Source organism: Frigoribacterium sp. AC512, assembly GCF_979258295.1.
Genome location: NZ_OZ409850.1, coordinates 3,125,941 through 3,180,201, shown reverse-complemented (window position 1 = coordinate 3,180,201; position 54,261 = coordinate 3,125,941). Strand labels below are relative to the sequence as shown.

Annotated in this window: 58 protein-coding genes and 1 tRNA gene (1 of these 59 only partly in view); 34 read left to right on the top strand and 25 right to left on the bottom strand. The window is 74.7% G+C overall.

The genetic code is table 11. From position 1 onward, the window contains the following. Nucleotides 1-93: 93 nt before the first annotated feature. Entirely contained in the window at nt 94-933 is an 840-nt protein-coding gene (locus tag ACZZ97_RS14690; RefSeq protein WP_463473626.1) for a GDSL-type esterase/lipase family protein, read from the bottom strand. A gap of 265 nt (nt 934-1,198) precedes the next feature. Continuing rightward, nucleotides 1,199-1,954: a hypothetical protein gene (locus ACZZ97_RS14685; protein WP_463473625.1), complete on the bottom strand. Its 756-nt coding sequence runs from the start codon at nt 1,952-1,954 to the stop codon at nt 1,199-1,201. 162 nt (nt 1,955-2,116) lie between these two features. Here ACZZ97_RS14685 and ACZZ97_RS14680 point away from each other — a divergent pair, with 162 nt between their 5' ends. Together ACZZ97_RS14680 and ACZZ97_RS14675 are read left to right on the top strand one after the other, a co-directional pair. After that, nucleotides 2,117-2,785 carry a response regulator transcription factor gene (locus ACZZ97_RS14680; protein WP_463473624.1) on the top strand — a complete coding sequence of 223 codons (669 nt, stop codon included), beginning with the start codon at nt 2,117-2,119 and terminating at the stop codon, nt 2,783-2,785. 82 nt (nt 2,786-2,867) lie between these two features. Further along, nucleotides 2,868-4,745: a sensor histidine kinase gene (locus ACZZ97_RS14675; RefSeq protein WP_463473623.1), complete on the top strand. Its 1,878-nt coding sequence runs from the start codon at nt 2,868-2,870 to the stop codon at nt 4,743-4,745. Between the two features lie 122 nt (nt 4,746-4,867). Here the strand turns inward: ACZZ97_RS14675 and ACZZ97_RS14670 are convergent, their stop codons facing one another. The 4 genes from ACZZ97_RS14670 to ACZZ97_RS14655 form a co-directional block, all read right to left on the bottom strand. Next, nucleotides 4,868-5,716 (bottom strand): DUF805 domain-containing protein, encoded by an 849-nt coding sequence (locus tag ACZZ97_RS14670; RefSeq protein WP_463473622.1) that lies wholly within the window; start codon nt 5,714-5,716, stop codon nt 4,868-4,870. 172 nt (nt 5,717-5,888) lie between these two features. Further along, nucleotides 5,889-6,359, bottom strand: coding sequence for a GNAT family N-acetyltransferase (locus tag ACZZ97_RS14665; protein WP_463473621.1), 471 nt, complete (start codon nt 6,357-6,359; stop codon nt 5,889-5,891). Between the two features lie 43 nt (nt 6,360-6,402). Continuing rightward, on the bottom strand, nt 6,403-6,858 hold the full coding sequence (locus tag ACZZ97_RS14660) for a hypothetical protein (protein ID WP_314102563.1): 456 nt from the start codon (nt 6,856-6,858) through the stop codon (nt 6,403-6,405). Nucleotides 6,859-6,979: 121 nt separating this feature from the next. After that, a tRNA-Gly gene (locus ACZZ97_RS14655) sits at nt 6,980-7,053 on the bottom strand. A 243-nt stretch (nt 7,054-7,296) separates the two neighbouring features. Between ACZZ97_RS14655 and ACZZ97_RS14650 the strand changes: the two genes are divergently transcribed. The 8 genes from ACZZ97_RS14650 to ACZZ97_RS14615 all read left to right on the top strand — a co-directional run bounded on the left by ACZZ97_RS14650 (nt 7,297) and on the right by ACZZ97_RS14615 (nt 14,644). Beyond that, nucleotides 7,297-7,479 carry a hypothetical protein gene (locus ACZZ97_RS14650; RefSeq protein ID WP_463473620.1) on the top strand — a complete coding sequence of 61 codons (183 nt, stop codon included), beginning with the start codon at nt 7,297-7,299 and terminating at the stop codon, nt 7,477-7,479. A 1-nt stretch (nt 7,480) separates the two neighbouring features. Beyond that, nucleotides 7,481-7,744: a hypothetical protein gene (locus ACZZ97_RS14645; protein ID WP_123548436.1), complete on the top strand. Its 264-nt coding sequence runs from the start codon at nt 7,481-7,483 to the stop codon at nt 7,742-7,744. A gap of 112 nt (nt 7,745-7,856) precedes the next feature. Next, nucleotides 7,857-8,336: a hypothetical protein gene (locus ACZZ97_RS14640; RefSeq protein ID WP_463473619.1), complete on the top strand. Its 480-nt coding sequence runs from the start codon at nt 7,857-7,859 to the stop codon at nt 8,334-8,336. A gap of 286 nt (nt 8,337-8,622) precedes the next feature. Then, complete coding sequence (locus tag ACZZ97_RS14635) at nt 8,623-10,008, top strand: APC family permease (RefSeq protein WP_463473618.1); 1,386 nt, start codon at nt 8,623-8,625, stop codon at nt 10,006-10,008. 94 nt (nt 10,009-10,102) lie between these two features. Continuing rightward, nucleotides 10,103-10,987, top strand: a complete 885-nt coding sequence (locus tag ACZZ97_RS14630; protein ID WP_463473617.1) for a Rieske (2Fe-2S) protein — start codon at nt 10,103-10,105, stop codon at nt 10,985-10,987. A gap of 90 nt (nt 10,988-11,077) precedes the next feature. Next, on the top strand, nt 11,078-11,500 hold the full coding sequence (locus ACZZ97_RS14625) for a hypothetical protein (RefSeq protein ID WP_463473616.1): 423 nt from the start codon (nt 11,078-11,080) through the stop codon (nt 11,498-11,500). 116 nt (nt 11,501-11,616) lie between these two features. Next, nucleotides 11,617-14,259, top strand: a complete 2,643-nt coding sequence (locus ACZZ97_RS14620; RefSeq protein WP_463473615.1) for an ATP-dependent Clp protease ATP-binding subunit — start codon at nt 11,617-11,619, stop codon at nt 14,257-14,259. Between the two features lie 232 nt (nt 14,260-14,491). Further along, nucleotides 14,492-14,644, top strand: a complete 153-nt coding sequence (locus ACZZ97_RS14615) for a hypothetical protein (RefSeq protein ID WP_158614689.1) — start codon at nt 14,492-14,494, stop codon at nt 14,642-14,644. A gap of 76 nt (nt 14,645-14,720) precedes the next feature. On the opposite strand, the gene ACZZ97_RS14610 is transcribed toward ACZZ97_RS14615, so the two are convergent. Both ACZZ97_RS14610 and ACZZ97_RS14605 read right to left on the bottom strand, forming a co-directional pair. Further along, complete coding sequence (locus tag ACZZ97_RS14610; RefSeq protein WP_463473813.1) at nt 14,721-15,560, bottom strand: nitroreductase family protein; 840 nt, start codon at nt 15,558-15,560, stop codon at nt 14,721-14,723. Next, entirely contained in the window at nt 15,560-15,916 is a 357-nt protein-coding gene (locus ACZZ97_RS14605; protein ID WP_463473614.1) for a hypothetical protein, read from the bottom strand. Before ACZZ97_RS14605 ends, ACZZ97_RS14610 begins: the two co-directional genes overlap by 1 nt. A 139-nt stretch (nt 15,917-16,055) precedes the next feature. Between ACZZ97_RS14605 and ACZZ97_RS14600 the strand changes: the two genes are divergently transcribed. From ACZZ97_RS14600 to ACZZ97_RS14585, 4 genes are all read left to right on the top strand, one after another. Continuing rightward, nucleotides 16,056-16,466, top strand: a complete 411-nt coding sequence (locus ACZZ97_RS14600; RefSeq protein WP_314103921.1) for a hypothetical protein — start codon at nt 16,056-16,058, stop codon at nt 16,464-16,466. Nucleotides 16,467-16,688: 222 nt separating this feature from the next. Next, entirely contained in the window at nt 16,689-17,621 is a 933-nt protein-coding gene (locus ACZZ97_RS14595; RefSeq protein ID WP_463473613.1) for a sigma-70 family RNA polymerase sigma factor, read from the top strand. Between the two features lie 162 nt (nt 17,622-17,783). Continuing rightward, nucleotides 17,784-18,125: a DUF7882 family protein gene (locus tag ACZZ97_RS14590; RefSeq protein ID WP_463473612.1), complete on the top strand. Its 342-nt coding sequence runs from the start codon at nt 17,784-17,786 to the stop codon at nt 18,123-18,125. Then, entirely contained in the window at nt 18,118-18,831 is a 714-nt protein-coding gene (locus ACZZ97_RS14585) for an ANTAR domain-containing protein (RefSeq protein ID WP_463473611.1), read from the top strand. Before ACZZ97_RS14590 ends, ACZZ97_RS14585 begins: the two co-directional genes overlap by 8 nt. Before the next feature lie 147 nt (nt 18,832-18,978). Here ACZZ97_RS14585 and ACZZ97_RS14580 read toward each other — a convergent pair whose 3' ends face one another. Both ACZZ97_RS14580 and ACZZ97_RS14575 read right to left on the bottom strand, forming a co-directional pair. After that, nucleotides 18,979-19,677: a GAF and ANTAR domain-containing protein gene (locus ACZZ97_RS14580; protein WP_158614686.1), complete on the bottom strand. Its 699-nt coding sequence runs from the start codon at nt 19,675-19,677 to the stop codon at nt 18,979-18,981. Further along, nucleotides 19,674-20,654: a glycosyltransferase family 9 protein gene (locus ACZZ97_RS14575; protein WP_463473610.1), complete on the bottom strand. Its 981-nt coding sequence runs from the start codon at nt 20,652-20,654 to the stop codon at nt 19,674-19,676. Before ACZZ97_RS14575 ends, ACZZ97_RS14580 begins: the two co-directional genes overlap by 4 nt. A 107-nt stretch (nt 20,655-20,761) precedes the next feature. Here ACZZ97_RS14575 and ACZZ97_RS14570 point away from each other — a divergent pair, with 107 nt between their 5' ends. The 10 genes from ACZZ97_RS14570 to ACZZ97_RS14525 all read left to right on the top strand — a co-directional run bounded on the left by ACZZ97_RS14570 (nt 20,762) and on the right by ACZZ97_RS14525 (nt 30,571). Further along, on the top strand, nt 20,762-21,388 hold the full coding sequence (locus ACZZ97_RS14570; RefSeq protein WP_463473609.1) for a D-glycero-alpha-D-manno-heptose-1,7-bisphosphate 7-phosphatase: 627 nt from the start codon (nt 20,762-20,764) through the stop codon (nt 21,386-21,388). Continuing rightward, nucleotides 21,385-22,536 (top strand): glycosyltransferase family 9 protein, encoded by a 1,152-nt coding sequence (locus tag ACZZ97_RS14565; protein WP_463473608.1) that lies wholly within the window; start codon nt 21,385-21,387, stop codon nt 22,534-22,536. The genes ACZZ97_RS14570 and ACZZ97_RS14565 overlap by 4 nt, the downstream gene beginning before the upstream one ends. Next, entirely contained in the window at nt 22,533-23,564 is a 1,032-nt protein-coding gene (locus tag ACZZ97_RS14560) for a glycosyltransferase (RefSeq protein ID WP_463473607.1), read from the top strand. The genes ACZZ97_RS14565 and ACZZ97_RS14560 overlap by 4 nt, the downstream gene beginning before the upstream one ends. Then, a complete protein-coding gene (locus ACZZ97_RS14555; RefSeq protein ID WP_463473606.1) occupies nt 23,561-24,871 on the top strand; it encodes a glycosyltransferase in 1,311 nt (436 codons plus the stop codon). The genes ACZZ97_RS14560 and ACZZ97_RS14555 overlap by 4 nt, the downstream gene beginning before the upstream one ends. Then, nucleotides 24,868-25,644, top strand: a complete 777-nt coding sequence (locus ACZZ97_RS14550; protein ID WP_463473605.1) for a D-sedoheptulose-7-phosphate isomerase — start codon at nt 24,868-24,870, stop codon at nt 25,642-25,644. Before ACZZ97_RS14555 ends, ACZZ97_RS14550 begins: the two co-directional genes overlap by 4 nt. A 26-nt stretch (nt 25,645-25,670) precedes the next feature. After that, nucleotides 25,671-27,089, top strand: coding sequence for a PfkB family carbohydrate kinase (locus tag ACZZ97_RS14545; protein ID WP_463473812.1), 1,419 nt, complete (start codon nt 25,671-25,673; stop codon nt 27,087-27,089). A gap of 80 nt (nt 27,090-27,169) precedes the next feature. Then, a complete protein-coding gene (locus tag ACZZ97_RS14540) occupies nt 27,170-27,919 on the top strand; it encodes an SDR family oxidoreductase (RefSeq protein ID WP_463473604.1) in 750 nt (249 codons plus the stop codon). A 218-nt stretch (nt 27,920-28,137) separates the two neighbouring features. Beyond that, nucleotides 28,138-29,142, top strand: coding sequence for an aldo/keto reductase family protein (locus tag ACZZ97_RS14535; protein ID WP_463473603.1), 1,005 nt, complete (start codon nt 28,138-28,140; stop codon nt 29,140-29,142). A 134-nt stretch (nt 29,143-29,276) separates the two neighbouring features. Next, complete coding sequence (locus ACZZ97_RS14530) at nt 29,277-29,450, top strand: CsbD family protein (RefSeq protein WP_123548416.1); 174 nt, start codon at nt 29,277-29,279, stop codon at nt 29,448-29,450. Nucleotides 29,451-29,677: 227 nt separating this feature from the next. Next, nucleotides 29,678-30,571 carry an NAD-dependent epimerase/dehydratase family protein gene (locus ACZZ97_RS14525; protein WP_463473602.1) on the top strand — a complete coding sequence of 298 codons (894 nt, stop codon included), beginning with the start codon at nt 29,678-29,680 and terminating at the stop codon, nt 30,569-30,571. Nucleotides 30,572-30,597: 26 nt separating this feature from the next. On the opposite strand, the gene ACZZ97_RS14520 is transcribed toward ACZZ97_RS14525, so the two are convergent. Beyond that, nucleotides 30,598-31,857, bottom strand: a complete 1,260-nt coding sequence (locus ACZZ97_RS14520; protein WP_463473601.1) for a glycosyltransferase family 9 protein — start codon at nt 31,855-31,857, stop codon at nt 30,598-30,600. 168 nt (nt 31,858-32,025) lie between these two features. On the opposite strand from ACZZ97_RS14520, the gene ACZZ97_RS14515 reads away from it, so the two are divergent. Genes ACZZ97_RS14515 through ACZZ97_RS14500 form a run of 4 tightly spaced genes read left to right on the top strand, consistent with a single transcriptional unit; the run spans nt 32,026 to nt 36,419 of the window. Continuing rightward, on the top strand, nt 32,026-33,660 hold the full coding sequence (locus tag ACZZ97_RS14515; protein WP_463473600.1) for an aldehyde dehydrogenase family protein: 1,635 nt from the start codon (nt 32,026-32,028) through the stop codon (nt 33,658-33,660). Between the two features lies 1 nt (nt 33,661). Further along, nucleotides 33,662-35,296: a D-glycero-beta-D-manno-heptose 1-phosphate adenylyltransferase gene (rfaE2, locus tag ACZZ97_RS14510; RefSeq protein WP_463473599.1), complete on the top strand. Its 1,635-nt coding sequence runs from the start codon at nt 33,662-33,664 to the stop codon at nt 35,294-35,296. Next, nucleotides 35,293-36,210: a glycosyltransferase family A protein gene (locus tag ACZZ97_RS14505; protein ID WP_463473598.1), complete on the top strand. Its 918-nt coding sequence runs from the start codon at nt 35,293-35,295 to the stop codon at nt 36,208-36,210. Before rfaE2 ends, ACZZ97_RS14505 begins: the two co-directional genes overlap by 4 nt. A 14-nt stretch (nt 36,211-36,224) precedes the next feature. Beyond that, a complete protein-coding gene (locus ACZZ97_RS14500; RefSeq protein WP_123548582.1) occupies nt 36,225-36,419 on the top strand; it encodes a DUF2795 domain-containing protein in 195 nt (64 codons plus the stop codon). Nucleotides 36,420-36,496: 77 nt separating this feature from the next. On the opposite strand, the gene ACZZ97_RS14495 is transcribed toward ACZZ97_RS14500, so the two are convergent. From ACZZ97_RS14495 to ACZZ97_RS14480, 4 genes are all read right to left on the bottom strand, one after another. Further along, nucleotides 36,497-36,676 carry a hypothetical protein gene (locus ACZZ97_RS14495; RefSeq protein ID WP_463473597.1) on the bottom strand — a complete coding sequence of 60 codons (180 nt, stop codon included), beginning with the start codon at nt 36,674-36,676 and terminating at the stop codon, nt 36,497-36,499. 68 nt (nt 36,677-36,744) lie between these two features. Then, nucleotides 36,745-37,245 carry a hypothetical protein gene (locus tag ACZZ97_RS14490; protein ID WP_463473596.1) on the bottom strand — a complete coding sequence of 167 codons (501 nt, stop codon included), beginning with the start codon at nt 37,243-37,245 and terminating at the stop codon, nt 36,745-36,747. Further along, the gene (locus tag ACZZ97_RS14485; protein ID WP_314104375.1) at nt 37,245-37,895 is read right to left on the bottom strand and encodes an Asp23/Gls24 family envelope stress response protein; all 651 of its coding nucleotides are present in this window, start codon (nt 37,893-37,895) and stop codon (nt 37,245-37,247) included. Before ACZZ97_RS14485 ends, ACZZ97_RS14490 begins: the two co-directional genes overlap by 1 nt. Beyond that, on the bottom strand, nt 37,892-38,449 hold the full coding sequence (locus tag ACZZ97_RS14480) for an RNA polymerase sigma factor (protein WP_314104372.1): 558 nt from the start codon (nt 38,447-38,449) through the stop codon (nt 37,892-37,894). Before ACZZ97_RS14480 ends, ACZZ97_RS14485 begins: the two co-directional genes overlap by 4 nt. A gap of 129 nt (nt 38,450-38,578) precedes the next feature. Between ACZZ97_RS14480 and ACZZ97_RS14475 the strand changes: the two genes are divergently transcribed. Continuing rightward, entirely contained in the window at nt 38,579-39,004 is a 426-nt protein-coding gene (locus ACZZ97_RS14475; protein WP_463473811.1) for an Asp23/Gls24 family envelope stress response protein, read from the top strand. Nucleotides 39,005-39,025: 21 nt separating this feature from the next. Here the strand turns inward: ACZZ97_RS14475 and ACZZ97_RS14470 are convergent, their stop codons facing one another. The 4 genes from ACZZ97_RS14470 to ACZZ97_RS14455 form a co-directional block, all read right to left on the bottom strand. Further along, complete coding sequence (locus ACZZ97_RS14470) at nt 39,026-40,006, bottom strand: NAD(P)H-quinone oxidoreductase (protein WP_463473595.1); 981 nt, start codon at nt 40,004-40,006, stop codon at nt 39,026-39,028. A gap of 69 nt (nt 40,007-40,075) precedes the next feature. After that, the gene (locus ACZZ97_RS14465) at nt 40,076-41,095 is read right to left on the bottom strand and encodes a zinc-binding dehydrogenase (RefSeq protein ID WP_463473594.1); all 1,020 of its coding nucleotides are present in this window, start codon (nt 41,093-41,095) and stop codon (nt 40,076-40,078) included. 54 nt (nt 41,096-41,149) lie between these two features. Continuing rightward, entirely contained in the window at nt 41,150-41,920 is a 771-nt protein-coding gene (locus ACZZ97_RS14460) for an SDR family oxidoreductase (RefSeq protein WP_314102864.1), read from the bottom strand. A 37-nt stretch (nt 41,921-41,957) separates the two neighbouring features. Continuing rightward, the gene (locus ACZZ97_RS14455) at nt 41,958-43,349 is read right to left on the bottom strand and encodes a GntP family permease (protein WP_123548405.1); all 1,392 of its coding nucleotides are present in this window, start codon (nt 43,347-43,349) and stop codon (nt 41,958-41,960) included. Nucleotides 43,350-43,503: 154 nt separating this feature from the next. Between ACZZ97_RS14455 and ACZZ97_RS14450 the strand changes: the two genes are divergently transcribed. Both ACZZ97_RS14450 and dcd read left to right on the top strand, forming a co-directional pair. Continuing rightward, nucleotides 43,504-44,241: a FadR/GntR family transcriptional regulator gene (locus ACZZ97_RS14450; protein ID WP_314102867.1), complete on the top strand. Its 738-nt coding sequence runs from the start codon at nt 43,504-43,506 to the stop codon at nt 44,239-44,241. A 9-nt stretch (nt 44,242-44,250) separates the two neighbouring features. Continuing rightward, nucleotides 44,251-44,838 carry a dCTP deaminase gene (gene dcd, locus ACZZ97_RS14445; protein WP_123548404.1) on the top strand — a complete coding sequence of 196 codons (588 nt, stop codon included), beginning with the start codon at nt 44,251-44,253 and terminating at the stop codon, nt 44,836-44,838. A 69-nt stretch (nt 44,839-44,907) separates the two neighbouring features. Here dcd and aroC read toward each other — a convergent pair whose 3' ends face one another. Next, the gene (gene aroC, locus ACZZ97_RS14440) at nt 44,908-45,993 is read right to left on the bottom strand and encodes a chorismate synthase (protein WP_314102871.1); all 1,086 of its coding nucleotides are present in this window, start codon (nt 45,991-45,993) and stop codon (nt 44,908-44,910) included. A 307-nt stretch (nt 45,994-46,300) separates the two neighbouring features. After that, the gene (locus tag ACZZ97_RS14435; protein WP_463473593.1) at nt 46,301-47,320 is read right to left on the bottom strand and encodes a helix-turn-helix transcriptional regulator; all 1,020 of its coding nucleotides are present in this window, start codon (nt 47,318-47,320) and stop codon (nt 46,301-46,303) included. Between the two features lie 227 nt (nt 47,321-47,547). On the opposite strand from ACZZ97_RS14435, the gene ACZZ97_RS14430 reads away from it, so the two are divergent. Then, a complete protein-coding gene (locus tag ACZZ97_RS14430; RefSeq protein WP_463473592.1) occupies nt 47,548-48,585 on the top strand; it encodes an aldo/keto reductase in 1,038 nt (345 codons plus the stop codon). Nucleotides 48,586-48,702: 117 nt separating this feature from the next. Here ACZZ97_RS14430 and ACZZ97_RS14425 read toward each other — a convergent pair whose 3' ends face one another. The 3 genes from ACZZ97_RS14425 to ACZZ97_RS14415 all read right to left on the bottom strand — a co-directional run bounded on the left by ACZZ97_RS14425 (nt 48,703) and on the right by ACZZ97_RS14415 (nt 52,689). Beyond that, nucleotides 48,703-49,566, bottom strand: coding sequence for a tryptophan-rich sensory protein (locus ACZZ97_RS14425; protein WP_463473591.1), 864 nt, complete (start codon nt 49,564-49,566; stop codon nt 48,703-48,705). A gap of 282 nt (nt 49,567-49,848) precedes the next feature. Beyond that, nucleotides 49,849-52,119, bottom strand: a complete 2,271-nt coding sequence (locus tag ACZZ97_RS14420; RefSeq protein WP_463473590.1) for a heavy metal translocating P-type ATPase — start codon at nt 52,117-52,119, stop codon at nt 49,849-49,851. Nucleotides 52,120-52,230: 111 nt separating this feature from the next. After that, complete coding sequence (locus tag ACZZ97_RS14415; RefSeq protein WP_314104164.1) at nt 52,231-52,689, bottom strand: DUF3817 domain-containing protein; 459 nt, start codon at nt 52,687-52,689, stop codon at nt 52,231-52,233. A 231-nt stretch (nt 52,690-52,920) separates the two neighbouring features. On the opposite strand from ACZZ97_RS14415, the gene ACZZ97_RS14410 reads away from it, so the two are divergent. Further along, entirely contained in the window at nt 52,921-53,268 is a 348-nt protein-coding gene (locus tag ACZZ97_RS14410) for a hypothetical protein (RefSeq protein WP_463473589.1), read from the top strand. A gap of 135 nt (nt 53,269-53,403) precedes the next feature. On the opposite strand, the gene ACZZ97_RS14405 is transcribed toward ACZZ97_RS14410, so the two are convergent. Beyond that, the gene (locus ACZZ97_RS14405; RefSeq protein ID WP_463473588.1) at nt 53,404-53,802 is read right to left on the bottom strand and encodes a MerR family transcriptional regulator; all 399 of its coding nucleotides are present in this window, start codon (nt 53,800-53,802) and stop codon (nt 53,404-53,406) included. Nucleotides 53,803-53,955: 153 nt separating this feature from the next. Here ACZZ97_RS14405 and ACZZ97_RS14400 point away from each other — a divergent pair, with 153 nt between their 5' ends. Continuing rightward, a protein-coding gene (locus ACZZ97_RS14400; protein ID WP_463473810.1) for an SDR family oxidoreductase crosses the window boundary here: on the top strand, nt 53,956-54,261 show its 5' end (the start). Its footprint extends 414 nt past the window's final position; 306 of the gene's 720 nt are visible here — the first part of the coding sequence; it begins with the start codon at nt 53,956-53,958; its stop codon lies off the right edge, out of view.

The following is a 54,261-nucleotide window of genomic DNA, read 5'->3' as shown; positions in this document are numbered from 1 at the left end:
GGCGTCGTCGTGGACTTCCGCGCGACCCTGCCGAGACTACGTCGCGACGTCGCTCGGCGACCGGTGCGGTCCCGCTCGGGCCGGGGCGCCGCGCTACGCGGCCAGCGTCACGGACGTGTCGGTCACGCCGGTCGCGGCCGCCGCCTCCTGCGCGACCTGCTCGGCCTCGACGACGACGGAGGACCCGGGATCGGGCGCGGGACCGGGGTCGGACACCTCGAGCCCCGCCGCGACGGCGCTCGCCCAGCCGCGGTGCATCGCGCTGAACGAGAAGGCCCGGCGCAGGGTCGTGCCGCCGAGGTCCCAGGAGGGGAAGCCCACGAACTCGACGCCGGCGAACTGGGCGGCGACCTGGCGCAGGGCGTCGTCGACGCGCCTCAGCTGCGAGCCGATCAGGCGGGCGGCGGCGGGCGAGAGGCCCTGGAACTGCGTCATGGGCGGCAGCCCCGCCAGCAGCACGGGCACCTCACGGCCCGCGGCCGAGCGGACGCGTGCGACGAGACGACCGGCGGAGGCGACGATGTCCTCGCTCGCGGTGAGCTGGAGCACGTCGGGCACTCCGAGGGCGACGATGACGGCGTCGGCGTCGGCCGCAGCTGCGCCGAGCCGGGGGTGGTGCGCGGCCCGGCGGACGGTCATCAGGGGGTCGGCGATCGTCTTCCAGGAGCAGCCCCGACCGGTCCGGCCGGACCAGGCGCCCCCGAGCTGAGCCGGGAACGCCATGCCGTGCAGGAGGACTCCGTACCCCGACGCGGCCAGGTCACCGACGACGAGGAGGCGGGCTGCGTCCGGGCCCGGCACGGACGCGACGGCCTCGTCCCGGGGGAACGGTGCCCGGCGGATCTTGACGCCGAGCACACCGAGGTGCAGAGCGAGGTAGGGGCGGGCGAACGTGAGCAGGGTCGCTGCTGTGCGGTCTCGGAGGGTGGTCATGGGCCGTCCTGGCGGTGCGGTGCCGGGATCCGTCCCGGTCGGTGGCGCGGTGGCGCTCGCCGACGGTACATGCAGCCGCATCTAGGGCGCCAGCGCCGGCCCCGGCCGTTGCGCCTTGCGGACAGACCGAGCGGTCTGCCCCGGCGCGACGGCTCAGCACGGCTCGGGCCAGCCGGCCCGGGCCGACCGGGCACCCCGGAGTGGACGATGAACCCCGACATGACGGGGTGCGTCGTCCACTTCGAGGTGCACGAGGAGGAGCGGGTCAGCTGCCGGTGGCGGACTCGTCGGCGGGGGCAGACGGAGCGTCGGCCGGCGGGGTGGGAGCGTCGGTCGGCGGCGTGGGGCGGTCGCCGCTGCCCGAGCCCTCCTCGCCGGGGGTCGGAGCGTCCGCCGGCGGGGAGGGCGGCGTCGGGCGCTCGGCCCCGTCGGCACCCTTCGCGCCCGGCTCGGGTGCGTCACCCGGCGCGGGTGCGGCCGGGCCGCCCTCGGCAGCGGCGCCCGGCGCGCAGCCGGGGCCGCCCGCGAGCGGGCCGGCCGGCGCGTCGCCGTCGGCCTCGTCGCCGGTCGCACCCGGCGCGGCGGGCGTCGGCGACCCCGAGGCGTCCGAGCCGGGGGCCGCGGGGCCGGTCTCGTCTGCGGAGTCCTTGCCGCCTCCTGCGTCCGAGCTCGCGCTGGGGCTCGGCGACGCACTCGACGTCGCCGCCGTGAGCGTGCTCGCGCCGCCGCCCGACGACGCCACCGCCGCCGTGCCGCCGACGAGCGCGAGCCCGACCGCGGCGACGCCGAGGCCGATCCCGAGCCGCTTCGTCACCCGTCGGCGCGGAGCGGCGGGCACGGCCTGCTCCGACGCGACGCGGGGCGAGAGGGGCAGCTCGCGGGTCGTGTCGTCGGCGGTCGAGTCCTGCCGGGGGGCGCCGAACGCGTCGCGCTGGTCGCGGTGCCGGTCGCCGTCGCCGGCGCCGCTGCCGTCGCGGCCGAGGTCGCCGTCGCGGTCGAAGGGGTTCTGCTGGTCGTTCATGTCGTCTCCTGACGAGGGGGTGGTGGTGACGCGGACCGGTCGTCCGCCGCTGTGACCAACCTCGGGAGCGCACCTGAAGCCGCGCTTAAGTCGCCGGGGCGCCCAGCGGTTCGATAGGCGACCGGCGGCGACGGCGCATCTCGGCCCCGTACCGTCCGGTCCGTGATCTCCCCTGCCCGCGTCCTCGTGATCGACGACGACCCTGCCCTGCTCTCGTCCGTCGTCACCGCCCTCGGCGCGGAGGGCTTCGCCGTGAAGGGGCTGCCCGACGGCTCCGAGCTGCCGGAGGCGCTCCGCGCGTTCGTCCCCGACCTCGTCGTCCTCGACTGGATGCTGCCGGGGGCGAGCGGCATCCGCCTCGCGGCGACGGTGCGCACGAGCAGCGACGCGGCCGTGGTCATGCTGACCGCGCGCGACGAGCTGGACGACCGCCTCCGGGGCTTCGCCGAGGGCGTCGACGACTACGTCGTCAAGCCGTTCTCGGTCGCCGAGCTGCTCGCCCGGATCGGCGCGGTGCTGCGGCGCCGCGGGCGCATCCCCGCCGTGATCGAGGTGGCCGACCTGGTCGTCGACCCGGAGGCGGCGGTCACCACCCGCTCCGGGGTCGCGCTCGAGCTCACCGCGACCGAGCAGCGCCTGCTGACGTTCCTCGCCGAGAGCCGTGGCCGGACCGTGTCGAAGACGCAGATCCTCACCCAGGTGTGGGGCTACGACGACTACGACCCGAACCTCGTCGAGGTGCACCTCAGCTCGCTCCGTAAGAAGATGGAGCGGGAGGGGCCGCGGCTCATCCACACCGTGCGCGGCCTCGGCTACCGGATGAGCGCGTGATGCGGGTGCCCGCCGCGGCCGCTGCGGCCGCCGCAGCTGCCGCAGCTGCTGTCCCGTCGTGTTCCGAGCATCGCGTCGCGCCGTGACAGGACGGAACGCTCGGAACAGGACGCGACACGACTCCGCGCGACGAGACTCCGCGCGACCCGAGACCGCGCGGCACGACGGGCCGCGGCTCCGCACCGGGTCGCTGCGCGCGCGCACCGTCGTCGGCGTGCTCGTGCTGCTCGCCCTGCTGCTCGCCGGGCTGGCCGTCGCGGTCGAGGCGACGCTGGGCCAGCGGCTCCGCGCCCAGGTCGAGGACCGCCTCCGCGACCGCGCCTCGGCCGCCGCCGCCCTCGTCGGCACCGTCGACGGCGACGACCTCGCCGACCGGCTGTCGGCGCAGGGCCTCTCCGTCGTGATCCGTGACGCCGACGGCGGCGCGATCGTCGCCGGCCCCTCCCCCGACGAGCTGCGCGACGGCCCGCCCGCGCTCGGGGACGGCCTGCCGGCCGGACCGGGCAGGGGCGCAGGAGGCGCGGGCACGGACACGCCGACCGGCGACGCGACCGCAGGCCCCGCGGCCCCGGGAGGGGAGGCGACGGGCACCTCCTCGGATCCCGGTGCAGCCGACGACGACGCGACCGACGCCGGTGCCGGTGCCGGTGCCGGTGCCGGTGCCGGTGCCGGTGCTGTCACGGTGACCGCCTCGGACGTCACGGCCGACGACGAGGTGACGACGCTCGTCAGCGAGCTGAGCGACGGGTCGACGATCACGTTGACGGCCGACTCGAGCTCGGTCGGCCAGACGCTGACGCAGCTGCGCTGGGTGATGCTCGGGGCGTCGGGCGTGTTCCTCGTCGTGGCCGCCGCGGGGCTCGTGCTCGTGGTGCGGGCGACCCTGCGCCCGCTCGACCGGATGACCGCCGTGGCGCGCTCCATCGCCCGCGGCGACCGAGGTCGGCGACTGCGTCCCGCGACGGAGTCGACCGAGATCGGCCGCGTCGCCACCGCGTTCGACGAGATGCTCGACGGGGTCGAGGGCGCCGAGCTGGCCGCGCTCGAGGCCGAGCGGACGGCGCTCGCCGCGGAGCGCACCGCACTGGAGGCCGAGCAGAGGGTGCGCGCGTTCGTGTCCGACGCGGCGCACGAGCTGCGCACGCCCGTCGCCGGGATGCGCGCCGCCGCCGACACTCTGGTCCGCTCGTCGGCCGACGTCGGGCCCGACGAGCGCGAGCGGCTCGCCGTCCACGTCGTCCGGGAGGCCGCCCGGGCTTCGCGCCTGATCGACGACATGCTGCTGATGGCCCGCGTCGACCGCGGACTCGAGCTCGACGTCGCGCCCGTGGACGTGGAGGCGCTGGTCGCCTCGGTCGTGGAGGGGCAGCGGGTGCGTCGGCCGGGGCTGGAGCTGCGGGTCGAGGTGCGGGGGGCCGGTGCGGGGGCCCGTGTCGACGCAGGTGGGGGCATTGGCGTTGGTGCGGGCACCGGTGCGGGCACCGGTGCGGGGGCCCGTGTCGACGCAGGTGGGGGCATTGGCGTTGGTGCGGGCACAGGTGCTGGTGCGGGTGCTGGTGCGGGTGCGGGCACCGGTGTTCTGGTCGTCCTGGGCGATGCCGGTCGGCTGGCGCAGGTGCTGGGCAACCTCGTCGACAACGCAGCACGGGCGACGCACGGGACGGGCACGGTCGTGCTGACGGTCGACGGCTCGGGGCCGGAAAGCGTCGTAGTACTCGTCGCCGACGACGGCCCCGGCGTGCCGGAGGCCGACCGCGAGCGCGTCTTCGACCGGCTGGTCCGGCTCGACGCGGCCCGGCGGACGGGCGACGGAGGCGCCGGCCTCGGCCTGCCCATCGCCCGCGGCATCGCGCGGGCGCACGGCGGCGACCTCGTCTGTGAGCCCGGAGGCGCGGCCGCACGCGGCGCAGCGGTCGGAGCTGCTGGCGGCGCGGTCTTCCGGTTGACGCTCCCCCGCTGACGCCTCGCCTCGAGGCGCCGCGACGCGTGCGCGCCGCTCAGCGGCGTGAGAGCGACAAGACGACGCGGAACACCGCGTCGTCTTGTCGCTCTCACGTCTCCTGGCCGCCTGGCGGCCTCGAGCTAGGGCCGGGGGCGGTCGAAGCGCGCGCCGCCCGGCTTCGGGCCGAGGATCGCGAGCACCGTGAGAGCGATGCCGCCGAGGTACGGGAACAGGTTGATCAGCAGCAGCCACCCGCTCAGGTCGACGTCGTGCAGCCGTCGGGCACCGAGCGCGAGCGTGGGCACGATCGTGCCGAAGAAGAACGCGGCGATGACGAGCGACACGGGCAGGAACCCCGGGCCCGGGTTCGACGTGCCGTCGACGTCGTAGGTCATGCCCGGGAGCGCAGCGACCACCGACACGATGCTGAGCACGATGTAGACGACGCTCGTGGCGAGGACGACCCACCAGTACTCGCTCCTGCTCGCACGGCCGGTGAAGTCCGCGTACTTCGTGAAGAAGCGCTTGACGGCCGGCGCGGGACCGGCGTCGTACAGCGGCGCCCAGAGCGGGACGGAGCCGTCCGAGAGTCGCGGCGAGGCCACCGGCGGCTGGCCGTAGGGCTGCTGGCCATAGGGCTGCTGCTGGCCGTAAGGAGGCTGCTGCCCGTAGGGCTGCTGAGGCTGCTGGCCGTAAGGAGGCTGCTGGCCGTGAGGCTGCTGCCCGTAGGGCTGCTGAGGCTGCTGGCCGTAAGGCTGCTGCCCGTAGGGCTGCTGCGACGGCTGGCCGTAAGGCTGCTGACCGTAAGGCTGCTGGCCATAGGGCGGCTGCGACGGCTGGCCGTGAGGCTGTCGCCCGTAGGGCGGCTGCGACGGCTGCCCGGAGGGCGGCTGTTCCCCGCCTGCGTGCTGCCCGTAGGGCGTCTGCCCGTCTGGCTGCGGCTGCTGCCCTTCGGCCCCGCCCTGTTCGTTGTCTCGTGCGTCGCTCATGTCGTCCCCCTCGAACCGTCGCCCCTCGCGACCTGCCCAGGCTAGCGGCAGCCGACCGCCGCGAGAGCGACCCCGAGCCCTGCCGAGGGCGGGTGTCCCGGGCCGAGGGCGGGTCGTCCGCGACCCGCCCTGGAGCCAGAAGACCCGCCCTCGGCGACGCGCGCCGCGCCTCCTACAGCTCGCGGGCGAAGCAGACCGAGTTGCCGCTGCCGACGTAGGCCCCGAACAGCGGCACCTCGCCGTACCCCTCGCGGGCGTAGAAGCGGATCGCGTCGGGCTGCGACGTGCCCGTCTCGAGGACGACGCGGCGAGCGCCGAGGCCGCGCGCCTCCTCCTCGAGGGCCCGGAGCACCGCGACGGCCACCCCCGAGCCGCGGGCGGACGGATCGACGAACATCCGCTTCACCTCGACCGAGCCGGGCCCGGCGACGTCGTCGGGCAGCGGGCGGAGCCCTCCGCACGCGACTGCGGCACCGGAGGCGGTGCGTGCGACGACGAAGACGGGCACGTCCGAGGCGCTGGGCGGCGTGCCCGGCTCGTGGTCGTCGCTCCCGTAGCGCTCGTCGAGCTCACGGCGCTGGGCCCGGCGCAGCTCGTCGGCCTCGGGGTGGTCGTAGGGGACGACCTCGATCTGCCAGGTCATGTGCGGCTCCTCTCGTGCTCCTCGCACCGTAGCGGCCCGGGCCTCACCAGAAGCTGCCGCGCACCGCGACGTCCGACGCGCGCACCTCGGTCGACACCTGGATCGTCCGGGGGTCGAGGAGGTCGCCCGGGATGCCGTCGCCGTGCTCGTCCTCGATCTGTCGCGCCAGCTCGGTCGGCGAGGTGCCGTCGGGCGGCCGCACGGTGAACACCGTCCAGCACCCGCCGGACCCGCAGCTCGTCTCGCTCGCCGTGACCGAGCTGCCGACGGGCAGGTCCATCGAGGAGGCGTCGGGCACGTCGCCCTCGGTCGCGAAGACCACCTGCATCACCATCCGGAGGAGGAAGAGCCCCACCAGCAGCACGACCACGCCCGAGAAGACAGTGGCGACCACGATCCCCGCGATCGTCCGTCGCCCGAGCGGAGGGCTGCGGCGGACCGTCGCCGCCGTCGGCGCGCGGCGTCCGTGCTCGCCGCTGTCCTCGCGGAGGACGTCCATGGTGGTCCTTCCGAGGAGGCGGGGCAGGTGCAGCCGCCCTGCCCGAGGACGTCGACGGGCTGGCTCTGACCTGCGGGAGATCGGTCAGTGCGGCAACGGCGCGTCGCCGACGAGGCGGAAGTGGAGCGAGTGACGGGAATCGAACCCGCGCTACCAGCTTGGGAAGCTGGAGTTCTACCATTGAACTACACTCGCGCAGCCGTCAGGAGGCGGCGGGCCCGCTCAGGAGCGGGGTGTCCCCACTATAGCGAACCGCGCCTCCTCGTCTCGTGCAGCGCCTCCGCCGCGGGGCTCGTGCAGGATCGGGCCGTGTCCCCCGATGAGCAGACGGGGTACGCGGTTGTCAAGGGCCTGACGCCGGGCGCGTCCCCTGCCTAACGTGGACCGTCCCACTGCTGGCGATCAGGGCGCCGGCAGGCGACACCCCGAGGACGCACCATGGACATCTCCGCCGGCACGACGAGCTCCGACCTGTCCGACCGCACCCGTCTCCGACCCGTCGGCCGCCGCTCACGGCCCCGGTCGTGGCGCCTCCCCTCCTCGCACGAGCAGGTCGCGGCCCGCCGGAGCCCGTGCCTCGACGACGTCGTCGGCGGCAGCCGGGTCCCGGAGGGGTCCTGACGTGGACGCACACCCCGCCTCCACGACGCAGCAGCTCGACCGCGTGCCCCTCACCGACGTCAGCGAGGTGCACCTGCACATGATCGACGACGGCCAGTGGCGCGTGCTCGACCGTCGCCTGCCCGACGACGACATCGCGGCGCTGCTCGGCTTCGTCGAGCGCGTGGGCCCCGGCTACCAGGCGACCCTGATCGGGCACCCGCTCGAGAAGCACGCGTGCGACGACCTGCTCGCCGTCTGCGCGTGCTTCGTCGCGGGCCCGTGAGCGGGCCGGCACCCGTGCACGCGTGGGCGGCCGTGAACTGCTCGGCGCCCGACCAGGGCACGACCTCCTGTGAATGCGGACGCCGCCCCGCCCGTCGCCGTACGGTCGCCCCATGATCACGAAGAAGACGCTGTTCCCCCTCGCCGCCCTCCTGCTGCTGCCGCTGACGGGCTGCACCGGAGGCGCGCAGGTCACCGACCCGGCCGGCGACGTGCCCGGCAGCGAGAAGACGGCGACCAGCCCCGCCCAGTCGAACCAGGTCGACTGCACCCGCGTGCTCGACAGCGCGCTGAACGCGCTCGGCGACGAGGTCGACGACGACGTGCTGCTCGCCTACGCCCGTGAGGACGACGGCACCTGGTACGTCGCCGCTCCCGTCGGCGAGAACAACGTGCTCAGCGAGACGGTCGGCCTCTGGACCACGACCGGGGACGTCGAGTCCGACGAGTTCGACGGCAGCTTCGAGTCGGTGAACGAGGACGCGCAGTCGTCGTCGACCTGGCCCGTCTCGTCCGATGCGTCGGCCGAGCAGTCCGACGCCGGCCAGCAGGCGCTCAGCTGCATCGCCGACGCGGGCGAGACCGCCCGCTAGACCGCCCGCGAGCAGGCGGCCCCCCGACCTGGCACACCCCCTTCGGTGCACTGCACCCCCGATCTCAGGGGTGCGCTGCACCGGAGGGGGTGTCGTGCGCGAGGGGCGAGCGCAGGAGGCGCGGGCAGGCCCTCGCAGGCCTGCCCGCGCCTCCTGCTTTGCACGTCGCGCACCTGCGGCGCAAGCCCCTCGCGCAGAACGGCCCTCGCGCCCCGAGCCGGACCACGATCGTCTGCGCACCGCCGCGACCGGACGAGTGCGCCGACGAGACCTCCGGAGGACACCGATGTCGACCCCTGCCCCCACCGACGCCGCTCCCGTCGGCCCCGACGGAGACTCGGGCGGCCGCTCCGGAGGCGGCACCGCGCTGAAGCGTGCCATCACCGGCCCGCTGCTCTACCTCTTCATCCTCGGCGACGTGCTCGGGGCAGGCATCTACGCGCTGATGGGCACGTTGTCGGCGGAGGTGGGCGGCGCGCTCTGGGCTCCTCTGCTGCTGGCGCTGCTGCTCGCGCTGCTGACCGCCGGCTCGTACGCCGAGCTGGTGACGAAGTACCCCAAGGCCGGCGGGGCCGCCATCTTCGCCGAGCGAGCGTACAAGGCGCCGCTCGTGTCGTTCCTCGTCGGCTTCAGCATGCTGGCCGCGGGCGTCACCAGCGCGGCCGGCCTCTCGCTCGCCTTCGCGGGCGACTACCTCGGCACCTTCGTCGACCTGCCGGCGGTGCCCACGGCGATCGCGTTCCTCGCGCTCGTCGCCTGCCTCAACGCCCGGGGCATCAGCGAGTCGCTCAAGGGCAACGTCCTCATGACCGTGATCGAGGTGAGCGGCCTCGTCGTCGTGATCGCCGTGGTGGCGATCATGCTCGGCGGCGGGCGCGGCGACGTCGGCCGCGTCGGCGAGTTCCCTGTCGACGCGAACCCGGCGATCGCGACCCTCGGTGCCGCGATCATCGCCTACTACTCGTTCGTCGGCTTCGAGACGAGCGCCAACGTCGCCGAGGAGGTGCGCGACCCCAGCCGCGTCTACCCCCGCGCCCTGTTCGCCTCGCTCGCCACCGCGGGCGTCGTCTACGTGCTCGTCGGGCTCGCCAGCTCGATCGCCCTGCCCGCCGAGGAGCTCAGCGACTCGACCGGCCCCCTGCTCGCCGTCGTCTCGGCGTCCGGCGTCGGCGTGCCCGAGTGGATCTTCAGCCTGATCGCGCTCGTGGCCGTCGCCAACGGTGCGCTGCTCACGATGATCATGGCGAGCCGCGTCACCTACGGCATGGCCGACCAGGGGCTGCTGCCCCGCCCGCTCGCTGCCGTCCTGCCGCGTCGCCGCACCCCGTGGGCCGCGATCCTCGTCACGACCGCCGTGGCGATGGTCCTGACCACGGTGGGCGACATCAGCGTGCTGGCCGAGACGGTCGTGCTGCTGCTGCTCTTCGTCTTCATCAGCACGAACGTCGCCGTGCTCGTGCTGCGCCGCGACCGGGTGGAGCACTCGCACTTCAGGGTCTGGACCGCCGTGCCCGTGCTGGGCACCGCCTCCTGCGTGCTGCTGCTCACCCAGCAGAGCGGCCGGGTGTGGCTGTTCGGGGCCGTCCTGCTCGCCGTCGGCACGGTGCTCTTCTTCGTCGCCCGCGCCGGGTCGCGTCGTGGCTCGCGTGCCGCCGCCGACCCCGCGGAGTAGACGGAGACCATCGCCGGCCGGCCGGCCGCCGCGACCACCCACCGCCGCCACCACCGACACCCAGGGCACCGGAGCCCCGACCAGAGGAGCAGCCATGCGAGAACTGAAGATCGTCGAGGCGCTGAGCGCCGTCGAGAACGCCTCACAGCTCGACCCGCTGATCGACAAGGTGGCCGGGGTGGTCGACGCCGTGGTCCAGCCCCGCGCCCTCAAGGACCTGCTGCACGGCGTGCCCGCAGGGCACCCGCTGCACCCTGTGCTGGTGCTGGTGCCGACCGGCGCGTGGATCAGCTCGGCGGTGCTCGACTTCGTGCCCGGCCAGGAGAAGGCGTCGCGAGCGCTGGTCGGCGTCGGCGTCCTGGCCGTCGCCCCCGCCGCCCTCGCGGGCTTCGTCGACTGGGCCGCGTCGCACGAGCAGCAGAAGCGCACCGGCCTCGTGCACTCGGTCGCGAACCTCGTGGCGACGGGCCTCTACGGCGCCTCGTACCTCCAGCGGGTGCGGGGGAAGCAGGCGAGCGCCAAGCTCCTCGGCCTCGCAGGGCTCGGCGCCGTCGGCCTCGGCGGCTTCATCGGCGGGCACCTCGCCTACCGCCAGGCCGTCGGAGCGAACCACGCGGAGGACGTGCCGCACCTCGTCAGCCCCGGCTGGCACGCCGTCACCCGGCTCGACGCCCTGCCCGAGGGCGAGCTCACCGGGCTCGAGCTGGACGGCCAGCCGCTCGTCGCCCTGCGGCGCGGCGACGAGGTCGAGGTGCTCTCGAGCGTCTGCAGCCACCTCTCGGGACCGCTCTCGCAGGGCGAGGTCGTGCTCGACGCGGGCCGCCCCGGCGAGGCCTGCGTGTCGTGCCCGTGGCACGACAGCGTCTTCTCGATGCGCACCGGCCAGGTCGTGCACGGTCCGGCCACGTCCCCGCAGCCCGTCTTCGAGACGCGCGTCGTCGACGGCGCCGTCGAGGTGCGGCTGCCGAACGCGGGCTGACCCGAGGAGGCGCCGCCCCGGCCCGTAGGGCACCTGCAGGAGGCGCGTCAAGGGCCGGACGAGGCCTCCGGCCGGTGATTGCGTGGAGCCATGAGACGACTGCACTACGCGGGCGGCTACATGCTGCTCGGCGACACCACCTGCAAGGCCGTGCTGCGGTATGCACGAGCGCTGGCCCGGTCCGGCACCTCCGACATCGTGTCGGTCCCGGTCGTGACCGAGGGCGGCAGCCGCGCCTACGCGCACCTGCTGATCGGCCCGGCCAGCCAGATCTTCTCGACCCCCGTCGAGAACGGCACGGAGGAGCGGGAGGACGACGAGGTCATCCGCGAGCTCGAGGAGGCGACCCTGCGGCTCCAGCCCGGCCGCCCCTCCTGGCCGGAGGAGATGGCCGACATCCCCGACCTGGACTTCGACGGCTACGACTTCGACGCCGCCCACGACCCGGGCGCGGACGAGGAGGACGAGCCGCAGCTGAGCGCCCACACGCACGGGCCGGAAGGATCCTCGTAGAGGTCGGACCCGCAGGTTGAGTCGGTTCCGCTCAACTTCGGAGCCGAGACGGGAATGCGACGGGGCCTCCTGCGTTGACTTGAGTCTTACGCACTCAAGTTCACCCAGGAGGTCCCGTGCCTGCACAGTTCGGCTCCGGCAGCAGCGACTCGTTCGACGAGTTCCTCGCCCGCCTCATGAACGGCGCCCGGTCGTCACAGCCCGGCCGACCGGTCGACATCTCGCGGCTGCTCAGCAGCAGCGCCCACGGCGTGGTCACCCGCGCCGGCGAGTTCGCCACCAGCCACGGGCACGCCGAGGTCGATTCGCTGCACGTGCTCCGGGTGCTCCTGGACGAGTCTCCCGCCGCGGACGTCGTCCGCCACTCCGGCGCCGACCGCGACGCGCTGCTGCGCGCCGTCGACAGCCGCCTCCCCGGCCCCTCGTCGGACACCCCCAGCACCGCGTCGCTCACGCCGGCGGCCCAGCGCGTGCTGCTGCAGGCGGCGCAGGCCGCCCGCGCGTTCGGCTCGACCTACGTCGATCCCGAGCACCTCTTCTTCTCGCTCGTCGTCGACCAGCAGTCGACCGCCGGCCAGCTGCTCGCCGCCGCGGGCGTCACCCCGCAGGCGCTCCAGGCGTTCGTCCGGGACGGGTCGCCGACCGGCGACGCCGCGGGCACGAGCGGCGCGAGCCACGCGGGCGGCGGAACCCGGGCGGGCGCGCCGGCGACCGGCGAGGCCGGCGCGACCGGCGCCTCCTCGACGCCGACCCTCGACCAGTACGGCAGCGACCTCACGGCCCGCGCCCGCCGAGGCGAGATCGACCCCGTCATCGGCCGCGCCGACGAGATCGAGCAGGCCGTCGAGATCCTGCTGCGCCGCACGAAGAACAACCCCGTGCTGATCGGCGAGCCCGGCGTCGGCAAGACCGCGATCGTCGAGGGACTCGCCCAGCGCATCGTCGACGGCGACGTCCCCGAGCTGCTGCAGGGCAAGCGCGTCGTCGCCCTCGACCTGCCCGGCATGCTCAGCGGCACCCGCTACCGCGGCGACTTCGAGGAGCGCCTGACCACGGTCGTCGACGAGATCGCCGCGCACCGGGACGAGCTGATCGTGTTCCTCGACGAGATCCACACGGTCGTCGGGGCCGGCGGCGGCGGCGAGGGCGCCATGGACGCCGGGAACATCCTGAAACCACGTCTCGCGAGGGGCGACCTGCACCTCGTCGGGGCGACGACGCTGCGCGAGTACCGCACCATCGAGAAGGACGCCGCCCTCGAGCGCCGCTTCCAGCCCGTCCAGGTGCCCGAGCCGGGCGTCGACGACGCGGTCGCGATCCTGGCCGGCCTGGCCCCGCGGTACGAGGCCCACCACGGCGTGACCTACAGCCCCGAGTCGCTGCGCGCGGCCGTCGAGCTGTCGGCCCGCTACGTGAGCGACCGGTTCCTGCCCGACAAGGCGATCGACCTGATCGACCAGGCGGGCGCCCGTCGTCGGCTCCGTCTCGGCGCCCGTGAGGGCGTCGACGTCGCAGCGCTCCAGGCGCAGCTCGCCGAGCTCGAGTCGTCCAAGCGCGCCGCGGTCGCCGCGGAGCGCTACGAGGAAGCCTCGCAGCTGCGCGACGAGCTCGAGGCCGTGCAGGCCCGGCTCGACGCCGTCGGCGACGAGCAGGCCCTCGAGGCCACGCAGGAGGCGCCCGGCACGGAGATCACCGAGGCGGACGTCGCCGAGATGGTCTCTCGCGCCACCGGCATCCCTGCGTCGCGCCTCACGGAGGGCGACCGGGCGCGGCTCGCCCTGCTCGAGCAGGAGCTGCACGCGCGGGTCGTCGGCCAGGACGACGCGGTGACCTCGGTCGCCCGGGCCGTCCGCCGCAGCCGCACGGGCCTCGGCGACCCACACCGGCCGACCGGGTCGTTCCTGTTCCTCGGGCCGACCGGCGTGGGCAAGACCGAGCTCGCTAAGGCCCTCGCCGAGTCGGTCTTCGGCGACGAGCAGGCGATGATCCGCTTCGACATGAGCGAGTTCGGCGAGCGCCACACCGTGAGCCGCCTGGTCGGGAGCCCTCCCGGGTACGTCGGCTACGACGAGGCCGGCCAGCTGACCGAGCGCGTCCGCCGGAACCCGTGGTCGGTCATCTTGTTCGACGAGATCGAGAAGGCGCACCCCGACGTGTTCACCCTGCTGCTGCAGGTGCTCGACGACGGGCGCCTCACCGACGGCCAGGGCCGCACGGTCGACTTCCGCAACACGGTCGTCGTGATGACCTCGAACCTCGGCTCGGAGTTCCTGGCGTCGCGCGGCGGCGCGCTCGGCTTCACGCCCACCGGGCCCGTCGGGTCGGACCCCGCGGCCGGGAACGGCTTCGGGTCGGAGAAGGCGCTGCGCGACCGTGTCATGGGCAAGCTGCGGGAGGCGATGCGACCGGAGTTCCTCAACCGGATCGACGAGATCGTGCTGTTCCGCAAGCTCGACCGCGAGCAGCTGCGCGAGATCGTCGGGCTGCTGCTCGGCGCGACCGCCGGCCGGCTCGCCGCCCAGGGCGTCGTGCTCGACGTCGACGCGGCGGCGACCGACTGGATCGTCGACCGCGGCCACGAGCCCGAGTTCGGCGCGCGGCCGCTGCGCCGCACGATCCAGCGCGAGGTCGACGACCGGATCGCCGACCTGATGGTGACGGGCGCGATCGCCGCGGGCGGGCGCGTCGTGGTCCGCGTCGGCGACGACGGCGAGCTGGTCGCCCGGGCGGACGAGCCCGCGGCGGCCGCAGCGCTCTAGGCGCTCGCGACTCGAGGAGGCGCGGTGTCGGCACGGCCGGCACCGCGCCTCCTGCCTGCCCTCCGTCTACAACGCACTGCCCCGTAATTTGAGAGTGATCGGGGCGGCGGACCGCCCAGAGGGTGCGGTCCTCAGCTCCTGTGTCGCCGATCACTCTCGCTTTGCGGCGGCGTGCCGAGCTCTCCGCGGACAGGCCGGACTGAGGCGTGCCGGGCGGCGTATCGTCGCCCCCATGAGCGACCACGACGACACCACACCGGACACCGCCCCCGACGGATCGACGAACGTCACCGACGAGCAGGCCGAGCACACCGAGCAGCTCGCCGACGGCTCGAAGGACGGCCTCGTCGACGACGACAAGGACTCGGACGCCGACAAGGCCTGAGCCCGCTCTCCGCGAGCCCCACGAGAGGCCCCGATCCGACGTCCCGCAGCTGCGGGCGACGGGTCGGGGCCTCTCGTCACGCGCCGCCCGTCCCGGCGCCGCCCGACGCGTCCGGCGCGCCGGGCGCCTCGTCCCACCCCGTCTGCGGCGTCGTCGCGTCCTCGCGGAACACGTACTGCGAGATGCGCTTCCGCTCGTCGCTGACCCAGTCGATCGCCGGCCGCACGCGTTCCGGGGGGACGTGGCCGATCCGGTACACGGCCATCAGCTCGAGGTCGTCGGGCACCCTCAGCAGCTCGGAGACCTGCGCCCAGCGAGCGGGCGACTCCATCGGGAACGAGATGAACTGGATGCCCAGCCCGAGCGGCACGGTCGCCAGCCAGATGTTCTCGACGGCGGCCGCCATGCTGAACGTCGAGTAGAACGACGTCAGCGAGTCGGGCCGGTACGACGACCGGTCGAGCATCACGCCGAGCAGCAGCGGCGACCCGGCGACCAGGGCCCGGTTCTCGGCACCGAGCGTCTGCGGGACCCGCAGTGCGTTCATCAGCAGCTGGCCCCTCCTCGTGAAGACCTGCCCCGTGAACGGTCGCAGGGGCGCCGGCAGCTTGTCGAACAGCATCCCGTCCCGGTGCCGCGCCATCTCGGCCGCGCTGAAGCGGAAGAACGGCTTGTAGCGCTCGAAGAACGAGCCCGACGACATCGACTCGGTCATGCTCTCGCCGCTGATCCTGGCGATCTCGTCGATGGTCTCGCGCGCCTCGACCAGCACGAAGCGCCACGGTTGACTGTTCAGCTGGCTGGGCGCACGGCCGGCGAGCTCCATCAGGAGGCGCTGGTCGGCGGCGCTCACGGGCTCGTCCGTGAAGTGGCCGTTGGTGGTGCGGCGGCGGCGGACGACGTCCATGAAGTCCATCAGCGCACCCCACGGCTGAGCAGCCACGCGGCGGCGTAGGCGGGCGCCGCGGCGAGCGCCGTCCGGGCGTGCGGCCCCGTGCGCGCCGAGATGCGCGTCAGCCGGGCGAACGGCGCCGCGACCGACAGCAGCGCCAGGGCGGCGGCGCGCTGCCGGGCAGCCGTCAGGGCGACGACCGCCGCGGACGAGGAGGCGGCGGTCAGCACGAACAGGAGGTGGTGCACCCAGCGGGCCCGGTCGGTGCGCAGCACCCCGCGCCGCACGCCGAGGCCCACGCCGCAGGTCAAGAGGTAGGCGGACGCGGCGACGGCCAGGGCGGGCACGCCGGAGGGCGTCGGCGGTGAGGCGACGGACATGGCTGCCATCGAAGCAGCGGCGCCGGGGGCGTCCCCGTGCGGTCGGGGGACATCCCGGACCGGCAGGCATGAGACCGGGCGCACCGGGTAGGGGACGGCAGCACCGTTCGCACCTCCGTCCCCCACCGAAGGAGCCCCCGTGGCGAAGTCCCTCTCGCTCATGATCGCCGTCGTCGTCGGCGGACACGGCCTGATCGGCCTGTTCATCGAAGGCGAGCACATGCTCGGCATCTTCACCGTCGACATCGTGCTCGACGTCATCTACCTGGGCACCGCGCTGCTGCTCGTCGCGGTCGCCGTGCTCGACCTCTCTGCCCTGACGATCAGGATCATCGTGGGCTTCGTGGCCCTCTCGTACCTCGCGCTGCTCCTCGCGGGCCTCGCCGACCGGCAGCTCGCGGGCGCGGCGCCGACCGGCCTGACGCTGATGGACGACGTGCTCTTCGCGGGCCTCGCCGCCGCCTGCGCGGTCACGGCCCTGCAGCCACGGCCCGAGCTGCCGCTCTGGGTCGACAACGAGTCGGCCGGTCACCCGCTGTCGAAGCTCTGAGCCTCACCGCGGCCGGCGCGCGGTCGGCGGTCGGCGGTCCGGGGAGCCAGCTCCCGAACCTGAGAATCCGTCCCCCGACAGCCCGGGGGCGGCGTGAAAGTAGCAGCACTGCCCAGTCCGGTCCAGGGGGGTGCCGAGGTCCGTGCCCGGTGGCAGCGTCGCCCTCGTCGACGACGGCGGCCAAGCAACGAGCCGCTCCGCCTCAGCTGGGATGAGGACGACGTGAGCACCATCACGACCGAAGCACGCACCACCACTCCGATCACCACTTCCGCGACGACCACGACCTCGGCCACGACCGGGACCGGCCCGGTCGCCTCGCCTCGCAGGCTGTCCTCGGCCGCGCACCGCGCCTCCTCGGCACGGTCGCCCCGCGAGGAGCGGCGTCGGCTCGACACGCTCGCGGCCTATCGTCGTGCGGCCCTCGCACCGTCGCACGAAGCCGATCGAGCACGACGCGGGCTCGTCGCCCAGGTCGTCGAGCAGCACCTCGACGTCGCCGACGCGGTCGCCCGGCGCTACGCCTCGGCAGGCGACGAGTGGGCCGACATCCGCCAGGTGGCCTGCCTCGGCCTGCTCAAGGCGGCGCTGCGGTTCGACCACGAGAAGGGCGACGACTTCGTCGCGTTCGCCGGGCCGACCGTGTCCGGCGAGGTCAAGCGGCACCTGCGCGACGCGACCTGGGCCGTGCGTCCGCCCCGCCGCCTGCAGGAGCTGTCGGTCGCCCTCGCCGCCGTCCGCGGTCCGCTGACGCACCACCTGGGCCACGAGCCGTCCGCCGAGGAGCTCGCCCTGCGGCTCGGCGAGCCCGTCGCCGAGGTCCGCCTCGCGCTGCGAGCCCGGCTCGACCGCACCGCCGCCTCGCTCGATCTCCCGATCGGCACCGCCGAGGGCACGAGCCTCGGCGACACGATCGCCGCCGCCGACGAGCACGAGGCGACGGAGGTGCGGTGCGAGCTGAAGAGGGCGATCGCGCAGCTTCCCGATCGAGACCGGCTGCTCGTCCGGCTGCGCTTCGTCGACGAGCTCTCACAGGCCGAGATAGGCCGCGTGCTCGGCGTGACCCAGATGCAGGTGTCGCGGCTGCTCGCGAAGGTGCTGGGGCGCCTCCGGGGGCTGCTCTCGCTCGACGAGGTCAGGAGCCGGGCCGACTAGGCGGCGGCGTCGAGGCACGGGACCCGGTCGTCCGGCGGGCGGTGTCGTCCACCATGCGACAGGGGGCGGTCGTGAGCCTCGCCGAGATCCCAGCCTCCACTATCGTGACGCTTGCCGGGACCCACCGGCCCCCCTTCACCCAGACCCCGTGAGGACTTCCAGATGGGCACGTTCACCTATGGCCCGACGTCGATCGACGTCACGCTCGACGACCGGTTGCTCGCCCATCTCCGCACCGTCGTCGTCACCAAGCTGCGGCGCGGCGAGTGCTTCCTGTTCACCTGGACCGACGACACGGGGCCCGAGCCCGTCGAGGAGTCCCTCTGGATGCACCCGGCGGTGGCCATGCGGTTCCGGGTCGAGAAGGCCGCTGCGGAGTCCATGAACCAGGACTGGCTGGCAGTGCTGATGCACGCCGCGAACAGCGGCTCCGGGCTCACCACGAGGCCCGAGCCGGTGCCGGCCCCCGGCTCCCGCCCCGGGGACGCAGCGAAGCATGGCTGACGCCGGACGCGACGCCGACATCGCGTCCGTGTTCGTCGAGCTCGTCGAGGCCCTCCGCTCCGGCCGCGAGCTCGTCGACGCGCTCGACCTCCTCGTCCGGGCGTGCACGGAGCACACGGGCGCCGTCGAGGCCGCCGTGATCCTCCGTGCCGACGACCGCACCTACCGTGCGGTCGCCTCGACCCACGAACGCACCCTCGACGTCGAGGAGGCCCAGCTCGGCGTCGAGGGCGGACCCTGCATCGAGAGCATCGCGCGCGGCGAGCTGCTCGCCGTCCCCGACGTCCGGGCCGTCCACGACCGGTGGCCGGACTTCACCGAGACCGCCCTCGCCGCGGGGCTCAGCGGAGCTCTGGCGCTGCCCCTCGAGGTCGACGGGGTGGCGGTGGGAGGCGTCAACGTCTTCCTGGCCGAGGCCGGAGAGCTCAGCGAGCCCGAGGTGTCGCTGATCACCTCGATGCTGCGCGTCGTCGGCACCGGCCTCAGCCAGCGACGGGAGAACGACGAGCGGACCGCCCTCGCGGACCAGCTGGCCTACGCCCTCGAGAGCCGGGTCGTGATCGAGCAGGCCAAGGGATACCTCTCCTACGAGCGCAGCACGACCGTCGCCTCGGCGTTCTCCCTGCTCAGGAGCCACGCACGGTCGCACCGGCTGCCGCTCCGCGACGTGGCGCAGGACGTCGTCGACCGCCGGCTCGTCCTGTAGCTCGCACGTCGAGGACGAAGGCCGGGAGCGACTCGGCTGCGACCGTGACGTGCTCCACGGGGCAGAGCCCAGGAACGTCCACGCGCGACCGGCCGCGGCTCGACCTCACGGCATCGTCATGACGTGCGCCCCGAGCGGACCCCGCCGTCAGCGGCCTGGACGCCCCTCCGGCAGCCGCCGTGTGCGCACGAGCTGCGCCGCGACGTCGCGGAGCTTGACGTTGCCCTGCTGCGAGTAGCGCCGCAGCACCGCGAAGGCCTGGTCGGCGTCGAGGTCGTGGCGCTCCATGAGGATGCCCTGGGCCTGTCCGACGAGCGTGCGCGCCTCACGGACGGTCTCGAGGTCCTCGGCGGCGCGCAGGTCGACCAGTGCCACCGCGACCTGCCGCACCAGCAGCTCCAGCGAGTCGTCGTCCGCCCAGCGCCTCAGCGACCCCGCCTCAGCGGCGTAGAGCGAGAGCAGGCCGAGCGACGAGCCCCGCGCGGCGAGGGGCACGGTCAGCACGCTGCCGACTCCCTCCGCGGCGAGCGCGGCGGCCCACGCGGGCCAGCTCGGATCGTGCGCGGTGTCGTCGACGAGCACGACCCCTTCGACCTCGTCGGGGACGGTCTCGTCGGCGGCGGCCGACCCGTGCTCGTCGCGCAGCCCGTCGAGCCGCTCTCCCCGCGACGACGTCGCCGCAGCCCGAGGCGCCGCGGAGCCCCCGACGTGCAGTCGCACCGCCACCTCGTCGCACCGCGTCAGCGCACGGACGTAGCCGACGGCCCGCTGCACCGTCACCCTCAGGTCGGGCTCGGACTGCAGGTCTGCGGCGAGCGCCGCGAAGAAGGAGTCGTCCGTCGTCACGCGCCGATCCCGTCGAGGCTGCGCGCGACCTCCCTGGCCGCGGCGAGCACGTCGGCGGGCTGCACGGCGAGCAGGGCAGGGTCGCACTCGCTGCCGAAGGTGTCGCCGACGCGCAGGCTCGCGTCCGTGAGGACCACGTGCGGGCCGCTCGCGGGCGGGCCCCACTCCTCGGGCGGAGCAGGCCCGAAGAGCACGACCGAAGGCGTGGCGTAGGCCGAGGCCAGGTGCGCCGCCCCGGTGTCGACCGAGACCACGACGGAGGCGTCGGCCACGACCGCGGCCATCTCGGCCAGGTCGACCATGCCGGCGAGCACGTCCGCGGCGACGACCTCGTCGTCGAGTCCGGCGAGCGCCGCGACCTCGAGCGCACGCGGCCGCTCCTTCTCGCTGCCGGTGAGCACGACCCGCCGTCCCTCCTCACGGAGCTCGCGCACGACTGTCGCGAAGCGGTCGACGGGCCAGTGCCGCGAGCCGTAGAAGGCCCCCACGTGCACGACGACCGCACCGGGCGCGGCGCTCGGCAGGTCGGGGCGGGCGATGCCGATGTCCTCCTGGTCGGCGGGCATCCCGTGCTCGCTCGCCAGCCGCGCCCAGCGGTGCCGCTCGAGCACGTGGTCCTCCCACTCCGGGCCCTCCCACCCGGGGCTCGCGTGACCCAGCCGCACCCGCGGCTGCAGCTGCTCGAGCACCCCGCGGCTCTCGGGACCGTCGCCGTGCAGGTTCATCGCCGTGTCGATCCGCCCCGGCTCGATGCCGAGCGGGTGGTCGAGCCCCGGGGTCGGCCAGAGCACGTCGATCCCTCCGACGAGCTCGGCGACCGGCTCGAGCCAACCGGGCACGGCGAGCACCAGGCGGTGGTCGGGCCGCGAGCGGCGGATCGCGTGCAGCGCGGGCACGGCGACGAGCAGGTCGCCCAGCTTGAGGGCGCGCAGCGCCAGGAACTCAGGGGTGTCGTCCTTCTCGGGGAGGCGGTCCATCCCGACAGCCTGCCGCGCCGGACCGCCCGCCGCCCGAACAGGAGGGCTTCGACAGAAAGGTGATCTGTGCACGTTTCGGCGGGGGCGCCTCGGGGCACGGCGTTGGCATGACCTCGTCGACCCGCGCCTCCTCGTGGCCCCTCGCGGTGCCCTCGGCGGTGCTGTTCGACCGCGACGGCACGCTCGTCGTCGACGTGCCCCACAACGGCGACCCCGACCTCGTGCAGCTGGTGCCGGGGGCCGAGGAGGCGGTGGCCGCGGTCCGCGAGGTCGGCGTCGCCACCGGCGTGCTCACCAACCAGTCCGCGGTGGGCCGCGGCCTGATCACGCGCGACCAGGTCGACGACGTCGCCGCGCGGGTCGACGAGCTGCTCGGCGCGTTCGGCACCTGGGCCGTGTGCCCGCACGTCGCCGAGGACGGCTGCCGCTGCCGCAAGCCCGCCCCCGGCCTCGTGCTGCAGGCGGCGGAGACGCTCGGGGTCGACCCCGCGCACTGCGTCGTCATCGGAGACATCGGCGCGGACGTGGGCGCCGCGCGCGCGGCGGGGGCGCTGGGGGTCCTGGTGCCGACCCCGGTCACGCTGCCCGCCGAGATCGCCGACGCCGACGTCGTCGCGGCCGACCTCCGCGAGGCGGTCGACCTGGCGCTCGCCCACCTGGCGCAGGTCGCGTCGCGCGCCGGCTCGGCGACGTCGCGCGTACTTCCGTCCCCCGAGCGCGAGGCGACCTCGTGACCCGCCGCGTCCTCGTCGCCCGCCTCGATAGCGCTGGCGACGTGCTCGTCTCGGGCCCGGCCGTGCGTGCCGTGGCCGCCGCCCCCGACACCGAGGTGATCCTGCTCTGCGGCCCGCAGGGCGCTGCCGCGGGTCGCCTCCTGCCCGGCGTCGACCGCGTGCTGACCTGGGCCGCGCCGTGGATCGTCGACCCTGCCCCCGCCGCGACCCCCGATCACGTCGCCGCGCTGGCCGAGCTGCTCGCCGAGGCCCGCCCCGACGAGGCCGTGCTGCTCACGTCGTTCCACCAGTCGCCGCTGCCGCTCGCGCTGCTGCTCCGCCTCGCCGGCGTCGAACGGATCAGCGGAGCGAGCACCGACTACGCGGGCAGCCTGCTCGACGTGCGACTGAAGCCCGGCGAGACCCTCGACGAGGACCAGCCCGAGCCGCTGCGCGCCCTCGCGATCGCGAGAGCTGCCGGCTTCGAGCTGCCCGCCGACGACGACGGCCGCCTCGCGGTGCTGCCCGGGCCGGACGTGTCCGAGCTGGGCATCGCCGAGCTCGGCGACCGCCCCTACGTCGTCGTCCACCCGGGCGCCGCCGTCCCGGCCCGCGCCTGGTCACCCGAGCGCAACGAGGAGGCGGTCGTCGCCCTGGCGGCGGCCGGCTGGCGGGTGCTCGTCACGGGCTCCCCCGCCGAGGCCGAGCTGACGCGCGCCGTCGCCGGCACCTCGGGCGTCGACCTCGGCGGCCGCACCGACCTCGCCGGGCTGTCGGGCGTCCTCGCCGGCGCCGCCGCGACGGTCACGGGCAACACCGGACCCGCGCACCTCAGCGCCGCCGTCGGCACTCCGGTCGTCAGCCTCTTCTCCCCCGTCGTCCCGGCCGGGCGCTGGGCTCCGTACGGGGTCCCGGTCGCACTGCTCGGCGACCAGCAGGCCGCCTGCCGCGGCACGCGGGCGCGCGAGTGCCCCGTCCCCGGGCACCCGTGCCTCGGGCAGGTGACGGCGCACGATGTCGTCGCGGCGCTCACGGGCCTGGTGGGCGTGCCCGGCACGACCTCGTCGGGGAGCGCGACCGGTGCGACCCGCGCGACCCGCGCCTCCTCGGCCCCCGCCGCCGTCCCCGACGCCGCCCCGGCCCCGACCCTCCAGGAGGCGACCCGATGAGGATCCTGCTCTGGCACGTGCACGGCGGCTGGGCCGACGCGTTCGTCCGGGGGCGGCACGAGTACCTCCTGCCGACGACGCCCGAGGGAGGCGCGTGGGGCCTCGGCCGTGCCGGTCGCGACTGGCCGGAGAGCGTCCGCGAGGTGCACCCCGACGACCTCCGCGACGCCGGCGTCGACCTCGTCGTGCTGCAGCGCACCGACGAGCTGGCGGTGGCCGAGCGCCTCCTCGGCCGCCGGCTCGGCACCGGCGCGGGCCGGGTGCCCGCCGTGTTCGTCGAGCACAACGCCCCCCGCGAGTCCGTGCCGAACTCGGTCCACCCGCTCTCCGGTCGCGACGACGTGCTCGTCGCGCACGTGACCGCGTTCAACTCCCTCTTCTGGGACTGCGGCGACGCACCGACCGTGACGATCGAGCACGGCGTCGTCGACCCCGGGCCCCTCTACACCGGCGAGCGCGCCCGCCTCGGCGTCGTCGTCAACGAGCCGGTGCGCCGCTGGCGGGTCACCGGCAGCGACCTGCTGCCGCGCTTCGCGGAGGCCGCGCCCCTCGACGTCTTCGGCATGGGAGCGGAGGGCCTGCCCGACGCCCTCGGGCTCGGCCCCGACTCGATGACGGTGGTCGGCGACCTTCCGACCGCGCGCCTCCATCGCCGCCTCTCGGAGTGCCGCGTCTACCTGCACCCGGTCCGCTGGACGTCGCTCGGCCTCTCGCTGATCGAGGCCATGCAGGCCGGGATGCCCGTCGTCGCGCTGGCCACGACCGAGGCGTACCGGGCGGTGCCGGCGCGCGCGGGGGCGGTCTCGACCGACCTCGACGTCCTGGTCCGCGCGGCCCGCGAGCTCGTCGCCGACCCCGACGCGGCCCGCGCGGCCGGCGAGGCCGCCCGGACGCACGCGCTCGAGCGGTACGGGCTCGGACGGTTCCTGGCCGAGTGGGACGCCGTGCTGGAGGCGGTGCTCGCGGACGGCCCGCGTGCTGCGGCCGGCACGGCTGGGACGAGCACGAACGAGAGGACGAACGCATGAGGATCGCGATGGTCTCGGAGCACGCCAGCCCCCTGGCCGTGCTCGGCGGCGTCGACGCCGGCGGCCAGAACGTGCACGTCGCGGAGCTGTCCGCCGCGCTCGTCCGCCGCGGGCACGACGTCGTCGTCTACACACGGCGCGACGACGCCGGCCTGTCCGACCGGGTCGTGATGCCGTCGGGCGTCACGGTGGTCCACGTCGCGGCGGGCCCCGCCGAGCACGTGCCCAAGGACGAGCTGCTGCCCCACATGGCGGCCCTCGCCGACGGCCTCGAGCAGGCGTGGCTCGCGGACCGGCCCGACGTCGTGCACGCCCACTTCTGGATGAGCGGCGTCGCGTCGCTCGACGCCGCCCGCCGCCCCTCGGTGCGCGACGCCGGCCAGGGCAGGACGGTCCCGGTCGTGCAGACTTTCCACGCGCTCGGCCACGTGAAGCGCTGCCACCAGGGCCTCCTCGACACGAGCCCGCCCGAGCGCGCGCAGCTCGAGCCGCAGGTCGGCCGCACGGTCGACACCGTGATCGCGACCTGCTCGGACGAGGTCTTCGAGCTGCGCGGCATCGGGATCGACGCCGACCGCATCGACGTGGCGCCCTGCGGCGTCGACACCGCGCTCTTCACCCCCGAGGGCCCGCAGGAGGCGCGGCGCCGGCCGACGAGGATCGCCACCGTGGGCCGCCTGGTCACCCGCAAGGGCCACGGCACCGCGATCAGCGCGCTCGCCCGGCTCGTCGACGAGGGCCGCGACGTCGAGCTGCTCGTCGTCGGAGGGCCGCCGCGCGAGCGCCTCGCGGAGGACGAGACCTACCGCGCACTGGCCGCCCTGGCCGACGAGCTCGGCGTGCGCGACCGGGTCGAGTTCCGGGGCCAGGTGCCCCAGGCCGAGCTGCCGACGGTGCTCCGCTCGCTCGACGCCCTGGTCTGCGCCCCCTGGTACGAGCCGTTCGGCATCGTGCCGCTCGAGGCGATGGCCTGCGGCGTGCCCGTGGTCGCCGCCTCCGTGGGCGGGCTGATCGACACCGTCGTCGACGGGCGCACCGGGCGGCTCGTGCCGCCGCGCGACCCCGAGGCGGTGGCCGGGGCACTCGGCGTCCTGCTCGACTCGCCCGCCACCGCCGCGCAGTACGGGCGCGAGGGCCGGCGCCGTGCCCGCAGCCGCTACTCGTGGGACCGCGTCGCCGCCGGCACCGACCGCAGCTACCGGTCGACGGTCGCCCGCACGCGCGCCGCAGGCCCCGCCGGGCGCACCGAGCACACGGACCACACCGACCGCACCGACTTCGCCTCCACGAAGGGAGCCACCCTGTGACCTCGCTCGTCCGCACCCGGCCGATCACGATCGTGCGCACGGCCACGAGCCCGGCAGAGCACGCCGCGCCCGACGCGCCACCGATCACGGGACCCGCGGCGGCGCCGGCTGGGGCGCCTGCGACGGCGACGGCTGCGCCCGCGCCCGCGCTCGACCTCGCCGAGGTCGTCCGTGAGCACCTCGTCACCCTCGACCCCGTCCTGCGGGCGCTCCGCGACGAGGCCGAGCACCTCCGCGACTGGGGCGTGGAGCTCGCCGAGCGGCTCTGCGGGGGCGCCCGCCTGCTCGCCGCCGGCAACGGGGGCTCGGCCGCGGAGGCCCAGCACCTCACGAGCGAGTTCGTCGGACGGTTCGCCGCGGACCGCCCCTCCTTCTCGGCCATCTCGCTGCACGCCGAGTCGAGCGCGGTGACCGCGATCGGCAACGACTACGGCTACGAGCAGGTCTTCGCCCGCCAGGTGCGCGGCCACGGACGCGAGGGCGACGTGCTCGTGCTGCTCTCGACGAGCGGCGCCAGCAGCAACCTGATCGAGGCCGCCGAGGCCGCCCGCGGGATCGGCGTGACGACCTGGGCGCTGACCGGCCCCGGCCCGAACCCGCTCTCGTCCGTCTGCGACGACGCCGTCACCCTGCCCGGCCCCTCGTCGAACGTGCAGGAGGCGCAGCTGATCGCCGTGCACGCCCTCTGCCTCGTGTTCGACGCGGAGGTGGAGCGCACCGGGTCGACCGGTCCCGACCGTGCGGGGCTGCGTCCCGCGGGGGCGCGCCCGTGAGCGGCGGCGTGCGCGGAGGCGGCGGCATGCGTGGCGGCGGGATCGTCGTCGTCGGGGACGCCCTGCTCGACGTCGACGTGGTCGGCACCGCGACTCGCCTCAGCCCCGACGGCCCCGTGCCCGTGCTCGACGTGTCGTCGCGCACCACGAGGGCAGGAGGCGCCGGCCTGGTGGCCGCGATGCTCGCCCTCGACGGCACGGCCGTGCGCCTGGTCACGGCCCTGTCCGACGACGCCGGCGCCGACGACCTGCGACGTGCCCTCGGCACCGTGCCCGTCGTCGCGGGCGACCTGCGCGCGGGCACCCCCACCAAGACCCGCGTGCGCGCCGAGGGCGGGCACGCGATCGCCCGCGTCGACGACCACTGCGGCGCCGCCCCCGAGCCGCTCGTCACCGACGAGATGGTCGACGCCGTGCTCTCGGCCGACGCCGTCGTCGTCGCCGACTACGGTCGCGGCCTGACCGGTGTCCAGCGGCTGCGCGAGGCACTGCGACAGGTCGCCGAGCGCGGCACGCCGGTCGTCTGGGACCCGCACCCGAAGGGCTCCCCTCCCGTCGTCGGCTGCACGGTCGTCACCCCCAACCAGGGCGAGGCCTCTGCGCTGCACGGCTCGGTCGTCGGCGACGTCGCCTCGGCCGGCGCCGTCGCGGGCGACCTCCGCGACCGGTGGCAGGTCGGTGCCGTCGCCGTGACCCTCGGCGCACGCGGGGCGGTGCTCGCCACGGCAGGGCCCGACGGCGTGCCCGCTCACGTGCCGGCGCCCTCCGTCGACTCGGCCGACCCGTGCGGCGCAGGCGACCGGTTGGCGTCCGCCCTCGCGGTGGCGCTGCACGGCGGCTCGTCGCTCGACGAGGCGCTGGCGACGGCGGTGCGGTCGGCGGCGTGGTTCCTCGGCGCGGGCGGGGTCGCGGTGCTCGACCTGGAGGCGCTGCGGTCCGGGACGGACGCCGGGTCCGAGCCCGCGCCTCCGGCGCCCGTCGCCCTCCCCGGCGTCGACGCCCTGGCCGTCGCGCGACGGGTGCGCGCCGAGGGCGGCACGGTCGTCGCGACCGGCGGCTGCTTCGACCTCCTGCACGCCGGCCACGCGCGCACCCTCGCCGGCGCCCGCGCCCTCGGCGACTGCCTGGTCGTGTGCCTCAACAGCGACGAGTCGGTCACGCGGCTCAAAGGGCCCGAGCGGCCGATCATGTCGCAGGGCGACCGCGTCGACCTGCTGCTCGCGCTCGAGTGCGTCGACGCCGTGGTCGTCTTCGACGAGGACACCCCGCACGCCGTGCTCGACCGCGTCCGGCCCGACCTGTGGGTGAAGGGCGGGGACTACACCGCCGACACCCTGCCGGAGGCCTCGCTCGTCGCCGGCTGGGGAGGGCGCACCGTCACGGTGCCGTTCCACCCCGGGCGGTCGACGACGAGGCTCGCGTCGGCGCTGGAGCGCGTGGGCTGACCCGCGCCTCCTCGTCGTCGCCCGTGCACCGGGCCGCCCGCGCCGCACGACACCCATGTCCCCTACGGAAGGAACCACCCATGACCTCGACCGACACCCGCACGACCCACACCAGCACCGGCACCGGCGCCGAGGGCCGTCGCGGCCCTGGCCGCGTGATCGTGACCGGCGGTGCCAGCGGACTCGGCGCGGCCGTCGCGCACGCCGTGCTCCGGGCCGGCGGCACGCCGATCGTGCTCGACCTCGACGTCTCCCGCGTGGCCGAGGGCGTCGAGGCACACCAGGTCGACGTGTCCGACTCGGCAGCCGTGGAGGCGGCGGTCACCTCGGCCGCGGAGGCGCACGGCGGCCTCGACGCGGTCGTCACCGCCGCGGGCATCGACACCCCCGCGCCGCTCGACGGCATCAGCACCGCGAGCTGGGAGGCGATCGTCGGCGTCAACCTGTTCGGCACCGTCTCGACCGTGCGCGCCGCGCTGCCGCACCTCAAGCAGTCGCGCGGCAAGGTCGTCACCGTGGCGTCGTCGCTCGGCATCAAGGCCGTCGGCGACGCGACCGCGTACTGCGCCTCGAAGTTCGGCGTGGTCGGCTTCACGCGCTCGCTCGCGGCCGAGCTGAAGGGCGTCGTCGGCGTGACGACGCTCATCCCGTCGGGCATGAAGACGCGCTTCTTCGACGCCCGCGACGAGCAGTACAAGCCGCAGGACGACTCCCGCCTGCAGGATCCGTCGGACGTCGCCGACGCCGTGCTCTACGTGCTCGGGATGCCCGCGACCAGCGAGATCCGCGAGCTCGTCGTGACGCACCCGGAGGAGGACAGCTGGCCCTGATCGGCAGCCGGCCGGCTCCGGTGAGCCAGCCCTCGCCTCCTCGGCTCGGCCCTGTCGCGCTCGAGTGGTCAGGTGCTGTCCCTCACCGAGCCGGGGAGGACAGGAGCTGACCACTCGCCGTCGCCGCAGGCGGGCGTACCCCGGCGTGAACGTTCACGCCGCCGAGGCGTAGCGTCGACGGCGGTGCGCAGCGGAGCGCCCCCGACAAGGAGAACCCCATGGAATTCAGGTACCTCGGCAACTCAGGACTCAAGGTCTCCGAGCTCACGTTCGGCAACTGGCTGACCCACGGCTCGCAGGTCGAGAACGACACGGCGACCGCGTGCGTCCGCGCCTCGCTCGACGTCGGGATCTCGACCTTCGACACGGCCGACGTCTACGCGAACACGCAGGCGGAGGTCGTGCTCGGCGAGGCGCTGAAGGGCGAGCGCCGCGAGTCGGTCGAGATCTTCACCAAGGTCTACGGCCCGACCGGCCCCAAGGGCCACAACGACACCGGCCTCAGCCGCAAGCACATCACCGAGTCGATCAACGGGTCGCTGAAGCGGCTGCAGACGGACTACGTCGACCTGTACCAGGCGCACCGCTACGACGTCGAGACTCCCCTCGAGGAGACGATGGAGACGTTCGCCGACCTCGTCCGCCAGGGCAAGGTGCTGTACATCGGCGTCTCCGAGTGGAACGCCGAGCAGCTGCGCGAGGCGCACGCGCTCGCCCGTGAGCTCAAGATCCAGCTCGTCTCGAACCAGCCCGAGTACTCGCTGCTCTGGCGGGTCATCGAGGAGGAGGTCGTCCCGGCCTCGAAGGAGCTCGGCATCTCGCAGATCGTCTGGTCGCCCGTCGCCCAGGGCGTGCTCACCGGCAAGTACACCAAGGGCGGCGAGCTGCCCTCGGGCAGCCGGGCCACCGACCAGAAGGGCGGCGCCGCGATGATCGAGCGCTGGATGGGCGACGACGTGCTCGACGCCGTGGCCCAGCTGAAGCCGGTCGCGGACGACCTCGGCCTCACGCAGGCGCAGCTGTCGCTGGCCTGGGTGCTGTCCAACGAGAACGTCGCGTCGGCGATCATCGGGGCCTCGCGTCCGGAGCAGGTCGAGTCGAACGCGAAGGCGTCGGGCGTCGTGCTCGAGGCCGACGTGCTCGCGAAGATCGAGTCGATCTTCGAGGGGCTCGCCGAGACCGACCCCCGCAAGACGCAGATGCCCGCCGGCCGCGAGGTCTAGGCCGCCGCCCCGGCGCTGACCACTGGCCGATCGCCTCCTGGGAACATCCCGAGCGGCGGCCCGTGGCGGCGCTGCGGGCCTACCGTCCACGTCACAGCCGGGACATCCCGGGACTCAGCAGGAGGAGGAACCGCATGTCCATCGGAGACAAGGCCAAGGACGCAGTGCAGAAGGCAGCCGGACACGTGGAGGAGGCCGTCGGCAAGAAGACCGACGACGCCGAGCTCACCGCGCAGGGCCAGAAGGACAAGTCGATGAGCGAGGACCGTCTCGCCACCGAGCGCGCCAAGGACGGCGACCAGCACTGATCCACCCGGGCGCCGATCCATCGCGCCCTCCGGTCGAGCCCGGCACCTGCACAGGTGCCGGGCTCGACCGCTGTCCGGGCCCGGCTCGGCGTGGCGCGTGGCTCCGCAGATGCCGACCGCACGCGCTGCGATGCGGGGATGTCCGGGTACGACGGACAGTGATCGACGCGAACGGTCGGCATGTGCGGGCCGAGCGAGCGTCGGGGGCGAGCCGTACGGTGAGGGGCATGAGCGACCATGCCGAGCCCGACGCCGCCCGCCTCCGAGGAGCACGCTGGGCCGTGACCGGCGCCGCGGGCCGCATCGGGGTGCACCTCCGCTCCGCGCTGCACGAGCTCGGCGTCGAGCTCGTCTCGACCGACGTCGTCGAGGTGCCGCCGGCCACCGCGACCGGCATCTCGGCCGATGCGGACCCCGCAGCCGCCGCCGAGCGGCGCGAGGTCGTCGACGTCGCCGACCTCGAGGCCCTCACCGAGCTCTTCGCAGGCTGTGTCGGCGTCGTCCACCTGGGGGGCATCAGCGACGAGGCGGACTTCCACGACCTGGCCACGGTGAACGTGGTGGGCACGTACCACGTGCTCGAGGCGGCCCGCCGGGCGGGGGTCGGCCGGGTGGTCTTCGCGAGCAGCAACCGCCTCACGGGCTCGTACGACACCGACACGACCGTCGACGTCGGCATGCCGCCGCGCCCCGACGGCTTCTACGGCGTCTCGAAGGTCGCCGGCGAGGCGCTCTGCCGCCTCTACTCGGACAAGTTCGGCCTCAGCACGATCGCGCTCCGCATCGGCAGCTGGGGCGAGGCGCCGGAGGACTCCCGCCAGCTGCACACGTGGCTCAGCCGGCCGGACGCGGTGCGCGCGTTCGTCGCCGCCATGACGACCGACGTGCACGCGGCCGTGTTCTACGCCGTGTCGGCCAACGCCGAGGGGTGGTGGGACCTCGCGGCAGGCGAGGCCGTCGGCTTCCGGCCGCAGGACGAAGCCTCGACGGTCGTCGACGGCCCCCTGCCCGAGCCCGCGGGGATCGTCCCTCCCGAGACCGGGGAGCCGGCCGAGCCCGCGGGTCCCCAGGGCGGGCCCTTCGCCTCCTCGACCTTCTCGCTGGACCGCATGACGCGCTGAGCGACGTCCTCACCGCGACCTCCCGCTCAGGACCGGGCTTCCTGGACGGGGACAGACGTGCCGCGGCCCGCGAGCACACCGTCGAGCAGCTCCCGGGTGTTCTCCCACACCTCGTCGAGCCCCACCCCGTCGACGACGCTCGCGTCGTGCTCGCAGCGCTCCGCCGTCCAGCCGACCTGGGTGATGTCGACTCCGCACACCGGACACGACGTGCTGAACGCCATGGCGACGCGGTGCCTCGTCCGGCCGAGGGCACCCGCGTTGATCACGTTGCCGAACCAGAAGACCGCGCTCGTCGCCGTCCCGACGGCCTCCGCCACGTGCCGGGGCCCGCTGTCGTTCCCGACGAAGGCGTCGACCGACGCGAGCACGCCCACGAGGCCGGAGAGGTCGAGCTGCCCCGCCAGCGACGACACGAGGGAGGCGCGGCTCGGCCGGCGCTCGTGGGCCACGGTCGTGACGCGGTCGGCCAGTGCCACGTCGTCGCCCTCGCCGACGACCACGACCCGCACGCCGTGGTGCGCGAGGCGAGCGGCGAGCTCGCCGAACCGGTCGGCCGACCACCGCCTCCTCGGGTCGCTCGCCCCGGGGTGGATCGCGACGACCGGGCGCCCGTCTCCGCCGGCCGACGTGCCGGCCGGACCACCGCCGACGAGCGCCGCCCCGCGGCCCCGCTCGGCCCGGGTCGGCGAGAGCACCGGACGCCCCGACGAGGAGGCGCCGGCGAGCGCCACGACCTCGAGGGCGCGCAGCACCTCGTGCTGGTAGTAGACGTAGGGGATCGTGCGCTCGAGCGGGATCGCGTCGGGGGTCCGCGTGCCGATCGTGTGCCGGGCGCCGAGCCGGTGCAGGAACGGGTTCGAGTTGCGTCCCCCGCCGTGCACCTGCACGGCCAGGTCGTAGCGGCGCGCACGGTGGCGAGCGACGAACTCCTCGGTGGCGACGGCGTCGACCTCGGTGCCCGACGCGTCGCCGACGCCGGGGACGACGGGCAGCACGTCGACCTCGTCGACGCCGGAGGTGCGTCCGGCGAGCAGGGCCCGGTGGACGGGCGAGCCGAGCAGCGTGAGGCGGGCCGCAGGGTACGCCGCGGCGAGCGCCTCGATCGCGGGCAGGGCGAAGACGAGGTCGCCGATGCCTCCGCCGCGGAGGACGGCGATCTCGTGGACGTCGTCGAAGCGCGGATGCAGCTCCGGCAGGCCGGGGACGGGCTGGGACGACGCGGGGCGGTCGGGCGCCGGGCGGGCGGGCGCCGGGCGGGCGGGTGCGGTGGTGTCGGGCTGCACGGGGTCCTCTCTCTCGTCGGCCCCCTGCCCTGCGGGCCTCGTGGCCAAACGCCCTCCTGCCCCTGCACCGTCCGCTCCCCGCCCCGGCCCCGGCCCCGCGACCCCGACCACGTGTGAGGCGCGCCGAGCCGGGGTAGGGCACGAGCACCGACACGAGAGGACGCCTCCATGACGACCTGGGCCCCTGGCACCCGCCCCGACGACGCCGTCGACGCGCACCCGCACGACGACGTCGCGCACGACCACCGGCCCGGCCCGGTCGTCGGCAGGTCGGCGGCCGACGGCGTACTGACCGTCCTCGACCCGAGCGACGGGTCGACGGTGGGCGAGATCCGCGAGGCCGACCGCGACGAGGTCGTCGAGGCCGTGCGCCGGGCGCGGGCCGCCCAGCACGACTGGGAGCGCACGCCCGCCGCGGACCGCGGCGCCCAGCTGCACGGCGCCGCCGCGGCCCTCCGCGAGCACGCCGCCGAGCTCGCCGCGCTCAACCAGCGCGAGACCGGCAAGCCGTTCGACGACTCCCTCGGCGGGGTGCTCGCCGGTGCCGACACCCTGCGCCAGTACGCCGAGCTCGGGCCCGTGCACCGCGGCCTCAGCCTCGTCGGGGGCCGAGAGTCCGCCGACTTCACGATCGACCAGCCCCGGGGCGTCGTCGCGGCGATCACCCCCTGGAACGACCCCGTCGCCGTCGCCTGCGGCCTGATCGGTGCCGCGCTCGTCACGGGCAGCACGGTCGTGCACAAGCCGAGCGAGCGCTGCCCGCACGTCGGCGAGCTGCTCGGCCGCGTGCTCGCCGAGACGCTGCCGCCCGACGTGCTCGTCACCGTCTCGGGAGGCGGCGGCGTGGGCGCCGCGCTCACCGAGCAGCCGGGCGTCGACGCCGTCGCCCACGTCGGCTCGACCGCGACGGGCCGGCGCATCGCGCGCATGGCCGCGCTGACCGGCGCCCACGTCGTGCTCGAGAACGGCGGCAACGACGCCCTCATCGTCGACGGCGACGTCGACCCCGTCTGGGCGGCGGAGCAGGCGGCGATCGGCTCGTTCGCCAACGCGGGCCAGATCTGCACCAGCGTGGAGCGCATCTTCGTGCACCGGGACGTCGCCGCCGCCTTCGTCGAGGCGCTCGTCGCCGAGGCGGCCCGGCGCCACGACCGGCTCGAGATGGGCCCGCTCGTCGACGCCCGCCTCCGTGCCGAGGTGCAGCGCCAGGTCGACGAGGCCGTCGCCGACGGGGCGACGGTCGAGATCGGCGGCACGACCCCCGAGGGCCCGGGATCGTGGTGGCCCGCCACGGTGCTGACGGGCTGTCGGCCGCACATGACGATCATGCAGGAGGAGACCTTCGGCCCCGTCGCCCCCGTGCAGGTCGTCGACGACTTCGACGAGGCCCTGCGCCTCGCCTGCCACGACCGCCACGGGCTCGCGGCGACCGTGCTCACGGGCTCGATCGCGCACGCGAACCGGGCTCTGGCCGACCTGCCCGTCGGCACCGTCAAGATCAACGCCGTCTTCGGCGGAGCACCGGGCGGATCAGCCCAGCCGCGCGGCGAGAGCGGCTCCGGCTTCGGCTACGGCCCCGAGCTGCTCGACGAGCTGACGCTGACGAAGGTCGTGCACTACGGGGTCCCCGTGCTCGCGGCCGACGGCGGGCACCGGGAGGTGCGGGGCACCTCCTCGGCACCGCTCGCCGCGGGCGACCAGGTCGGGGGCCAGGACTCGGCCGAGGCGCCGCACGGCACCGGCAGGGGTGAGGACGACGCCGAGCTCCGCGTGCACCCCTCTTACCCCGCCGAGGGCGACTGACGTGGCGGGCCGGATCGACCTCGGCCAGGTCCGGGGGCTCAGCCCCGAGGTGGTGCGCGCCCTGCGCGACGCCGCCCCGGTCGTCAGCGTCGTCGGCGACCTCGTGCTCGACGGCTGGTGGCAGGGCACGACCGAGCGCATGACGCGCGAGGCTCCCGTGCCCGTCGTCGAGGTGGCCGACCGCCGGTTCGTGCCGGGCGGCGCCGCCAACACGGCGGTCAACCTCGCCGCCCTGGGCGCGCGGGTGCGGCTCGCGGGGATCGTCGGCGACGACGAGGCCGGCCGACGGCTCACCGAGCTGCTCGCCTCGCACGGCGTCGACACCACGGGCGTGGTGCGCGTGCGCGGCCGTGCCACCGTCGCGAAGAACCGGGTTCTCGTCGACGACCAGGTGCTCATCCGGCTGGACGACGTGGAGTCGGAGCCCGCGCCGGCCGCCTCCCTCGCGCTGCTCGCCGAGGCCGCGCTCGCACAGGCCCACGGCGCCGACGCCGAGCTCGTCTGCGACTACGCCTCCGGGTGCCTCACCGGCGTCGTGCTCGACGCCCTCGTCGCCCGGCCCGCCGCCGACCGCCCGCCGCTCGTCGTGGTCGACGCGCACGACCTCGCTCCCTGGGCGCGGCTGCGGCCCGACCTCGTCACGCCGAACGCGGGCGAGAGCGGGGCCCTCGCGGGGATCGCGATCGGCGACTCGCTGCCCACCGACGTCCGCGTCGAGCGCGTCGAGGCCGCCGCCTCCTCGTTGCTCGAGCGCTCGGGGGCGGCCGCCGTCGTGGCGACGCTCGACCACGACGGGTCGATGCTGCTCGTGCACGGCGGCACGACGGCGGGTCAGCACGGCGATGCGACGGCGGGTCAGCCCGACGTCGCCCTCGACCGCGGCGACGGCAGCCCGCAGGAGGCGCGGGTGCAGCACCGGACCTGGGCGCGTCGGGCGCGCGAGCGGCAGGCCTCCGGCGCGGGCGACTCGTTCGTCGCCGCGCTGACCGTCGGACGGGCAGCCGGCCTCCCGCTGACGACGAGCGTCGACCTGGCGCAGGCGGCGGCGGACGTCGTCGTACGGCGCTTCGGCACCTCCGTGTGCTCGACGGACGACCTCGTCGGGCACGTCGACCGCACCGGCGACCTCATGCTGGGCCTGGACGAGCTGGCGCGCCGGCTCGACGAGGAGCGGGCGGCGGGCCGACGCGTCGTCCTCACGAACGGCTGCTTCGACGTGCTGCACCGAGGCCACACCACCTACCTGACGCAGGCGAAGCAGCTCGGGGACGTGCTCGTCGTCGCGCTCAACGACGACGACTCGACCCGGCGTCTCAAGGGCCCCGGCCGACCGATCAACGCGCTGGCCGACCGGGCCGGCGTGCTGTCCGCGCTGAGCTGCGTCGACTACGTCACGTCGTTCGCCACGGACACGCCGATCCCCCTGATCCGTCGCGTCCGACCCGACCTCTACGCGAAGGGCGGCGACTACACGCCGCAGATGCTCGAGGAGACGGCCTCGGTCGTCGAGGGAGGCGGCGAGGTGCGCATCCTCGACTACGTCGCCGACCACTCGACGACGGGCATCGTCGACCGCATCCGCCAGTCGCACGGTGCCGGCGCCGACGGCGACGGCCCGGGACGGGGACGCGCGTGAGCGGCAGCCGGCGCTGGTCGGGGGCGTGGGCGTCGGCGTCGGCGTCGGTCCTCGACGCGCAGGGGGCGCCTCCTGCGCTCGTCGACGTGCTCGTGCCCACCGCCGATCGCCCGGCAGAGCTGGCGGTCACGCTCGCCGGGCTCGCCGCCCAGGACGACCCGCCGTTCTCGGTCGTGGTGAGCGACCAGTCCGAGGGCCAGCCCGACTGGGCGCACCCGGCGGCGCAGGCCATGGTGCGGGTGCTGCGCGCGCAGGGACGCTCCGTCGAGACGCACGTCCACCTGCCGCGTCGGGGCCTCGCCGAGCACCGCCAGTCGCTGCTCGAGCGGGCGACGGCACCCGAGGTGCTGTTCCTCGACGACGACGTCTGGCTCGAGCCCGGGGCTCTCCACCGGATGCACGACGCCCTGGACCGGCTCGGCTGCGGCTTCGTCGGCTCGGCGGTGCAGGGCCTGTCGTACCTGGACGACGTCCGGCCGCACGAACGGGAGGCCTTCGAGCTCTGGTCCGGCGAGGTGCTGCCCGAGCGCGTCCGTCGGGACACGCCCGCGTTCTCCCGCTGGCGGCTGCACAACGCCGCGAACCTCGTCCACGAGGCGGCTCGGCTCGACGTGCCCGAGGGCGGCTGGGAGGCCTACCGGGTGGCCTGGGTCGGGGGCTGCGCGCTGTACCGCAGGGACGTCCTGCTCGAGGCCGGCGGCTTCGGGTTCTGGGACGACCTGCCGCGCGACCACGCGGGCGAGGACGTCGCCGCCCAGTGGCGCGTCATGCAGGCACGAGGAGGCGCGGGCATCGTCCCCAGCGGTGCCGTCCACCTCGAGGCGCCCACCACCGTGGAGCGCCGCGACGTCGAGGCGACGGACCTGGTCGACCTCGACACCCCGGCCGGACCCGGCCGGGCCACCCCGAGATGAAGGAGGCGACCGTCATGGCCGACACCCCGAACCCCATCCAGATGCAGAAGTACCTCAGCGGCGTGGACTACCCGGTCTCGAAGGAGGACCTGATCGCCACGGCGAGGGAGCAGGGAGCGCCCGACGACGTCGTGTCGGCGCTCGAGGCGCTCGACGGAGACTCGTTCGACGCGCCGACCGACGTCAGCAAGGGCGTCTCGGAGGAGTAGCTCGCCGCCGTGGGACACGGCACGGGACCGCCCGTCGTCGGGGACGGCGGGCGGTCCCGTGCGTTCGTCGACGCGGTTCAGACCTGGTCGGGCGAGGGCGCCTGCGTCGGGGCGTCGTCGGCGCGCTGATCGACGTCGTCGTCGACCGAGCCGTCGGCGTCGAGGTCGTAGTCCTCGCCCTTCAGCACCTGGTCCCACTTCTGGGCGTCGTCGGGGTTCGAGTCGGGGTTCTGCGGGGTGATGGGGACGCTGCTCATGGTGACCTCCTCGGTCGGTCGTGGTCCCCTCGACGGTAGGCGCGCCTCCCCGCGCTGTCCGCCCCCGGCTACGACGAGGTGCCGACGATGCGGACGTCGATCGTCGGGGCCGGCAGCTGCTGCGCCTCGAGGTGCCCGAGGAGGCGAGCCGCGACCGCCCGCGCGACCGCCGGCCCCGAGGCGGCGTCGTCCACGGCGAGGTCGAGCACCACCCGCGTCTCGTCGTCGGTGACGGCGAGCGTCACGAGCGGCCTCGGCCGACCCGGGGTCCCGTCGGCCGCGCCGGCCGAGGCGGGCACGCCGGCCGCCGCGGCACCGGTCACGACTGCACCGGCCGCACCGGTCACGCTGGCGACGGCTGCCCGGAGTCCGCCGAGCGCCTGGCGGGCGATCTCGACCGCACCGGGCCGGGCGTGCACGCGGGCGACGCCGTCCGTCTCCGCCGCCAGCGCTCCGAGCTCGAGCGCGAGGTCGTCGAGACGGTCCTGCGGCACGGTCGCGACGCCGTCGGCACCCACGGCCGGGCCTGCGCCCTGACCAGCACGGTCGTCGATCGTCGGGTCGTCCATCACAGTCCTGCCTCTCGGGCCTCGAGGTGCACGTCGCGCACGGTGACGTCGAGGGACTCGACGACGATCTCGGTCTGCCGAGCGAGCGCCTCGGACACGGCCTCGCGCACGAGCTCGGCGACTCGCCGCAGGTCGGCGCCGTAGACGACGCTCACCGCCACGTCGACCCTGATCGGCGCGTCGACGACGCCCACGTCGCCGGCCAGCCCGCACGAGATGACGACGGCACCCGGCACCGCGTCGCCGGCCTCGCGGACGAGCGAGCGCACCGCGCCCTCGGTGATGTGCAGGGTGCTGCGGACGTCGGGCGACGCGAGCGGGATGTCGCGCCCCGTGCGCGACTCGAGCCGGACGCGGTCCATGACGCTCGCGATCCACGACGGGTCGGGGGCCGGAGCCGTCGCGACGTCGCTCTCGACGAGCTCGGACGACAGCGCCCGCAGCCGCTCGAGCGCGAGGAGCTGCGCCAGGCACTCGGGGTCGTCCTCGATGAGCGGGTCGTACGGCTCACGGCCGGCGTCGAGGTAGTCGGCGAGCCGCTCGGTCGGGACCGAGTCGGCCCCCGAGCCCGATCCGACGTCCGTCAGGGGGCCCTCGGCGCGGCCGTCGCTCGGCTGCGCGGAGGGCGAGAAGGGCGTCGGGTCGCTCATCGCCAGGCCTCCATCTCTCGGGTCAGTGACTCTCGGGCACGAGCGAGCTGGCCCCTCACGGCGGTCACGGACGAGCCGGTCCGCTCCGCGATGTCAGCGTACGACTCGCCGCCGACCTCGCGCATGGTCCACACGCGGCGCTGGGCGGCGGGCAGCCGGTCGAGCGCCTGGCGCAGCGCGACCATCGCGTCGGACGACTGGGCCCGCCTCTCGGGGTCGTCGTGGGCGCCGTCGGCCGAGGGCACCTCCAGCTCGTCGACGTCGGCCGCGGGACGGCGACGACGGATCAGGTCGAACGCCTTGCGCGACACGATCGTCATCATCCAGCCGCGCACGGCGTCGGGGGTCTGCAGGCCCGGCAGCTCCCGCCAGATGGTGATCGACGCCTCCTGCACCGCGTCGGAGGCGTCGGCCCGGGACGAGGTCAGGCGCGTCGCGTAGGCGGTCATCAGCCCGAGGTGGCGCCGCAGCAGCACCTCGAAGGCCCGTTCGTCGCCCTCCGCGGCACGGGACGCGAGCGTGCCGTCGGCAGCCTCGGTGAGGTCGATCGACACGGTGCCTCCTCTGTGCGGCGAGCCCCGGCAGGGCGTTCGATGGAACGACTGGGACGGATTCCGTGACGATCAGGTCCCGGCGTGCGTCTCGTCCATGACTACACCAGCCTCTCGCAGAACGGAGCCACCATGGCCGACACCACCCCGACCACCCTCACCGCCGCCACGACCCCGACCGGCCCCGCGACGGACGGCCCGACGCCCGGCCGCACCGTCGTCGCCGACGCCGTCGTCGCCAAGGTCGCGGGCATCGCCGCCCGTGAGGTGCCCGGCGTGCACGCCCTCGGCGGCGGCGCGGCCCGCGCCTTCGGCGCCCTCCGCGACGTCGTCGGCAGCACGGACCTCGGCCAGGGCGTCCGCGTCGAGGTCGGCGAGATCCAGGTCGCGGCCGACGTCACGATCGTCGTCGAGTACCCCGTCGCCATCAGCCAGGTCGCCGACCAGGTCCGCGAGTCCGTCGCGGCCGCCATCGAGCAGCTCGTCGGCATGGACGTGGCCGAGGTCAACGTGTCCGTCACCGACGTGCACATCCCGGGCGACGACGACGAGGACTGAGATCGGCCGGGCGCAGGGCCCTCAGCGCACCGCGAGCACGATCTTGCCGAGGTGCTGCCCCGACTCCATCCGCTTGTGGGCCGTCGCCGCGAACTCGAGCGGGTAGACGCTGTCGAGCACCGGCCGCACGGTGCCGGCGGCGACGAGCGGCCACACGTGCTCGCGCACCTCGGCCATGATCGCGCGGCGCTCCTCGAGCGGACGGGCGCGGAGGGTCGTGCCCCAGATGCGGGCGCGCTTGGCCATCAGGCGCCCCACGTCGATCGTCGCGGCCGTTCCGCCCTGCGTCGCGATCACCATGACGCGTCCCCCGGGGGCGACGGCCTCGACGTCGCGCGCGAGGTAGTCGCCGCCGACGAGGTCGAGCACGACGTCGACGCCCCGCCCGTCGGTCAGCTCGCGGACGACCTCGACGAAGTCCTCCTGCTTGTAGTCGATGCCGCGGGCCGCGCCGAGCTGCTCGCAGAACGCGGTCTTCTCGGCCGAGCCGGCGGTCGCGTAGACGGTGGCGCCACGGGCGACGGCGAGCTGGATCGCGATCGACCCGACGCCGCTCGACCCGCCGTGCACCAGCAGGGTCTCGCCCGGCTGCAGCCCGGCCGACATGAAGACGTTCGACCAGACGGTCGCGAGCGCCTCGGGCAGCCCCGCCGCCTCGACCAGGTCGAGGCCCTTCGCGTAGGGCAGCAGCAGGCCCTCGTCGACGGCCACGCGGTCGGCGTAGCCGCCGCCGGGCAGCAGCGCCAGGACGTAGTCGCCCAGGGAGGCGCCGGTCACCTCGCTGCCCACGCTCACGACCGTGCCGCTCACCTCGAGCCCCGGCCACGCGGGCGCCCCGGCCGGCGACGGGTAGTGCCCCTCGCGCTGCGAGACGTCGGCGCGGTTCACGCCCGCCGCGGCGACGTCGATCACGACCTCGTGGGGACCGGCGACGGGCTCGGGGACTTCGCTGACGACGAGGGCGGAGGGCCCTCCGGGAACGGGGACGGTGACGGCGCGCATGCCTCCATCCTCCCCCTGCGGGGCGGGACGAGGCTCGCCGGCCCCGTCCCGTGGCGCGATCGGCGCCTCCTACGGCCTGTCGGGCCAGGCGGCGACGAGGACCTTGCCGCTGACCGACGAGTCCCGGGCGACGTCGAAGGCCCGGGCCGCGTCGGCGCTGTCGACGACGTGCGTGACGACCGCGCCGAGCGACGGGTCGGCGTCGAGCATCCGCACGGCCTCGTCGATCTCGTCCCGGAAGCGGAAGACGCCGAGCACGGTCAGCTCCTTCGAGATCGCGGGCGCGAGGTTGACCGGGCGGGCGACGTCGGGGACCATGCCGACCTGCGCGACGACGCCGAGGCGACGGGCGGCGACGAAGGCGGCGCTGACGGCCGGCGCGGCGCCCGAGCACTCGAGCACGACGTCGAACGAGTCGGCGGGGACGGCGTCCTCCCCGAGCCGGAGGACCTCGTCGGCACCCACGGCGAGCGCCCTGGCCAGGGGCTCGGGCAGGACGTCGACGACGGTCACGCGTGCCGCGCCGCGGGCACGGGCCGCGGCGGCGGCGAGCAGGCCGATCGGGCCGGCGCCGGAGACGAGGACGCGGGCACCCGCGACGTCGCCCACCCGGGTCACGGCGTGCAGGGCGACGGCGAGCGGCTCGGCGAGCGCGGCCCGCTCGAGCGGGAGCGACTCGGGCAGCGCCCGCAACATGCCCGCGTCGACCACGAGGTACTCGCTGAGGGCGCCCTGCGTGTGCGGGTGCGTCGAGGCGCTGCCGAGGTAGGAGCCGCCCGGCCAGAGGTGCGGCGCGTCCTCGGTGCCCTCGGTCGGGGTGCCGAACCGGGCAGGGTGCACGGTGACGGGCGTGCCGGGGGCCCACTGACCGCTCGGGTCGAGGTCGATGCGCCCCGACAGCTCGTGGCCGGGGGCGAGGGGCTCCTCGACGACGAAGGCCCCGTTGGCGCCCTCGAAGTAGTAGTGCAGGTCGGAGCCGCAGATGCCGACGAAGTCGACGCGGATCCGCACCTCGCCCTCGCCGGGCTCGGGCGTCGGGACCTCGCGCTCCGTCAGGACGGTCGCGGAGTCGATCTGGATGGTCTTCACGGTCGTTCTCCTCTGTGGGCGGGTCGGTCCTGCGTGCTCGTCGGACGACGCACGTCAGACGACGCTCGTCATGCCGCCGTCGACGAAGATGTTCTGCCCCGAGACGAAGTCGCTCGCGCTCGAGGCGAGGTAGATGAGCGTCCCCGTGAGCTCCTCGACGCGGCCCCAGCGCTGAGCCGGGGTGCGCTGGCGGAGCCACGCGTCGAAGTCCTCGTCCTGCCAGAGCGCGGTGTTCATCTCGGTCGCGAAGTAGCCGGGCGAGAGGGTGTTCACCTGCACGCCGTGCCGCGCCACGTCGGCGGCCATGCCGCGGCTCAGCTGCGCGACGCCGCCCTTGGTCGCCGAGTACGGCGCGATGGTCTGCCGAGCCAGCATCGACTGGACGCTCGCGACGTTCACGATCTTGCCCGAGCCGCGCTCGACCATGCCGGGCGCGACGAAGCGCGAGACGTAGAAGACGCTCGACAGGTTCGTCGCGACGACCGCGTCCCAGTCCTCGACGGGGAACTCGGTGAACGGCGCCCGCTTCTGCACCCCCGCGTTGTTGACCAGGACGTCGGGGACGCCGTGCTCGGCGACCAGGTCGGCGACCGCCGCCTCGACGGCAGCAGCGTCCGTCACGTCGAAGACCGTCGTCGCGGGCCGCGTCCCCGTGGCGGCCTCGAGGGCGTCCTGGGCCTCGCGCAGCGCCTCGGCGTCCCGGCCGTGCACGATCACCTCGGCCCCCGCCTCCGCCAGCGCCAGGGCGAACGAGCGGCCGAGGCCCCGGGAGGAGCCGGTCACGAGGGCGAGCCGGCCGGTGAGGTCGAACAGGGACGAGGTCATGGTTCTCCTTGGTGGTTCCGGGCGGTCCGGGCGGTCGTCAGACCAGCGAGCCGACGGCGAAGACGAGCAGCGCCGCGGCGAAGCCGAGCACGGACTCGACGCCCTGCTGGACGGTCCACACGCGCAGGGTGGTCTTCACGTCCATGCCCATCAGCCGGCCGACGAGCCAGAATCCCGAGTCGTTGACGTGGCCGGCGAAGACCGATCCGGCGGCCGTGGCGAGCACGACGGCGGCGAGCTGGACGGCGTTGAGGTCGGCCAGCGCGACGGCCGGGGCGACGAGGCCCGCGGCGGTCACGAGGGCGACGGTCGCCGAGCCCTGGGCGAGGCGGAGGATCGCGGCGATGATCCACGCCGCGACGATGACGGGCAGTCCGAGGTCGCCCAGCACGTCGGCGAGCGCGTCGCCGATGCCCGAGGCGCGGAGCACGCCGCCGAACATGCCGCCGGCGCCGGTAATGAGCACGACCGAGCAGATGGGGCCGAGCGCGCTGTCGAGCACCTTCTCGAGCGCGCTGCCGCCGACGCCGCGGGCCCGGCCGAGCACGACGGCCGCGACGAGGACCGAGATGAGCAGCGCGATGCCGCTGGTGCCGATCAGGACGAGTGCCTGCACCCAGGTGGCGTCGGGGTCGACGACCCCGACGGAGCCGAGCGAGCTGAGCCCGGTGTTCAGGAGGATCAGGACGAGCGGGACGGCGAGGACGGCCATGACCGTGCCGGCCTTGGGCGGGTTCGCGGCGTGGACGTCGTCCTTCTCGCTGCCGAAGAGCGACAGCACGGGCAGCGGGATGCGCTTGTTGACGTACTTGGCCCACAGGTAGCCCGAGACGTACCAGACGGGGAAGACGATGACGAGGCCGGCCACGAGGACGATGCCGAGGTCGGCGCCGAGCAGCTCGGTCGCCGAGACCGGGCCGGGGTGCGGCGGCAGGAACACGTGCATGACCGAGAAGGCCGCGGCGGAGCTGATGCCGTAGAGCAGCAGCGACTTGCCGCCCATGCGGCGGGCCACGGCGAAGACGATCGGCAGCATGACGATCAGGCCGGCGTCGAAGAAGATCGGGAAGCCCATGATCAGCGAGGCGAGGCCGAGGGCGAACGGCGCGCGCTTCTCGCCGAAGACGTCCACCATGCGGTCGGCGAGCACCCGGGCGCCCCCCGACGACTCGACGAGCCGCCCGAGCATGGCCCCGAGCCCGACGAGCAGCGCGACGGAGCCGAGGGTGCTGCCGAAGCTCGTGACGAGCAGGTCGGCGATGGCGCCCGTGGGGATTCCCGTCGCGAGGGCGGTGAGCGCCGCGACGATGACGAGGGTGAGGAACGCGTGCAGCTTGAACTTGATGACGAGCACCAGGATCAAGGCGATCGCCCCCGCGGCGATCGCGAGCAGCGGAGCCGCCCCCAGGGTCTGAGTCCAGTCGTCCATGTCGATCTTCTCCGTTGAATACCGTGGGCTGCGCCCGTCGAGTCCGCGGTCGAGGCGCACAGGAGGTGCGCGACCGCGGTGAAGGCCAGGGTGCCATCAAAGGTAGTACTTTTCAAGTCGTGCCGAGCTCTCGGCCTACGACAGGATGACCCTCATGACATCTCGCCCCGGGGCCGAGGGGACGCACGCCCGGCTGGTGCACGCCCTCGGCGGCCGCATCGCCTCGGGCGACCTCCCCCCGGGCACCGTGCTCACCCTCGCCGCGCTCGAGCTCGAGTTCGGGGCTTCGCGGACCGCCGTGCGCGAGGCGGTGCGCGTCCTCGAGTCGCTCGACCTGATCCGGTCGCGCCGACGGGTGGGGATGACCGTGCAGCCGCGGGAGTCGTGGCGGGTGCTCGACGCGCAGCTCATCCGCTGGACCCTGGCCGGCCCGCTGCGGCAGCGTCACCTCGTCGAGCTGATGGAGCTGCGCGCCGCGCTCGAGCCGGTCGCCGCCCGGCTCGCGGCCCGGAACGCCACGGACGACCAGCGCGCGGGCCTCGTGCGCCTCGCCTCCGAGCTCGACGACCTCGGCCGGGCCGGGCAGGGCGACTCGTCCGAGTACCTCGCGATCGACGTCGCGTTCCACTCGCTGCTGCTCACGGCCAGCGGCAACCTCCTCTACGCCGAGCTCGCCGCCCCGGTCCGCGAGATCCTGGAGGGGCGCGCCGACCTCGGCCTCACGCCGGCCGTCCCCTGGCCGGGCACCCTCGACGCCCACGTCGCGGCCGCGCGCGCGGTCGCCGACGGCGACGGCGACGCGGCCGAGCACCAGGTGCGCACCCACATCGCCATCGTCAGCCACGAGGTGCAGGAGGCGCCGGGCAGCGAGGCGGACCGGGCGGCTGACTAGGCTGACCGCGTGCTGCTCTCCGACCACGACATCAAGCTCGAGCTCGACGCCGGGCGCATCGGCCTCGACCCGTACGACTCGTCGCTGATCCAGCCGTCGAGCATCGACGTGCGGCTCGACCGCCTGTTCCGGCTGTTCGACAACCACAAGTACCCGTTCATCGACCCGGCCGCCGAGCAGCCCGAGCTGACGCGCCTCGTCGAGACGCCGGCCGACGAGCCGTTCATCCTGCACCCGGGCGAGTTCGTCCTCGGCAGCACGTACGAGCGCGTCACGCTGCCCGACGACGTCGCCGCCCGCCTCGAGGGCAAGAGCTCGCTCGGCCGCCTCGGCCTGCTGACGCACTCCACGGCCGGCTTCATCGACCCCGGCTTCACCGGGCACGTCACCCTCGAGCTCTCGAACGTCGCGACGCTGCCGATCAAGCTCTGGCCGGGCATGAAGATCGGGCAGCTCTGCTTCTTCCGCCTCAGCTCGCCGGCCGACCACCCGTACGGCTCGGGCGAGTACGGCTCGCGGTACCAGGGCCAGCGCGGGCCGACCGCGAGCCGCTCGGCGACGAACTTCGTCCACACGGACGTGTCCGCGCGCGACTGAGCCCCGGAGGGCTCAGCCCTGCAGGAGGTGCGGCTCGGCTGAGCAGGGCGCTCGGCCGAGCTGCCCCGATCAGGCCCCCGGGGGCGTGAAGGGCACCGGTCCGATCTGGGCCCGGAACGCGAGCACGTGGTCCATCACGACCAGGGCGAGCATCGCCTCCACGATCGGCGTCGCACGGATGCCCACGCACGGGTCGTGCCGTCCGAAGGTCTCGACGCTCGTCTCGTTCCCCTCGCGGTCGATCGAGCGCTGGGGGGTGCGGATCGAGCTCGTCGGCTTGATCGCGACGGAGACCCTGAGGTCCTGCCCGGTCGAGATCCCGCCGAGCACGCCGCCCGCGTCGTTGGTCTCGAAGCCGTCGGCGGTCAGGGCGTCGCCGTGCTCGCTGCCGCGCTGCGAGACGCTGTCGAAGCCCGCGCCGATCTCGACGCCCTTGACGGCGTTGATGCCCATCATCGCGGCGGCGATGTCCGCGTCGAGCTTCGAGAACAGGGGCTCGCCGAGGCCCGCGGGCACGTTCCGGGCGACGACGTCGATGCGCGCGCCGCACGAGTCGCCGGCGCGGCGCAGCTCGTCCATGCGCTCCTCGAGCCGCGGCACGATCGCCGCGTCGGGGGCGAAGAACGGGTTCTGCGAGATCTGCGACTCGTCGGTGAAGGGGACGGCGATGTCGTCGAGCTGGCTCATCCAGCCGGTGAACGAGATGCCGCCCTGCTCCTGCAGCCACTTGCGCGCGACGGCGCCGGCGGCGACCATCGGCGCGGTGAGCCGGGCGGAGGAGCGGCCGCCGCCACGAGGATCGCGCACGCCGTACTTGCGCCAGTACGTGTAGTCGGCGTGGCCGGGGCGGAACGTGTCGAGGATGTTGCCGTAGTCCTTGCTGCGCTGGTCGACGTTCCGGATCATGAGGGCGATCGGCGTGCCCGTCGTCACGCCCTCGTAGACGCCGGACAGGATCTCGACGGCGTCGGGCTCCCTGCGCTGCGTGACGTGGCGCGAGGTGCCCGGGCGGCGGCGGTCGAGCTCCCCCTGGATGTCGGCCTCGGTCAGGGCGAGGCCCGGAGGGCACCCGTCGATGACGCAGCCGATGGCGACGCCGTGCGACTCGCCGAAGTTCGTGACGCGGAAGAGTTCACCGAAGGTGCTGCCAGACATGGGACGACCTTACGGCCCGCGGGCTCGGAGAGCGGAACGAGAAGGGGGTGCGGGCGGGGACCCGACGCCCTCACCCGCACCCCTCGCAGCCGCGACCGGGACCCGACGTCCCTGCGCTTGCCGCGTGTACGACTCGCGATCCTGAACCCAAATCGCGAGGCCCCCTCATTCTGCGATGGATCTCCCCCGCCTGGCCACCAGGTGGTCACGAAACGAAGGCAGAGGACACGGAGCGAAGGAGGCGCCGGATCGGGATCGCGACGGCCGCCTCCCCCGGGGGCCGGCAGCCAGGGGCCGGGGCCAGGCCTCAGGACTCGAGGGTCTCGCGGGGAGTCCGGCCGAACTGCGTCGAGTAGAGCGCGGCGAACCGCCCGGGGTTCGCGAAGCCCCAGCTCAGCGCGATCCCGGCCACGGTGTGCCCGAGCGTGGGGTCGCCGAGCACGAGGTCGGCATGTGCACCGCGCAGGCGAGCCGCGCGCAGGGCCGCCATCGGCGTCGTGTCGAGGTGGCGACGGAACGCCAGCTGCAGCCCCCTCGGGGTCAGGCGGGCCGCCTCCGCGATCTCGACGATCCCGATGTCGTCGTGCGCGTGCTCCTCGACGAAGGCGAGCGCTCGACGGACGGTGGACGGCAGGGCACGCGCGTCGGAGGACCGGCCCGTCCCCACCACGTTCGTGTCGTAGGCCTCGACGAACGCCGTCACGAGCGAGCGGAACGCGGCCGACCGCACCAGCGGGCTCGCCATCGCGGCGTCGTTCGAGAGCACCCCGTCGAGCACGTGCCGGGTCGTGCTGCCCCAGTGCTCGCCCAGGGCCTCCGAGACGGGCTCCATCGCGAGGGTCTGCAGGCCCTCGGGCGGCGTCGCCAGCGACAGCCCGGCGAGCTCGCGCTCGATGGCGGCCCGGTCGAGCATGACCTGGCCGAGGTGCATGTCGTCCCAGCGGTGCTCCTTGACCCGGTCGCTCGGGAACACGAAGCGGTCGCCCGTCTGTGCCCGCAGGTCGGCCCTGCCGTCCGCGAGGCCGTAGCGGCCGCCCAGGACGCGGCTGATGCAGAAGAACTCGGGCAGCGGCTCGCTGACGGCGTGCAGCCGTCCCCGGTAGTGGATCTGGCCCATCGCGAACCGGTCGTCGCCGGAGACGACCCGGCCGAAGCTGAAGTCGGGGCCGGCCTCGGGAGTGAGGTCGCGGAGACGGTAGATGCGGCTGATGATGGAGTGCGCGACCGCGGGGTCTGCGGTCTCGACGCCGCGCACCCGAGGGTCGTCGAAGTCCGGGCGACGGGAGCCCGCGCGGGTCCAGGCCATGGGCGTCGCAGGACTGGCCATGCGCCCCTCCAGGCGGTGCGACGGAGCACGAGGGTGCTCTCGTGGGCGACGAGGCCGGTGGTCGACGCACCTCGCACGCATCGGCCTGATCCACCGATTCCCGTGATGGTACCTCTCAGGCCTGACTCGGGCGACTCTCACCCGACCGCCTGGTATCGAGCGTCTCCCGGGTGCCGGGCCGACGCCTCCTCGGGCACGGCCACGAGCTCGCGGCGTAGCGTCGGGGCATGGACTACAGGACCCTCGGGAACAGCGGTGCCTCCGTGTCGGAGCTGACACTGGGCACCATGACGTTCGGCGCAGAAGCCGACGAGACCACCTCTCACCAGATCCTCGACGCGTTCGTCGCGGCCGGCGGCACGCTCGTCGACACCGCCGACGTGTACACGGCGGGGACCTCGGAGGAGATCATCGGGCGCTGGCTCGCCTCGCACCCCACGGAGGCGGCGCAGGTCGTGCTCGCGACGAAGGGGCGGTTCCCGATGGGGGACGGCCCCAACGACGTCGGCCTCTCGCGCCGGCACCTCACGACCGCGCTCGACGCCTCGCTCAGCCGGCTCGGCGTGGAGCACGTCGACCTCTACCAGATGCACGCCTGGGACGCGTTCACGCCGATCGACGAGACCCTGAGGTTCCTCGACGACGCGATCACCGCGGGCAAGATCGGCTACTACGGCTTCTCGAACTACCTGGGCTGGCAGCTGACGAAGGCCGTCGCCCGTGCGCATGCGCTCGGCTTCGCGCCGCCCGTCACGCTGCAGCCGCAGTACAACCTGCTCGTCCGCGACATCGAGCACGAGATCGTGCCGGCCTCGCTCGACGCCGGCATCGGCCTGCTGCCCTGGTCGCCCCTCGCCGGCGGCTGGCTGAGCGGCAAGTACCGCCGCGACGAGGCGCCCACCGGCGCGACCCGCCTGGGCGAGGACCCGAAGCGGGGCATGGAGGCGTGGGAGGCGCGCAACGGCGACGAGCGGACCTGGTCGGCCATCGAGGCCGTCGCGTCCGTCGCGGACGCGCACGGCGCCTCCTCGTCGCAGGTCTCGCTCGCGTGGCTGCTCCGGCAGCCCGCCGTGACCTCGGTGATCCTGGGCGCGCGCACGGTCGCACAGCTCGACGACAACCTCGGCGCGTCCGACCTCGCGAAGCTGCTCACCGACGACGAGCTGGCCCGCCTCGACGCGTCGAGCAGCCCGCGCGTCGACGACTACCCGTACGGGACCGCCGGCGTCGCGCAGCGCGACCGGAAGCTGACCGGCGGCCGCTGAGCCTCAGCCCTCGCCCGCCCCTGCAGGGCTCAGGCGCAGGGCGCAGGGCGACGCGAAAGCGACGAACCGACGTGGAAGATCACGTCGGTTCGTCGCTTCGACGTCGGGACGGGCCCGCTAGGAGGCGCGCAGCGGCTCCCCGGGGACGCGGGCCGAGCCGCTCCGCTCGGCGCGCACCCGCAGCACGAGCACGACGACCAGCACGACGGCGGCGGCGACCAGCGCGGTGACCCCCGCGGCGGTGTCGAGCGGCTGCCCCGAGAAGCGGCCGACGGCGACCCACGCCAGGCCCCAGACCAGCGAGAGCATCGGGGCGATCCGCCCCCGTCCGACGACGGCGACCGCGACGCCCGACAGCCCGGCGACCGCGAGGACGATCGTCGACCAGAGGCCGCTCGGCAGCCCGAAGCCGTCGAAGCCCGACTCGACGAGGGCGGCGGCGATGTTGGCGGCCGTCGCGACCGACACCCAGCCGAGGTAGAGGCCCATGGTGCCGTCCGTGACGACGGCGTCGACCCGACTGCGGGTGGGCGTGTGCACGACGAGCAGGAAGATCCGGACCAGGACGGCGAGCAGCGCGACGATCACGACGACGCTGAGCCAGACCTGGCCGAGCTGCACGGCGGCGAACAGCCAGGCCGCGTTCAGCAGCATGGAGGCGGCGACCCAGTACCCGAGGCGACGGTGGCGGTCGACGGCCCGCTGGCCGGGCAGTGCCTGGTAGACGGCGTAGGCGACGAGGCCGGCGTAGATGACCGACCAGATCGAGAAGGCCGTCGTCGCCGGGGCGATGGGCGTCGCGTCGGCGCTGAGCGCGCCGCCCGAGGCTCCCGACACGGAGGTGCCGCCGAAGGCCCCGGAGCCGATCGCGGCCAGGACGATCGCGAGCACGGCGCCCACGACGACGACGACCTGGCGGACGACGTCGGAGGACGCCGGAGGTGCGGTGGCGGAGGCGGGACGGGTCGCTGCTGTGCTCATGCCGCCGACGCTATCCCCGCCTGATCTCTTAGCAACTGAATCATCAGCGATCTCCCAGCCCGCGCCTCCTGCGCCCGGCCCCTCCGTCAGCCCTATGCCCGCAAATGCCGACACTGAGCGCACAGATCGCCCGACAAAGCGGGGATTTCCCGCTACAGGAGCCCTGACGGTCGGCATTTGCGGGCCTGGCGAGGCGATCGAGGGGGCGTGACGCGAGGAACGGCGCGGGAAGCAGAGGCGGGAGGCCGAGGCGGGAGGCCGAGGTGCGGCGCGGCGCGGCGCTCAGGCGGCGGGGCGCCAGCGGCGGAGGAGCTGCGCGTTCAGCGCCACGATGACCGTCGACAGGCTCATGAGCACGGCCCCGGCGGCCGGCGACAGCACGAAGCCGATCGGCGCGAGCACGCCCGCGGCCAACGGCACCGAGAGCACGTTGTAGCCCGCGCCCCAGACCAGGTTCTGGATCATCTTGCGATAGCCGACCCGCGACAGCGAGATCACCGAGAGCACCGCGCGCGGGTCGCTCGACGCCAGCACGACGCCCGCCGACTCGACGGCGACGTCGGTGCCCGCGCCGATCGCGATCCCCACGTCGGCCCGGGCCAGCGCGGGAGCGTCGTTGACGCCGTCGCCCACCATCGCCACGCGCTGGCCGCGCTGCTGCAGCTCGGCGACGCGGGCGTCCTTCTCGTCCGGGCGCACCTCGGCGAAGACCTCGTCGATGCCGAGCTCGCGCGCGACGGAGTCCGCGACCTGCCGGGCGTCGCCCGTCACCATCGCGACGCGCACCCCGGCGTCGTGCAGCCGGCGCACCGCCTCGGCCGACTCGGGCCGGACCTCGTCGCGCAGCGCGAAGGCCGCCACGACGCTGCCCGAGCGCACGAGCCACAGCACGGCCGCGCCGTCGCCGCGCCACGGCTCGGTCGCCGCCGCGAGATCGGCGGGCGCCTCGAGCGCCAGGTCGCGGAGCAGCCCGGGGCCTCCCACCGCGACGTCGACCCCGTCGACCCGGGCCGAGACGCCGCTGCCGGTCAGCGAGCGGAACGACTCGACCCGCGCCTCCTGCGGCTCCTGCGGCTCGGCCGTCGATGCGGCGCCCGCCGCCTGCCGGTCGGTCGAGGACGCAGCACGCACCAGAGCCCGGGCGACCGGGTGCTCGCTGTCGCGCTCGGCGGCCGCGGCGAGGCGCAGGGCCTCGTCGCGCGTCAGCCCCCCGGACGACGAGGCGGTGGCCACGTCCGTCACGCCGGGCTCGCCCTTCGTGAGGGTGCCGGTCTTGTCGAACAGCACGGTGTCGACGGTACGCATGCGCTCGAGGGCGAGGCGGTCCTTGACGAGGACGCCCGCCCGGGCCGCGCGCTCGGTCGAGATCGCGATCACCAGCGGGATCGCGAGTCCGAGGGCGTGCGGGCAGGCGATGACGAGCACGGTCACGGTGCGCGTGATCGCCTGGTCGAGGTCGCCGAGGAGGAGCCACACGACGAAGGTGACCACCCCGGCACCCGAGGCGAACCAGAAGAGCAGGGCGGCGGCGCGGTCGGCGAGCGCCTGGGCGCGCGACGACGAGGCCTGGGCCTCGGCGACGAGCCGCCGGATGCCCGCGAGGGCGGTGTCGTCGCCGACGGCGGTGACCCGGACCCGCAGGGCGCCGTCGGTCGCGACGGTGCCGGCGACGACCCGGTCGCCCTCGCCGCGCGCGACGGTCCGGGACTCGCCCGTGACCATCGACTCGTCCATCTCGGCGGAGCCGTCGACGACGAGGCCGTCGGCGGGCACGCGGGCACCCGAGCGGACGAGCACGACGTCGCCCGCGACGAGGTCGGCGAGGGCCACCTCGGTCGTCGCGCCGGTGCCGGTGCCGGTGCCGTCGCCCGAGTCCGTGCCGGAGGTGCCGTCGACACGGTCGGCCGTGTCGGGCAGCAGCGCGGCGAGGGCGTCGAGGGCACCGGAGGCGGCACCCAGGGCCCGCATCTCGATCCAGTGCCCGAGCAGCATGATGACGACGAGGAGCGCGAGCTCCCACCAGAAGTCGAGGTCGAGGCCGCCGATGCCGAGCGTCGTCGCCCAGCTCGCGACGAACGCGACGGTGATGGCCATCGCGATGAGGAGCATCATCCCCGGCTGCTTCGCCCGTGCCTCCGCGACGCCTCCGCTGAGGAACGGCCAGCCGCCCCACGCGAAGAGGAACGTGCCGAGCACCGGCGAGATCCACTCGGAGCCGGGGAACGACGGGACGTCGTAGCCGAGCAGCCCGGCGAACATCGAGCTGAAGGCGACCACCGGCACGGCGACGACGAGGCTGACCCAGAACTTGTCGCGGAACTGCGCGGCGTGGTCGCCGTGGCCGTGGTGGCCCGCGTGCGCGTCGTGGCCCGCATGACCGTCGTGGCCCGCGTGCGCGTCGTGCCCGGCGCGCGCGTCGTGGCCGGCGTGCGGGTCGTGCCCCGCAGCGACGTCGGCCGCCTCCTGGCCGTGGTCGGCCGTCGCGAGTCCCGAGTGGTCGGTGCCGACCTGCTCGTCGTCGCCGGGGGCGGGGTGGTCGTGCGAGGTGCTCATCCCCATACCCTAGGGGGGTATCGCGCGCGACGTCCAGGACTCGGGGCGACCGCCTCCTCGACCCTCAGCCTCCTCGCTGTCAGCCCGCCGACCGTCAGCCCTCTCGACGGATCAGCCGCCGACGGGCGGGCCGACGATCAGCAGCAGCACGAAGACGACCACGACGGCCGCGAGCAGCAGCACCACCGCGAGCGCGAGGTGCCCGAGCACCCAGCGGAGGAGTCGGTCGAGCGGCCGACGGTCGCGCGGGTCGCCGGTCGCCTCGCGCCGCCAGTCGCCGTCGAGCCCGCCGCGGCGGTCGATCCCGCGCTCGACGGGCAGCGAGGCGAACGGCACGACGGCGCTCGCGAGGGCGAGCACGGTCACCCCCGGCGACCAGCGCTGGTTCACGGCGACGACGACACCCGCGACGAGGTAGGCGAGGAACACGAACCCGTGGATCGGCCCCGCGACGCTGACGGGCCAGTCGCCCACCTTCGCGACGTACTTCAGCAGCATCCCGCCGATCAGCAGGGCCCAGGTCACGACCTCGGCGACGGCGAACGAGCGGAAGAGGGCGCGGGGCGACATGGCGGCTCCTGGTGAGGGGGTCGGTGGGCCTCCATGGTCTCAGCACCGCCCTGGGCGCCGCCTCCCCCGGTGCAGCGCCTGCACCGCCGCCCGTCCCCGCGATCGCGAGAGGCCCCGGATCGACCTGAGGGCACCTCCGGACGTCGATCCGAGGCCTCTCGACCCGGCCCGAGGGGCGAAGGAGGCGCGGCGTACGGTGGACGGATCGACGACGACCACGAGGGGGACTCCATGAGCGACCGCGACGCCGAGCAGCACCGCCGGCAGGACCGACACGAGCGCCCCGGCGCGACGCACCCTGCGGCCGACGGTCGGTCGCGAGGCAGGCTGCGCCTGCAGTGGCCGACCTTCCGCGGGTCGCCGTTCCTCTGGGGCGTGCTCGCGTTCCCGCTGTTCCTGCACCTGGTCACGGCCGCCGTCTCGCTCGGCCGCGGCGAGGCGCCCACGCCGTTCGGCATCGTGTTCCTGGTGCTGGTCGCGGTCGTGTTCGTCGTCTGCCTCATCGGCGTCGTGCAGACGCTCCGGCACCCGCGGCCCTCACGGCCGTCGTGGCTGGACGAGGGCGACCCGCGCGCCTGACCCGGCCCGCGCCTCCTTCGGGGCGACGTCGCCGGCGCGGGCACGAGTGGTCAGCTACGGTCGTCGACGCCGCTCGGCAGGACCGGAACTGACCACTCGGTGCGCCGACCGGGCAGGCCGGGCAGGCCGGGCAGGTCAGGCCGCGTCGCGGGCCGGCTCGGCGGGCTCGCGCAGCGCCGGGCAGTGCTCGGGGGTGGGGTGCCGCGCGATCTCGACCATGCGGTCGAGGGCGTCGCGAGCGGCAGAGAGGTCGGCCATCGCCGTGGTGATGCGCCGACGCTCCGCCTCGAGAACGGCGAAGACCTCGGGCGAGCTCGTGCCGGAGTCGACGCAGGGCAGCAGCTGGAGGATGGTGCGGCTCGGCAGCCCGGCGGTGAAGAACTGCTGGATCAGCTGCACCCGCTCGACCGCCGCCTCCGCGTAGCTGCGCTGGCCGCTGCTCGTGCGGTCGGACTCGAGCAGGCCCTGCTCTTCGTAGTACCGCAGCGCGCGCGTGCTGACGCCCGCTCGCTCTGCCACCTCGCCGATGCGCATCCGTGCCTCCGTGACCGCCGGGGAGACGTCTCGGCCTGATCCGCGTGCCGGACTTGCCCTTGACGTCAACGTGAAGTCCTAGCGTAGCCGACGCCGGGCCGGCGGAGACTGCCCGGCCGACCGTCCACGACCAGGAAGACACCACGCATGAACATCGACATCACCGGCCAGACCGTCCTCGTGACGGGGGCCAACCGCGGCATCGGCCGCCAGTTCGTCCTCGAGGCGCTCGAGCGCGGCGCCGCCAAGGTCTGGGCGACGGCTCGTCGACCCGAGACCCTCGACTGCACCGATCCCCGGATCGCGCCGCTGCAGCTCGACCTCACCGACCACGCCTCCGTGGTGGCCGCCGCGGCCGCCGCCCACGACGTCACCGTGCTCGTCGACAACGCCGGCATCGCGACCGGTGCATCGCTGATCACCGGCGACCTCGTCGACGCCCGTCGCGAGATGGACACG

Bases quoted from the DNA above. Each gene is read 5' to 3' on its own strand.
- ACZZ97_RS14690 (WP_463473626.1), bottom strand. From the start codon at position 933: ATGACCACCCTCCGAGACCGCACAGCAGCGACCCTGCTCACGTTCGCC.
- ACZZ97_RS14685 (WP_463473625.1), bottom strand. From the start codon at position 1,954: ATGAACGACCAGCAGAACCCCTTCGACCGCGACGGCGACCTCGGCCGC.
- ACZZ97_RS14670 (WP_463473622.1), bottom strand. From the start codon at position 5,716: ATGAGCGACGCACGAGACAACGAACAGGGCGGGGCCGAAGGGCAGCAG.
- ACZZ97_RS14665 (WP_463473621.1), bottom strand. From the start codon at position 6,359: ATGACCTGGCAGATCGAGGTCGTCCCCTACGACCACCCCGAGGCCGAC.
- ACZZ97_RS14660 (WP_314102563.1), bottom strand. From the start codon at position 6,858: ATGGACGTCCTCCGCGAGGACAGCGGCGAGCACGGACGCCGCGCGCCG.
- ACZZ97_RS14650 (WP_463473620.1), top strand. From the start codon at position 7,297: ATGGACATCTCCGCCGGCACGACGAGCTCCGACCTGTCCGACCGCACC.
- ACZZ97_RS14640 (WP_463473619.1), top strand. From the start codon at position 7,857: ATGATCACGAAGAAGACGCTGTTCCCCCTCGCCGCCCTCCTGCTGCTG.
- ACZZ97_RS14635 (WP_463473618.1), top strand. From the start codon at position 8,623: ATGTCGACCCCTGCCCCCACCGACGCCGCTCCCGTCGGCCCCGACGGA.
- ACZZ97_RS14630 (WP_463473617.1), top strand. From the start codon at position 10,103: ATGCGAGAACTGAAGATCGTCGAGGCGCTGAGCGCCGTCGAGAACGCC.
- ACZZ97_RS14625 (WP_463473616.1), top strand. From the start codon at position 11,078: ATGAGACGACTGCACTACGCGGGCGGCTACATGCTGCTCGGCGACACC.
- ACZZ97_RS14615 (WP_158614689.1), top strand. From the start codon at position 14,492: ATGAGCGACCACGACGACACCACACCGGACACCGCCCCCGACGGATCG.
- ACZZ97_RS14610 (WP_463473813.1), bottom strand. From the start codon at position 15,560: ATGGACTTCATGGACGTCGTCCGCCGCCGCCGCACCACCAACGGCCAC.
- ACZZ97_RS14605 (WP_463473614.1), bottom strand. From the start codon at position 15,916: ATGTCCGTCGCCTCACCGCCGACGCCCTCCGGCGTGCCCGCCCTGGCC.
- ACZZ97_RS14590 (WP_463473612.1), top strand. From the start codon at position 17,784: ATGGGCACGTTCACCTATGGCCCGACGTCGATCGACGTCACGCTCGAC.
- ACZZ97_RS14585 (WP_463473611.1), top strand. From the start codon at position 18,118: ATGGCTGACGCCGGACGCGACGCCGACATCGCGTCCGTGTTCGTCGAG.
- ACZZ97_RS14575 (WP_463473610.1), bottom strand. From the start codon at position 20,654: ATGGACCGCCTCCCCGAGAAGGACGACACCCCTGAGTTCCTGGCGCTG.
- ACZZ97_RS14570 (WP_463473609.1), top strand. From the start codon at position 20,762: ATGACCTCGTCGACCCGCGCCTCCTCGTGGCCCCTCGCGGTGCCCTCG.
- ACZZ97_RS14560 (WP_463473607.1), top strand. From the start codon at position 22,533: ATGAGGATCCTGCTCTGGCACGTGCACGGCGGCTGGGCCGACGCGTTC.
- ACZZ97_RS14555 (WP_463473606.1), top strand. From the start codon at position 23,561: ATGAGGATCGCGATGGTCTCGGAGCACGCCAGCCCCCTGGCCGTGCTC.
- ACZZ97_RS14545 (WP_463473812.1), top strand. From the start codon at position 25,671: ATGCGTGGCGGCGGGATCGTCGTCGTCGGGGACGCCCTGCTCGACGTC.
- ACZZ97_RS14540 (WP_463473604.1), top strand. From the start codon at position 27,170: ATGACCTCGACCGACACCCGCACGACCCACACCAGCACCGGCACCGGC.
- ACZZ97_RS14535 (WP_463473603.1), top strand. From the start codon at position 28,138: ATGGAATTCAGGTACCTCGGCAACTCAGGACTCAAGGTCTCCGAGCTC.
- ACZZ97_RS14530 (WP_123548416.1), top strand. From the start codon at position 29,277: ATGTCCATCGGAGACAAGGCCAAGGACGCAGTGCAGAAGGCAGCCGGA.
- ACZZ97_RS14525 (WP_463473602.1), top strand. From the start codon at position 29,678: ATGAGCGACCATGCCGAGCCCGACGCCGCCCGCCTCCGAGGAGCACGC.
- ACZZ97_RS14515 (WP_463473600.1), top strand. From the start codon at position 32,026: ATGACGACCTGGGCCCCTGGCACCCGCCCCGACGACGCCGTCGACGCG.
- ACZZ97_RS14500 (WP_123548582.1), top strand. From the start codon at position 36,225: ATGGCCGACACCCCGAACCCCATCCAGATGCAGAAGTACCTCAGCGGC.
- ACZZ97_RS14495 (WP_463473597.1), bottom strand. From the start codon at position 36,676: ATGAGCAGCGTCCCCATCACCCCGCAGAACCCCGACTCGAACCCCGAC.
- ACZZ97_RS14490 (WP_463473596.1), bottom strand. From the start codon at position 37,245: ATGGACGACCCGACGATCGACGACCGTGCTGGTCAGGGCGCAGGCCCG.
- ACZZ97_RS14485 (WP_314104375.1), bottom strand. From the start codon at position 37,895: ATGAGCGACCCGACGCCCTTCTCGCCCTCCGCGCAGCCGAGCGACGGC.
- ACZZ97_RS14475 (WP_463473811.1), top strand. From the start codon at position 38,579: ATGGCCGACACCACCCCGACCACCCTCACCGCCGCCACGACCCCGACC.
- ACZZ97_RS14470 (WP_463473595.1), bottom strand. From the start codon at position 40,006: ATGCGCGCCGTCACCGTCCCCGTTCCCGGAGGGCCCTCCGCCCTCGTC.
- ACZZ97_RS14460 (WP_314102864.1), bottom strand. From the start codon at position 41,920: ATGACCTCGTCCCTGTTCGACCTCACCGGCCGGCTCGCCCTCGTGACC.
- ACZZ97_RS14455 (WP_123548405.1), bottom strand. From the start codon at position 43,349: ATGGACGACTGGACTCAGACCCTGGGGGCGGCTCCGCTGCTCGCGATC.
- ACZZ97_RS14450 (WP_314102867.1), top strand. From the start codon at position 43,504: ATGACATCTCGCCCCGGGGCCGAGGGGACGCACGCCCGGCTGGTGCAC.
- aroC (WP_314102871.1), bottom strand. From the start codon at position 45,993: ATGTCTGGCAGCACCTTCGGTGAACTCTTCCGCGTCACGAACTTCGGC.
- ACZZ97_RS14435 (WP_463473593.1), bottom strand. From the start codon at position 47,320: ATGGCCAGTCCTGCGACGCCCATGGCCTGGACCCGCGCGGGCTCCCGT.
- ACZZ97_RS14430 (WP_463473592.1), top strand. From the start codon at position 47,548: ATGGACTACAGGACCCTCGGGAACAGCGGTGCCTCCGTGTCGGAGCTG.
- ACZZ97_RS14425 (WP_463473591.1), bottom strand. From the start codon at position 49,566: ATGAGCACAGCAGCGACCCGTCCCGCCTCCGCCACCGCACCTCCGGCG.
- ACZZ97_RS14420 (WP_463473590.1), bottom strand. From the start codon at position 52,119: ATGAGCACCTCGCACGACCACCCCGCCCCCGGCGACGACGAGCAGGTC.
- ACZZ97_RS14415 (WP_314104164.1), bottom strand. From the start codon at position 52,689: ATGTCGCCCCGCGCCCTCTTCCGCTCGTTCGCCGTCGCCGAGGTCGTG.
- ACZZ97_RS14410 (WP_463473589.1), top strand. From the start codon at position 52,921: ATGAGCGACCGCGACGCCGAGCAGCACCGCCGGCAGGACCGACACGAG.
- ACZZ97_RS14405 (WP_463473588.1), bottom strand. From the start codon at position 53,802: ATGCGCATCGGCGAGGTGGCAGAGCGAGCGGGCGTCAGCACGCGCGCG.